This is a genomic window from Flavobacteriales bacterium (genome assembly GCA_016124845.1).
Lineage (GTDB): Bacteria > Bacteroidota > Bacteroidia > UBA10329 > UBA10329 > UBA10329.
Map to the genome: position 1 here is coordinate 57,672 of WGMW01000007.1, position 56,112 is coordinate 113,783.

Annotated in this window: 44 protein-coding genes and 1 pseudogene (1 of these 45 cut by a window edge); 27 read left to right on the top strand and 18 right to left on the bottom strand. The window is 48.1% G+C overall.

The features are described from left to right. The 6 genes from GC178_03010 to GC178_03035 form a co-directional block, all read left to right on the top strand. Window positions 1–1,083: the 3' portion of a T9SS type B sorting domain-containing protein gene (locus GC178_03010; protein MBI1286526.1), read on the top strand. 2,388 nt of this gene lie to the left of the window's left edge; 1,083 of the gene's 3,471 nt are visible here — the last part of the coding sequence; its start codon lies beyond the left edge, outside the window; it ends in the stop codon at window positions 1,081–1,083. Next, complete coding sequence (locus GC178_03015) at window positions 1,080–1,802, top strand: D-alanyl-D-alanine carboxypeptidase family protein (protein ID MBI1286527.1); 723 nt, start codon at window positions 1,080–1,082, stop codon at window positions 1,800–1,802. Before GC178_03010 ends, GC178_03015 begins: the two co-directional genes overlap by 4 nt. 307 nt (window positions 1,803–2,109) lie before the next feature. Then, on the top strand, window positions 2,110–3,639 hold the full coding sequence (gene guaA / locus GC178_03020) for a glutamine-hydrolyzing GMP synthase (GenBank protein ID MBI1286528.1): 1,530 nt from the start codon (window positions 2,110–2,112) through the stop codon (window positions 3,637–3,639). 19 nt (window positions 3,640–3,658) lie between these two features. Then, window positions 3,659–5,329, top strand: a complete 1,671-nt coding sequence (locus tag GC178_03025; protein MBI1286529.1) for an ABC transporter substrate-binding protein — start codon at window positions 3,659–3,661, stop codon at window positions 5,327–5,329. Then, window positions 5,326–6,228, top strand: coding sequence for an oxygen-dependent coproporphyrinogen oxidase (gene hemF / locus GC178_03030; protein ID MBI1286530.1), 903 nt, complete (start codon window positions 5,326–5,328; stop codon window positions 6,226–6,228). The genes GC178_03025 and hemF overlap by 4 nt, the downstream gene beginning before the upstream one ends. A 128-nt stretch (window positions 6,229–6,356) precedes the next feature. After that, window positions 6,357–10,604, top strand: a complete 4,248-nt coding sequence (locus GC178_03035) for a PKD domain-containing protein (protein ID MBI1286531.1) — start codon at window positions 6,357–6,359, stop codon at window positions 10,602–10,604. Here the strand turns inward: GC178_03035 and GC178_03040 are convergent, their stop codons facing one another. The 4 genes from GC178_03040 to GC178_03055 form a co-directional block, all read right to left on the bottom strand. Next, entirely contained in the window at window positions 10,605–11,255 is a 651-nt protein-coding gene (locus GC178_03040; GenBank protein MBI1286532.1) for an outer membrane lipoprotein carrier protein LolA, read from the bottom strand. Between the two features lie 11 nt (window positions 11,256–11,266). Next, window positions 11,267–13,693 carry a DNA translocase FtsK gene (locus tag GC178_03045; GenBank protein MBI1286533.1) on the bottom strand — a complete coding sequence of 809 codons (2,427 nt, stop codon included), beginning with the start codon at window positions 13,691–13,693 and terminating at the stop codon, window positions 11,267–11,269. A 91-nt stretch (window positions 13,694–13,784) separates the two neighbouring features. Then, the gene (locus tag GC178_03050) at window positions 13,785–14,435 is read right to left on the bottom strand and encodes a DUF4412 domain-containing protein (GenBank protein ID MBI1286534.1); all 651 of its coding nucleotides are present in this window, start codon (window positions 14,433–14,435) and stop codon (window positions 13,785–13,787) included. Between the two features lie 208 nt (window positions 14,436–14,643). Beyond that, window positions 14,644–16,035: an arginine decarboxylase gene (locus tag GC178_03055; GenBank protein MBI1286535.1), complete on the bottom strand. Its 1,392-nt coding sequence runs from the start codon at window positions 16,033–16,035 to the stop codon at window positions 14,644–14,646. Window positions 16,036–16,234: 199 nt separating this feature from the next. On the opposite strand from GC178_03055, the gene GC178_03060 reads away from it, so the two are divergent. Beyond that, window positions 16,235–16,636, top strand: a complete 402-nt coding sequence (locus GC178_03060; protein MBI1286536.1) for a hypothetical protein — start codon at window positions 16,235–16,237, stop codon at window positions 16,634–16,636. A gap of 7 nt (window positions 16,637–16,643) precedes the next feature. Here GC178_03060 and GC178_03065 read toward each other — a convergent pair whose 3' ends face one another. Together GC178_03065 and GC178_03070 are read right to left on the bottom strand one after the other, a co-directional pair. Continuing rightward, window positions 16,644–17,552 (bottom strand): amidinotransferase, encoded by a 909-nt coding sequence (locus GC178_03065; GenBank protein ID MBI1286537.1) that lies wholly within the window; start codon window positions 17,550–17,552, stop codon window positions 16,644–16,646. 168 nt (window positions 17,553–17,720) lie between these two features. Beyond that, window positions 17,721–19,193: an amidinotransferase gene (locus GC178_03070; protein MBI1286538.1), complete on the bottom strand. Its 1,473-nt coding sequence runs from the start codon at window positions 19,191–19,193 to the stop codon at window positions 17,721–17,723. 290 nt (window positions 19,194–19,483) lie between these two features. Between GC178_03070 and GC178_03075 the strand changes: the two genes are divergently transcribed. The 4 genes and pseudogenes from GC178_03075 (at window position 19,484) to GC178_03090 (ending at window position 24,382) form a co-directional block, all read left to right on the top strand. After that, window positions 19,484–21,262 carry an arginine--tRNA ligase gene (locus tag GC178_03075; GenBank protein ID MBI1286539.1) on the top strand — a complete coding sequence of 593 codons (1,779 nt, stop codon included), beginning with the start codon at window positions 19,484–19,486 and terminating at the stop codon, window positions 21,260–21,262. A gap of 214 nt (window positions 21,263–21,476) precedes the next feature. Then, on the top strand, window positions 21,477–22,811 hold the full coding sequence (locus tag GC178_03080) for a signal recognition particle protein (protein MBI1286540.1): 1,335 nt from the start codon (window positions 21,477–21,479) through the stop codon (window positions 22,809–22,811). 139 nt (window positions 22,812–22,950) lie between these two features. Further along, window positions 22,951–23,853 (top strand): annotated as a pseudogene (locus GC178_03085) (bifunctional 5,10-methylene-tetrahydrofolate dehydrogenase/5,10-methylene-tetrahydrofolate cyclohydrolase). Beyond that, window positions 23,840–24,382: a Pathogenesis-related transcriptional factor and ERF protein gene (locus GC178_03090; protein ID MBI1286541.1), complete on the top strand. Its 543-nt coding sequence runs from the start codon at window positions 23,840–23,842 to the stop codon at window positions 24,380–24,382. Before GC178_03085 ends, GC178_03090 begins: the two are co-directional and overlap by 14 nt. Window positions 24,383–24,453: 71 nt before the next feature. Here the strand turns inward: GC178_03090 and GC178_03095 are convergent, their stop codons facing one another. Further along, the gene (locus GC178_03095; protein ID MBI1286542.1) at window positions 24,454–25,002 is read right to left on the bottom strand and encodes a hypothetical protein; all 549 of its coding nucleotides are present in this window, start codon (window positions 25,000–25,002) and stop codon (window positions 24,454–24,456) included. Between the two features lie 104 nt (window positions 25,003–25,106). Here GC178_03095 and GC178_03100 point away from each other — a divergent pair, with 104 nt between their 5' ends. From GC178_03100 to GC178_03110, 3 genes are read left to right on the top strand one after another with little or no spacing between them, the layout of a single operon-like run. Then, entirely contained in the window at window positions 25,107–25,754 is a 648-nt protein-coding gene (locus GC178_03100) for a radical SAM protein (protein MBI1286543.1), read from the top strand. Then, window positions 25,751–27,679: an OmpA family protein gene (locus tag GC178_03105; protein ID MBI1286544.1), complete on the top strand. Its 1,929-nt coding sequence runs from the start codon at window positions 25,751–25,753 to the stop codon at window positions 27,677–27,679. Before GC178_03100 ends, GC178_03105 begins: the two co-directional genes overlap by 4 nt. Next, on the top strand, window positions 27,672–28,766 hold the full coding sequence (locus GC178_03110; protein MBI1286545.1) for a hypothetical protein: 1,095 nt from the start codon (window positions 27,672–27,674) through the stop codon (window positions 28,764–28,766). The genes GC178_03105 and GC178_03110 overlap by 8 nt, the downstream gene beginning before the upstream one ends. Window positions 28,767–28,774: 8 nt before the next feature. Here the strand turns inward: GC178_03110 and GC178_03115 are convergent, their stop codons facing one another. Next, window positions 28,775–30,238: a hypothetical protein gene (locus GC178_03115; protein MBI1286546.1), complete on the bottom strand. Its 1,464-nt coding sequence runs from the start codon at window positions 30,236–30,238 to the stop codon at window positions 28,775–28,777. A 104-nt stretch (window positions 30,239–30,342) separates the two neighbouring features. On the opposite strand from GC178_03115, the gene GC178_03120 reads away from it, so the two are divergent. Then, window positions 30,343–31,848: a T9SS type A sorting domain-containing protein gene (locus GC178_03120; protein MBI1286547.1), complete on the top strand. Its 1,506-nt coding sequence runs from the start codon at window positions 30,343–30,345 to the stop codon at window positions 31,846–31,848. Between the two features lie 3 nt (window positions 31,849–31,851). Here the strand turns inward: GC178_03120 and GC178_03125 are convergent, their stop codons facing one another. Then, window positions 31,852–33,090, bottom strand: coding sequence for a hypothetical protein (locus tag GC178_03125; protein MBI1286548.1), 1,239 nt, complete (start codon window positions 33,088–33,090; stop codon window positions 31,852–31,854). Further along, on the bottom strand, window positions 33,087–34,706 hold the full coding sequence (locus GC178_03130) for a hypothetical protein (protein ID MBI1286549.1): 1,620 nt from the start codon (window positions 34,704–34,706) through the stop codon (window positions 33,087–33,089). The genes GC178_03125 and GC178_03130 overlap by 4 nt, the downstream gene beginning before the upstream one ends. Before the next feature lie 169 nt (window positions 34,707–34,875). Here GC178_03130 and GC178_03135 point away from each other — a divergent pair, with 169 nt between their 5' ends. After that, a complete protein-coding gene (locus GC178_03135; protein ID MBI1286550.1) occupies window positions 34,876–35,322 on the top strand; it encodes a hypothetical protein in 447 nt (148 codons plus the stop codon). On the opposite strand, the gene GC178_03140 is transcribed toward GC178_03135, so the two are convergent. From GC178_03140 to GC178_03160, 5 genes are all read right to left on the bottom strand, one after another. Next, window positions 35,319–36,602 (bottom strand): AAA family ATPase, encoded by a 1,284-nt coding sequence (locus tag GC178_03140; protein MBI1286551.1) that lies wholly within the window; start codon window positions 36,600–36,602, stop codon window positions 35,319–35,321. The genes GC178_03135 and GC178_03140 overlap by 4 nt on opposite strands. 9 nt (window positions 36,603–36,611) lie before the next feature. Continuing rightward, the gene (locus GC178_03145; GenBank protein MBI1286552.1) at window positions 36,612–37,532 is read right to left on the bottom strand and encodes a tetratricopeptide repeat protein; all 921 of its coding nucleotides are present in this window, start codon (window positions 37,530–37,532) and stop codon (window positions 36,612–36,614) included. Window positions 37,533–37,539: 7 nt separating this feature from the next. Beyond that, entirely contained in the window at window positions 37,540–38,091 is a 552-nt protein-coding gene (locus GC178_03150; protein ID MBI1286553.1) for a tetratricopeptide repeat protein, read from the bottom strand. 9 nt (window positions 38,092–38,100) lie between these two features. Then, the gene (locus tag GC178_03155) at window positions 38,101–38,817 is read right to left on the bottom strand and encodes a tetratricopeptide repeat protein (GenBank protein ID MBI1286554.1); all 717 of its coding nucleotides are present in this window, start codon (window positions 38,815–38,817) and stop codon (window positions 38,101–38,103) included. Between the two features lie 80 nt (window positions 38,818–38,897). Continuing rightward, entirely contained in the window at window positions 38,898–39,581 is a 684-nt protein-coding gene (locus GC178_03160) for a tetratricopeptide repeat protein (protein ID MBI1286555.1), read from the bottom strand. A 58-nt stretch (window positions 39,582–39,639) separates the two neighbouring features. On the opposite strand from GC178_03160, the gene GC178_03165 reads away from it, so the two are divergent. Next, entirely contained in the window at window positions 39,640–40,779 is a 1,140-nt protein-coding gene (locus GC178_03165) for a DUF3524 domain-containing protein (GenBank protein ID MBI1286556.1), read from the top strand. Here the strand turns inward: GC178_03165 and GC178_03170 are convergent. The 3 genes from GC178_03170 to GC178_03180 all read right to left on the bottom strand — a co-directional run bounded on the left by GC178_03170 (window position 40,739) and on the right by GC178_03180 (window position 44,515). Continuing rightward, window positions 40,739–41,545, bottom strand: a complete 807-nt coding sequence (locus GC178_03170; GenBank protein ID MBI1286557.1) for a hypothetical protein — start codon at window positions 41,543–41,545, stop codon at window positions 40,739–40,741. The genes GC178_03165 and GC178_03170 overlap by 41 nt on opposite strands. 97 nt (window positions 41,546–41,642) lie before the next feature. Beyond that, entirely contained in the window at window positions 41,643–43,925 is a 2,283-nt protein-coding gene (locus tag GC178_03175; protein ID MBI1286558.1) for a DUF3520 domain-containing protein, read from the bottom strand. A gap of 62 nt (window positions 43,926–43,987) precedes the next feature. Next, window positions 43,988–44,515 (bottom strand): hypothetical protein, encoded by a 528-nt coding sequence (locus tag GC178_03180; GenBank protein MBI1286559.1) that lies wholly within the window; start codon window positions 44,513–44,515, stop codon window positions 43,988–43,990. Between the two features lie 377 nt (window positions 44,516–44,892). Between GC178_03180 and GC178_03185 the strand changes: the two genes are divergently transcribed. The 10 genes from GC178_03185 (at window position 44,893) to GC178_03230 (ending at window position 55,891) form a co-directional block, all read left to right on the top strand. After that, a complete protein-coding gene (locus GC178_03185) occupies window positions 44,893–45,525 on the top strand; it encodes a TetR family transcriptional regulator (GenBank protein ID MBI1286560.1) in 633 nt (210 codons plus the stop codon). 156 nt (window positions 45,526–45,681) lie between these two features. Further along, entirely contained in the window at window positions 45,682–47,277 is a 1,596-nt protein-coding gene (locus GC178_03190) for an acyl-CoA carboxylase subunit beta (protein MBI1286561.1), read from the top strand. 132 nt (window positions 47,278–47,409) lie between these two features. Continuing rightward, the gene (locus GC178_03195) at window positions 47,410–49,377 is read left to right on the top strand and encodes an acetyl-CoA carboxylase biotin carboxylase subunit (GenBank protein MBI1286562.1); all 1,968 of its coding nucleotides are present in this window, start codon (window positions 47,410–47,412) and stop codon (window positions 49,375–49,377) included. A gap of 3 nt (window positions 49,378–49,380) precedes the next feature. Next, the gene (locus GC178_03200) at window positions 49,381–50,067 is read left to right on the top strand and encodes a hypothetical protein (protein ID MBI1286563.1); all 687 of its coding nucleotides are present in this window, start codon (window positions 49,381–49,383) and stop codon (window positions 50,065–50,067) included. Further along, entirely contained in the window at window positions 50,064–50,885 is an 822-nt protein-coding gene (locus GC178_03205) for an enoyl-CoA hydratase (GenBank protein ID MBI1286564.1), read from the top strand. Before GC178_03200 ends, GC178_03205 begins: the two co-directional genes overlap by 4 nt. 291 nt (window positions 50,886–51,176) lie before the next feature. After that, window positions 51,177–52,037 (top strand): 3-keto-5-aminohexanoate cleavage protein, encoded by an 861-nt coding sequence (locus GC178_03210; GenBank protein ID MBI1286565.1) that lies wholly within the window; start codon window positions 51,177–51,179, stop codon window positions 52,035–52,037. A gap of 23 nt (window positions 52,038–52,060) precedes the next feature. After that, window positions 52,061–52,480: a hypothetical protein gene (locus tag GC178_03215; protein MBI1286566.1), complete on the top strand. Its 420-nt coding sequence runs from the start codon at window positions 52,061–52,063 to the stop codon at window positions 52,478–52,480. Between the two features lie 10 nt (window positions 52,481–52,490). Beyond that, the gene (locus GC178_03220; GenBank protein ID MBI1286567.1) at window positions 52,491–52,946 is read left to right on the top strand and encodes a hypothetical protein; all 456 of its coding nucleotides are present in this window, start codon (window positions 52,491–52,493) and stop codon (window positions 52,944–52,946) included. Window positions 52,947–53,095: 149 nt separating this feature from the next. Continuing rightward, window positions 53,096–54,250: an acyl-CoA dehydrogenase gene (locus GC178_03225; GenBank protein MBI1286568.1), complete on the top strand. Its 1,155-nt coding sequence runs from the start codon at window positions 53,096–53,098 to the stop codon at window positions 54,248–54,250. Between the two features lie 102 nt (window positions 54,251–54,352). Then, window positions 54,353–55,891, top strand: a complete 1,539-nt coding sequence (locus tag GC178_03230) for an acyl-CoA dehydrogenase (GenBank protein ID MBI1286569.1) — start codon at window positions 54,353–54,355, stop codon at window positions 55,889–55,891. Window positions 55,892–56,112: the final 221 nt, after the last annotated feature.

The following is a 56,112-nucleotide window of genomic DNA, read 5'->3' on the forward strand; positions in this document are numbered from 1 at the left end:
CCTGGCGTTTACGAGGTTCTTCTTGTGGGGAGTGGCGTTATTTCCTGTACCGGAACTCCGTTTACAGATACGGCCGTTGCCACGATAACTGTTGGGCAACTAACGGATGCTGCTGATGCTGGAAACGGTGCAAGCCTTTGTCCGGGAGATTCCGCCATGATCGGCTCTGACGCTGTTTCCGGCTACAGTTACAGTTGGTCTCCGACCTCAACGCTGAGCGATTCTACGGTGGCGCAACCATACGCATCTCCGACCGAAGAAACGTGGTATCATCTCACCATAACAAATCAGGAAGGTTGTGAGGATTCTGATTCGGTATTGGTGTCTGTTTTCGGTATTGATGTCTATCCCGACACGACCCTGTGCAATGGCGATAGCGTGATGATAACGGTTGTTGGTGGAACGGAATTCCTTTGGTCGCCAACAGTTGGTGTAAGCGATTCAACCAGTTCCAATCCGTACATCGTGGCCGGATTTGCGGAAATGTACACGGTCACCGCATCAGATGGTGCGTGTCAGGATACTGCCGTGGTTCACATCAGTTCGGTCCCTTCGCCATCGGCAGATTTCGATGTGGCGATAAGTCAGAGCTGCTTGGGAGATTCGGTCAGTTTTGTGGCGATGCAAGATGGAGCAGATGCCTACCATTGGAATATTGACGGATATGAAACAGACGAACCGAATCCGACCCTTTTCCTGGAGCCGAACAATGGACCGTTGGTGACGCTAACGGTTACTACCGAAAATGGCGCATGCTCCGATTCGCTCACGGTTGATTACAGCAACGGTTGGTTTACCGATGATTCGTTGGCCGTGAAGTACCCGAACGTTTTCACGCCCAACGGAGATGGCTACAACGATTGTTTCAAGCCTGATTTTCTGGGCAATTTGGATGACTGCTATACCTTGAAGGTTTTCAGTCGATGGGGACGTTTGCTGTACGATTCTGAGAAGATGGGCGGCAACTGCTGGGATGGGAAGCAGCGCACAGACGGAATGGTCAAGGAGGGAACGTACTATTACATTGCCAACGTGCGTGGCATGGATCATGCAGGATTCGTGACCGTGCTTTATCCGAAATGAGAATTTTCATCACTGTTTTCCTGATCGCGCTCGCGGGTTCTGCCCAAGCGCAACCGGTCGATTCGTTGCAATACGTGCTCGGGCGGTTCGATTATATTAAGCATGCTGATTTTGTGAAGATTCCATCGGCATACGCCAATAAAGAAGAAATGTACTTGAGGAAAGAAGCGTTGGACGCATTCAAACTCATGCGACAAGCAGCGGTGAAGGATGGTGTGAACCTCACCATCATTTCAGCCACGCGAAATTTTGACCATCAGAAACGCATTTGGGAAGCCAAGTGGAACGGACAACGTTTGGTGAATGGCCAGAACCTGAGAACCACCATTCCAGATGAGGCAGCACGCACTAAGGAAATTCTGAAGTACAGTTCCATGCCGGGAACTTCCCGTCATCATTGGGGAACCGACATCGACATCAATTCACTCAGCTCCAACTATTTCCAAAGTGGAAAGGGCAAGAAGGAATACGAATGGCTGCGCGACCATGCTTACGAATTCGGTTTCTGCCAAGTGTATTCGCAAAAGGGAACAGACCGACCGAACGGTTACGAAGAAGAAGAATGGCATTGGAGTTACATTCCGCTGGCGCGAACGTTTTTACGGTATCACCAAAAACACGTAACGGCCAAACAGATCACCGATTTTGATGGAAGCGATGCTTTGCCGCTTTCAGAAATCTCGAAATACGTGAATGGAATTGCACCTGAGTGTAAGTGAGTATTCATGTTTTACAATCATCCATACGGCTGGAGACTTTGGGTTCGTGAACGGCTCCCATGGTTTTTGATCGACCTGGGAATTGCTGACAAGGGTGAGGATTGCGAATCCGTTAACGCAGATCATCGTTGGTACAATCATGATGAGATTCATAGCAGATGCTATTTCTGCAAGAAGGAGGTCAAGGGTCAACTCTGGAAACCGGTCAATGGTCATAGAGGACGTTAGTAACTGTCTTGATAATTCCTTGCGTGCCATTGCCCGTCCTTTGCACAAAGGATAAATTTGCCGTTTGAAATCCCGATTGATGCAAGAGACCATTCTGATCCTTGATTTTGGTTCGCAGTACACGCAGCTTATTGCGCGTAGAGTTCGCGAACTGAATGTTTACTGCGAGATACATCCGTTCAATAAGATCCCGGAGATAACGGCCGATGTGAAAGGCGTTATCCTTTCTGGAAGTCCTTCTTCTGTTCGGGATGAAGGTGCTCCGATTCCTGAACTTGCCAACATCAAAGGGAAATTGCCGCTGTTGGGCGTGTGCTATGGCGCGCAGTTCTTGGCGCAATCAAATGGAGGAAATGTCGAAGCATCCAACTCGCGCGAGTACGGCCGTTCCAATCTTTCCTTTTCGGATGGCGGCAATGCGCTGATGAAAGGGGTTCCAGAAACTTCGCAGGTGTGGATGTCGCATGGCGATACCATCACCAAACTTCCAAATGGAGCCAAGTTGATCGGCAGCACCAAGGATGTGGAAGTGGCCGCGTTCTGTTTTGAGAACGAGCAGACCTATGGTATTCAATTTCATCCAGAAGTGACACACTCTTTGGATGGATTGACGCTTCTCAGAAACTTTGTGGTTGGAATTTGTGGCTGCTCACAAAACCATACAGCCGATTCATTCATTGACAGTACGGTTGCGCAATTGAAGGAGCGTTTGGGCAACGACCGCGTGGTTCTTGGACTTTCAGGCGGTGTGGACAGCAGCGTGGCTGCCATGTTGCTTTCAAAGGCCATCGGAGACAATCTCTTCTGCATTTTTGTGGATAACGGACTACTGCGTAAGAACGAGTTCGAGACCGTTCTCCAGACCTACCAAGGGTTGGGATTGAACGTAAAAGGCGTGGATGCCAAAGCCGATTTCCTTGGGGAATTGACAGGCGTGAGCGACCCTGAGACCAAGCGCAAGATCATCGGGCGTGTTTTCATCGATGTGTTCGATCAGGAAGCGCACCTTATAAAGGATGTTAAATGGTTGGCGCAGGGTACAATTTATCCGGATGTGATCGAGTCTGTATCGGTAAATGGACCTTCGGCCACCATCAAATCACATCATAATGTGGGTGGTCTGCCAGAGCGAATGAAACTGAAAGTGGTGGAACCGTTGAACACACTTTTTAAGGATGAAGTGAGAGAGGTTGGGAAGCATCTTGGCTTGCCGGAACGGCTTTTGGGGCGTCATCCGTTTCCCGGACCAGGGTTGGCCATCCGAATTCTTGGAGACATCACGCCAGAGAAAGTGCGGATCCTTCAGGAAGTGGATCATATTTTCATTTCAGGTCTGTTGGAGCATGATCTTTACGATGAGGTTTGGCAGGCCGGTGCCATTTTTCTTCCCGTGAATTCCGTTGGTGTGATGGGCGATGAACGAACGTATGAGAATGCCGTGTGTCTGCGCGCTGTGACCTCCAGAGACGGAATGACGGCCGATTGGTGTCATCTTCCGTATGAGTTTTTGGCCAAGGTTTCGAACGAGATCATCAATAAGGTGCGCGGCATCAATCGTGTGGTGTACGACATCTCTTCCAAGCCGCCTGCAACCATTGAGTGGGAATAGAACGTAAGAAAGCCTCTGAATGAGGAAACTGACCGTCATAATCGCTGCCTGTTTCATGGTGCATGTCCAAGTTGGGCTGGCGCAAGATGTGCAGGTAACCAAAAGCGATAGCACCGCCAAAATTGAGGGCGAGGTGTATATCATCCACACCGTGGAACCCAAGCAAACGCTCTTTTCAATTGCCAAGACGTATGAGGTCAAACTGAGTAGGATCGCATTCGATAATCCGGGTGTGTTGGATGGATTGAAACTCGGTCAATTCCTGAAGATCCTACAAAGTGCCGTTGGCGAAACCCGCGAAGAAAATAAGGAGCCCGAAAAACTCGAACTGGATGGCGAATACGTGCTTTACACCGTTCCGCCACGCCAAACGTTGTACGCCATTTCAAAGGAATACAACACCACGATTGCAGCCATTGTGGATGCCAACCCTGAACTATCGGAGGGGTTGAAGGTTGGTTCAATTATTCGCATCCCGACACCCAAAATTTTTGGTGGTGAAAAAGTAGAGGGGGAGAAGAAGGAGATGAAATTGCAGATGGTCGGTCTGCCCGACATCATCAAAAAGGAAACTTCGGTAATGAAGGATCCTGGGTTGATCCCGACCACGGGAAACATCACGCTGTTGCTGCCACTTTACTTGGAGATCAACGATACCTTGGCCGCAGCTCGACTTCCAGAAGAGGATGAAAAGGTCTTCGAACGTTCGGAAATTGCCCTTCAGTTTTACGAAGGCTTTCTGCTGGCGATGGACAGTTTGAAGTCGGTCGGATTTAATGTAAATGTAAAAGTTATAGATACGGAAAATCGTCCTTGGCTGGTTCAGAAACTGATCGGAAAGGGTGAGTTGAAAAACACCGACCTTATCATCGGGCCGCTCTATTCGCAGGTTTTCAAAGAAGTGGCCGACTACGCGTATCAGAATTGTATTCCGGTGGTTTCGCCAACCATCAAAGGCGATAATATCCTGTCGGGAAATCCTTACGTATTCCGTCTCATTCCTTCAGATGAAACGATGATCACGGAGATGGGGCGCTACCTCGCCCTTTCCGATTCCACCCAGAATATGATTCTGCATTACAACGCAGCTGATGAGTTGGCCATGATCGTTCGTTTCCGCAAAGGTTTGGAAACTGCAGGAGTGAATGCGGCAAAGTTTCCTGCCTACAACATTTACACGGTCGGGTCCGATTCCATCCGCAATCGTCTTTCACTCACCAAAAGGAACAACGTGGTCATTCTCAGCAACAATCAGGTGAAACTTGCAGGATTGACACGAAGGCTTTCCGACTGGACGGAAGAAGCGTATATCGTTGGTTATGCGCCCAACTCTTGGCAAGGCTACAAGAATTTGGAAGTGGATCATTTTGATGATCTGCGCATTCACATGCCTGTTCCTTTCCATGTAGATTACGATAGGTTGGAAGTGCAGTATTTCGTGCAGAAGTTCCGCGAGAAGTTCAATGCAGAACCAAGCACATTTGCGTTCAGAGGTTATGATATTGCGATGCACTTCATCAAGAATCTTTCAGGAATACGGGAAGATGGACCTGAGTACATGGAATCGGTGGAGGAGACCAGACTTCAATCGGTGTTTGGTTGGAAGCGGATTCCTGACGGAGGTTTTGAGAACACACGGGCGTGGATTGTGGATTACACAGGGCTTGAAATGAAATTGGCACAGGATTGAATCCAACGAAAACTGAGATAAGCGACTGGTTCCGCCAATTACAGCTGCACATCTGTGCAGAGCTGGAAGCCGAGGACGGCAAGGCCAAATTTGTGGAGGATTCGTGGGAACGACCAGGCGGTGGTGGCGGTCATTCGCGTGTTATTCAGCATGGAAAGGTGTTTGAAAAAGGAGGCGTGAATTTTTCGGCCGTGCATGGCGAACTCACGGAGAACATCGTCAAAGCATTGAGAGTTTCTTCCAATGAATTTTTCGCCACAGGCGTTTCCATTGTCATCCATCCTTACAATCCGTTCGTGCCCATCATACACATGAATGTGCGGTATTTCGAACTGAACGATGGCACCTATTGGTTCGGTGGCGGCATCGATCTCACGCCTCATTACATACAGGCGGAAGATGCCAAGTTCTTTCATCAGCAGCTGAAGAACACCTGCGATCGATCGGATGCTTCTTATTACCCGAAATTCAAGCAATGGGCAGATGATTATTTCTTCATCAAGCACAGGAATGAGACGCGCGGCATCGGGGGCATATTCTTCGATCGGCTGAAAGAGAGCGAGGGAAGATCGAAGGAGGATATTTGGAATTTCGTGCAAGCCGTTGGTCAAACCTTTGCTCCAACCTATCGCCACTTGGTGTCGAAAAACAAAAATTCAAGTTTTGATGACACGAATCTGCAATGGCGCAATCTGAGGCGCGGCCGATATGTAGAATTCAACCTCGTTTACGACAAGGGAACCAAGTTCGGATTGGAGACCGATGGCCGCATTGAATCGATCTTGATGAGCCTGCCCGAAACAGCTTCCTGGATCTATAATTTTCAACCGCAGAAGAATGGTCTTGAATTTCAGACACTTAACCTTCTTCGAAAGGGAGTTGATTGGGTAGGAATCTGACATTGCCGCATCTTATTTTGGTTATTTTTGGTTGTAAGGGTTTGAATTCAATTTGAGCCTGAATTTGTTAGCAACCGAACCCTGAACGAAACGTTCTTGAATCGGTTGACCAGCGACCGATTGACGAAATGAAGAACCCCATTCTGAACCTGCTTTTTCTTGTGGCGATAATTATCGCTTTCGGGGGCAAGAAGGCGGAGGCTTCTCACGCGCTTGGAGCTGAGATCACTTATGAGTGCCTCGGAGGCGATCAATACCGAATTCGATTGGTATTCTATCGCGATTGTGGAGGTATTGCAGCACCAACCGCTCCGTCCATCAACATTTCGTCATCGTGCGGTAACCAGAGTTTGGGGATGACGCTTTTGCCTCCCGATCCGCCATTTCCTCCGTTCGATCAGTATCTGGTGGATTACGAATTGCCGGTTTACTGTCAAGCATCCAACTGCGGCAGTGGTAACAATCCCGGTATTCAGGAGTATGTTTACGAGGCAACGACAACGTTGCCCCCTTGTTCCGACTGGACGATGAGCTATGACCTTTGTTGTCGGAGCGCGTCCATCAATACGATCAATGCACCGGGTAGTCAGGATATCTATGTGAGTGCGTTCTTGAACAATCAGGCTGCGCCATGCAACAGTTCGCCTCAGTTCGATGTGCCAGCGCGTGGTTTCATCTGTCTGAATCAGGACAACACGATCCTTGCAACGGCAACCGACCCCGATGGAGATATGCTTGTTTATAGTCTCTACACGCCTTGGTACGATCCGAATGCAAGTGTAAGCTACTTGGGTGGCTTCAGTCAGAACAACCCGCTTTCATCTACTTTCTACAACTTCAACAATGGAACAATTACCACGCACCCGACCAGTAACGGTCAGATAACGGTTATCGGGGTGATGGTGGAGGAATATCGGAACGGTGTACTGATAGGCCGCGTGGTCCGCGACATGCAGGTACGCGTGATCAACAACTGTCCGCAGAACCCAGGGAGCGACTTCGATATTGACCAGGACGGGATTTTTGATGCGGACACATTTGTCATCTGTACAGATAATCCGATACAACTGGACATTTACCTGAACAACACCTTGCCGAACTTGACCTACGGTATGGTTGCGGAGAATCTGTCAGATTTTCCTGGGGCTACATTCAATACGGTTCCCAATGGTTCAGCGCCCGGAGGCATTGTCGGACAGTTCGTTTGGTTGCCCGGACCTTCGTATGTAGGAACTACCCAAACGTTGGTCATGACCGCGTTCGATAATAATTGTCCCGTGGTCGGTTATTCCAATTTCACGTATCAGTTCACCATTACCGGACTTGAATTGGACGTGGATATTGACACGGTTGCCATTTCATGTACCGACTCGGTGGAAATGAACGCCATTGTCTCCAGCGGTACGCCACCGTATACGTTCGTTTGGAATGATGGCTATGTTGGCCCGCACAGATGGGTGACAGAAGGCTTGTATGTGGTGGAAGTGACCGATAACGAAGGGTGTACCGGACACGATTCCATCAATGTTTACTATGTGGATGACCCGCAGGGAGCGTTCTTCGATCCGCCAGGCGCGTGTGTGGATTCGGCTGTCCATTTCGTGGACCAATCCTTCAGTAATTATCCGGCCAACTTGCCACCGATAAACATTGTCGATTGGGAATGGGATTTTGGTGATGGAACGGTGGTGAACGGAGTTCAGAACCCTTCTCATGCGTATGATACGGCAGGTCTTTACCAAGTTCAGTTGGTGGTGACCAACGACCTCGGTTGTCGCGATACGGCTTGGAGTTCGGTGTGGGCCAATCCGCCACCGAATGTCGGTTTTGAGTTTGAGAACGTCTGTCAGGACACGCTTTTCACATTCACCGACCTTTCAACCATCGATACGGGTCAGGTGGTAGGTTGGGGTTGGGATTTCGGTGATGGTTCGCAGCCTGTTCAGTCTCAGAACACGACCCATCAGTTCAGTCCTTACGGATATTATAATGTCACATTGGTGGCCGTTTCCGATAGCGGGTGTCCATCTTCGTTGACGCAGCAGGTTTATGCATTTCCACTACCTACAGCTGATTTTTCTGCTGCCGATGTATGCTATGGAACCTTGTCAACCTTCAATGACCTCTCAACCGTTGATGCTGGAACGGTAGAGGCCTGGCAATGGGATTTCGGTGATCAGACCGCCCTCTCAAACCTGCAAAACGCAGTACATTCATATAGCGATACAGGAACATTTGACGTGACCTTGATCGTGACCACCGATTCCATCTGTAGAGATACGATAACCCAGTCGGTGGTGGTGCATCCGGCCCCAACTGCAGGTTTTGTGAACGATACGGTTTGCGCACAACTTGAAATGACATTCACAGATACATCTACAGTTTCTGGTGGAAGTATTGTGAGCTGGAATTGGTATTTCGGAGACAGCGGACAGTCGACCGATCAAAACCCTGTTCACATCTATGATCCGGGAGGTCAATACATAGGGTCGTTGGTGGTGGAAACGGATCTCGGATGTGTGGATAGCGTTTCAAAACCGATCATTGTCTACCCCAAGCCTACTGCGGATTTCAACCCTATTCCTGCATGTCAGAATGACGAGAACGTATTTGTTGACCAGACCGTTGTGGCAGGCGGCTCGGCCGTGGTTTCTTGGGATTGGGATTTTGGAGATAACGCTGGAACCTCAACCGATCAATCTCCAGTTTACTTATATGATACCAGCGGAGTTTATACCGTAACGTTGATCACGGAGACGGACAATGGCTGTCTGGACACAGCTTCCATTGCTGCAGATGTTTATGTGCTGCCCATAGCGGACTTCACATTCCATGATGTTTGTCTGTACGATGCAGCGGTCTTCCAAAATACCTCAAGCATACAGCAGGGTACGATCACCGATTATCATTGGGATTTTGGGAACGGAAATGTTTCACCGAATCAGCAGCCTGTGGGGCAGATCTACCCTCAAGCAGGATTCTATGATGTGGAATTATTGATCCTTTCGAACAATGGCTGTAGAGATACAATGGTTCAGACCATTGAGATATTTCCAGTACCCACGGCCATGTTCACGTATGATACGGTCTGCTACCCATTGGGTACAAGCTTCACCGATCTTTCGAGTGTTGGTGGTGCATATAACGTAACGGGATGGATCTGGAAGTTCGGAGATGGAACACAGCCTGTTCAACAACAGAACCCGATACACAATTATGGTGTTTGGGGAGACTATTTCGTTCAACTTTCGGTGGTTACAGATTCTGGATGTGAAGCTGATACCACACTTGGTCCTGTTCGGGTATATCCGAAACCTGTGGCGGATTTCAGTGATCAGCTGGCCAATTGCTTAAATGATACAACCGTGTTTGAAGACCTTTCTACCATCGAGAATGGTCCGATAGATTCCATCACCAACTGGAATTGGAATTTCACTGACGGTTATTCAAGCAATGCTCAGGACACGTCTCATGTTTTCTTGAATTACGGGTTCTATAATGTGGAACTCTCGGTCACTACCAACCACGGTTGTCAGGATACGGTTGTGCATCCCGTTGAGATCTACCCATTGCCCGAGGTGAAATTCACCGTTGATACGAATTTCGGTTGTCAGCCTTTCCACGCTTGGTTTACCGACCTGAGTACGATTCCATCTCCGTATTTGCTTTCTGCTTGGCAATGGAATTTTGGTGATGAGCCAGGCACGGTTTCCACACGCAATCCAGACCATATCTATTACGATCAGGATCTGGGGCCAATGGACGTGGGAGTTTATTCGGTTTCGTTGCAAGTTACTTCGGCCAACGGATGTGTTTCGGACACAACCTACATTGATTACATGACCGAGTACCCGAAACCGGATGCGCTTTTCTCGGTGGATCCGATGCGAGCCGACATCTTGTTTCCTGAGTTTCGCATAACCGATCAGGCTTCGCCCAATGTTACCGATTGGCTTTATGATTGGGGCGATAACGCCACCTCGACCATTCCGAACCCTGTTCATGAATATGCCGACACAGGCTATTACGACATCATTCAATACGTTACCACCCAGTTCGGTTGCAAGGACACAGCTATGGTGACCGTGAAGGTCGATCCAGATTTCCGATTCTACATTCCTTCAGCATTCAAACCCGATTCGGATGGCAAGAACGATGAGTTCTTCGGCTCAGGCATTGGCATTGTAAAATATCGAATGCGTATCTACGATCGTTGGGGCGAGCAGATATTCGAATCCAACGAATACGATCATCACTGGGATGGCACTTACAAAGGACAGCAGGTGCAAGAAGGCGTCTATGTCTACCAGTTCAATATTCTGGACGTGAAGGGCGAACCGCACATCTATCGTGGTGGTGTAACGCTGTTCCGTTGATCAACGGAAATCCACCACATCAAAATCTTCCGCTTCGTACTTGGCCTGAGAAAAGACAAACTGATCGGCAGGAACACCCGCATCGATCTTCATCGATTTCACGTTCAAGATGTAATCGGTTCCGTCTTTGCCAAAGGTTTTGGAATAAACGATGTGGTTGGTCTTTTTATCAATTCCTAACCGAATACGAGAGTAGCCTTTCTTGCTTGGGTCTTCTGGGAAAAGATCGACCACGTTGAGCGTTTTGCCATCCACGGTTTCCTCGCCATGGAACTTCGATTTGAACCCTTCATCATACTGATTGAAAATATTGGCAGGATCAAGGTCAGTCTCCGAACGGAAATCATCCACCGATTTCACGTGTACTTCCTGATCATCTTTCATCACGTACCAAACGATCTTTCCATCGCTGTAAATGTCCTGTCCCATCAATTTCAGATGGAATTTGTTGCCAGATAATGTCAGTTCGCCATCGCGCGTATCGTTAATGTCGGCCTGCTTGTTATTCAGCGTGTAGCTGAAAGATACCTGAATGTCTTTGTAAGCGCTGTTGGTGCTGCTCACCGCTTTCAGGATGGCCTCGGCCTTTTCGTCATTCTGGGCAAAAATGGTAAGCGGTATAAGTACCGCGAATAGAATTCTTCTAAGCATAATTAATTTTCTCAACCCCCGTTTTGCAACTTTTGTTCCAAACTCATTTCATCTTGGATCAGCACCTGTCGGGCCTTGCTGCCCTCAAATGGTCCGATGATCCCCGCAGCTTCCAATTGGTCGATAATGCGACCTGCACGGTTGTAACCGAGTTTCAGTCTGCGCTGCAGCAAAGATGCAGAACCTTGCTGATGTTGCACAACGATGTGGGCGGCTTCGTTAAAAAGTGCATCGCGGTCGCTCGGATCCAGCGCACCATATTCACCGCCATCATTCTCATTGATGAACTCTGGGAGTTCAAACGCACTTGGGTATGCCTGCTGCGAACCGATCCAATCGCACACTTTTTCCACTTCAGGTGTGTCGATGAAGGCACATTGAATACGGATCATGTCATTTCCTGTGGAAAGAAGCATATCACCACGACCAATGAGCTGATCGGCACCGCCCGCATCAAGGATTGTTCTTGAATCGATTTTAGACGTCACGCGGAAAGCGATACGCGCGGGAAAGTTCGCTTTGATGGTACCTGTAATGATGTTCACCGAAGGTCGCTGCGTGGCAATGATCAGGTGAATTCCGATGGCCCGCGCCAGCTGTGCCAAACGGGCGATGGGCGTTTCAATTTCCTTACCCGCTGTCATGATCAGGTCGGCAAACTCATCAATTACCAGCACGATATACGGAAGGAACTGATGTCCTTCTTTCGGGTTCAGCTTGCGCGCGATAAACTTGGCGTTGTACTCCTTCAGGTTTCGGCATTGCGCGTTTTTGAGGAGTTCGTAGCGGTTGTCCATCTCCAAACACAGCGAGTTGACCGTGGTCACCACTTTCTGCGTGTCGGTAATGATGGCCTCATCCGTATCAGGCAACTTGGCCAAAAAGTGACGCTCGATCTTATTGAAGAGCGTCAGTTCCACTTTTTTCGGATCCACCAATACGAATTTGACCTGCGCAGGATGCTTTTTGTAAAGGATGGAAGCGAGAATGGCGTTCAAACCTACCGACTTACCTTGTCCCGTAGCACCTGCCATGAGCAAGTGCGGCATTTTGGCAAGGTCAGTTACATACGTTTCATTCGAAATGGTCTTTCCCAAAGCAATGGGAAGTTCCATTTTGGAATGCTGGAACTTCTCTGAGCTCAGCACCGCCTTCATCGAAACCGTGTCAGGGTTCTGGTTCGGAACTTCAATACCGATGGTTCCCTTGCCAGGAATGGGTGCAATGATGCGGATTCCCAAGGCCGAAAGGCTCAAGGCAATATCATCCTCCAGATTCTTGATCTTAGAGATACGGATTCCTGGAGCGGGAACGATTTCATAGAGCGTTACGGTCGGGCCAATAGTGGCCTTGATGCGATCGATCTCAATGTTGTAGTTCTTGAGCGTGGAAACGATACGGTTCTTGTTCGATTCCAACTCCTCCTGATCCACCGATATCTCGCCTTTTCCGTAGCTTTCTAACAGATCAATTCCTGGCTTTTTGTAGTGGCTCAGATCCAAAGTGGGGTCGTATTCGCCCATGTCTTCGCCATCTGCTTCGTCCACTGTTTCTTCCTCCACGGTGGTGGTCTCTATCTCAAACTGAACATTCTCAGCGTCATCGGCTGCGGATTCCACTTTTCTCACGCCCTCTTTGACCATCGGCTCCTCGATGGGTTTTTCGAACTCAAGCTCTGCCTTTGGTTCTTCCACCACCACGGGTTTTTCAACCACGTCCGTTTCGGTAAGGTCCAGTTCGTTGGTCTTCACCGTTACATCGGCAACGGGTGCGAAATCCTCATCTTCATCATCTGCATGTTCCTCGCCTTCTTTTGGCTTGGCAGCGAACAGTGCTTTGATACCATCTACCGATAGGTTGAACACCACCGCAGCATATACCACAAACAGGAACAGCAATAGCAACCCGGTTCCTGCACCGCCTATGAGGCTGGAGGTCCAACGGTTGAGCTGGTAACCCAATCCACCCGAAAGCACGAAATTCTCTTCGAACAGGAAGCCCATTGCCAATGGCAGCGCATAGAGGAAAAAGAGCGAATGCCTAATGGCGCGCGGTATGGAAACGATGGTCCTGCGCAGCATTACTTTCAGTCCGACTATCAGAAAAAGGAAAGGGAAGAGGAAGGAGGCGATGCCGAACCAATCGTAAATGAAGGCTTCGGCCACTACCGCACCGATCTTGCCCATGGCGTTGTTCACCGTTTCCTCTGGATTGCCGATGGTGTCGGCCATTTCCTGAACCTTGCTCTGGTCGGCAGGGCCATCTATGAGATATGAAATGAAAGAGACCGTCAGAAAAACGGCAATGATGACGAAGAACAGCCCGGCAACGGTACGCGTACGCGAATCACCGAAAAAGGCCAGAAGGCTTGTCTTTGCTCCCTTCTTTGCCTTGGATGAGTCTTTTTTTGAACTTGATTTCCCCTGTTTTTCAGCCATTCCGCCCAACGAACTCAAATGTAAGAAAAACCCGAACAAGCATGTTTTCGGGCATCTTTGATAAACGCTGCGAAATTGATCTTATTTCAGATCAGAAGCTCTGGAAAATATCGGCCATCTCCTGAACGGTGATGGTATCGTATTTCTCGGTTACGATAAAATCCTCTTCCGGATACTCTTCTGGCACCACCGAGGTGGCGATCATGTGCATGTCGATGTTGAACTTGTTCACCGTGGCCTCCATCAGCACCCCTTTTATCTCGTAGAACGGAGTGCACCAGTTCGGGTCTTTGATACCGATCTCGTTGGTGTAGAAGATGTCGAAGTCTTTGGCCGAGTCGCCCTCAAAGGTCACGCGGGCGTGCTTGCACAGATACCCCGCAATCTCTTTGGTGCTGTCCGTTGGGGTGATCTTCATACCCTTTGGCTTCTTGCCGTATTCCTTCATTATCTCCACGCTGTCCATCTCAAGACCGGAGTATTTGTTGGCAATGCGCACCAGGTGGGTCACCTTCTTTTCCTTGGCGTTGGCAAGCAGCGATGTGCTGAAAACCGCCATGCTCGTCTTCAGTTCGTTCTTGGTGTTGTTGTCCTTGAACTTGAATGACATCTCACGCGGAAACATGCTGGTGAAGATGTTGTCCTCCTCAAATTGCGGGTAGCTCAGCGCGTACACGATCTTTCCTTCAGAGACCTTGGCTGCCGATCCCGAATCGGAACCCGACCCGCAACCCGTTGACATCAATAAGGCTATCAAGCTGAATGATAGCACTGCTTTAGATAGTAATTGTACTCTCAAACGATCAACTTTTTAGCGTTTCTCGTCCAAGTTCCCGGTTTCCTTTGCTGCGCAAGATAGTAAGCGAAAGTCTTAATGCAAGAGATTCTCTTACTACTATTTTGCGTGTTCCTCGTAGTGCTTTTAGACCAGAAGGACAGACCTTGTACTGCTAATGGTAGCCTAAGGTTTCAAGCATTCCTTTTGGTCCCTGTTCTTCAGAAAAAAGTTCGGAAACGATCTTCCCATTCTCATCCTTGTAGACCACGATCTGCTTGGGCGATGGAATAAGGCAATGCTGTATGCCACCATAGCCGCCCAGCGCATTCTGGTAGGCTCCCGTGTTGAAGAAACCGATGTACAACGGCTCATCTCTTCGGAACTCGGGCAGATAGATGTTGTTCACGTGAGCTTCCACATTATAATAGTCCTGGCTGTCGCAGGTGAGACCACCGAGGTTGACGCGCTCATACGGACTGTCCCAACGGTTTACGGCCAGCATGATGAACCGCTGGTTGATGGCCCAACTGTCTGGCAGGGTGGTAATGAACGAACTGTCGATCATGTTCCACCATTCCACATCGTTCTGTTTTTTCTGGTCGATGATGGAGTAGAGGGTGGCCCCACTCTCTCCAACGGTGTAGCTGCCGAACTCAGAGAAGATGTTCGGTTCGGGTACGCCTTCCTTCTCGCAGAACTCCTTTACCTGACGCACGATCTCATCGGCCATGTACTGGTAATCGTACTCATCGGCCAGTGAGTGTTTGATGGGAAATCCGCCACCGATGTTCAACGAATCGAGCGTGGGGCATTCCTGTTTCAGATCGCAGTACACGCGCAGGCATTTCTGCAACTCGTTCCAGTAGTAGAGGCTGTCCTCAATGCCATTATCGATAAAGAAGTGTAGCATCTTCAGCTTGAAGTGCTTCTCCTTGCGCAGCACGTTCATGTAGTAATCCTGTATCTCGCGATGGCGGATTCCCAAGCGGGCCGTGTAGTAGTTCGATTGCGGTTCCTCGCCCGTGGCAATGCGGATGCCCACGTTGCACTCGCGTTTCACCAATGGGCGGAAATGTTCCAACTCGTCCATGTTGTCCAACACAGGAAGGCTGTTGAAACCCTCGTTGATGAGCCCTGCGATCAACTCCACATACAGGTCGCGCTTGTAGCCGTTGTGCACCAGAAAGGTGTCTTTGCTGATGCGCCCCTGCTCAAACAGCTTGCGGACGATGTAAATATCGAAGGCCGAGGAGGTCTCTATGTGGATGTCGTTCTTCAGCGCCTCGTTGAGCACGTAGCTGAAATGCGAGCTCTTGGTGCAGTAACAGTAGAGGTACTCGCCAGCATAGTTGTGTTTCGACATGGCATTGCGGAAGTACCCTTTGGCCTTCTGTATCTGCTCCGAAATGCGGGGCAGGTAACTCAATTTAAGCGGTGTTCCGTACTGTTTGATGATGGCCATCAGGTCGATGCCATGGAAGTACAGTTGGTTGTCCTTTACTTCAAAACCCTCTTGCGGAAACTCGAAGGTCTGCTCAATAAGATTGTAGTAGTTGTTCTCCATGTTGCTGCGTGCAAAGATGTAAGAAAACAGAAATGCTACTTGTTTTTGGTGTTAAACTTTGGTGGATTTTGTGTGGAGATGTGAGGTTGAGTGCCGCGTGTGGTTGTTTTAGAATTCTGACATTCTGGACTTATTGTTTGAGCGGGCACTGCCGTGTGTAAATGATGTTTAACTTGCATTGAACAAAGCAGAGAATTCAATGAGAAACGGTCTGATATTACTGGCGCTATTCGCTTTTGGTTCTTTCTGGGGATGTCAGCCTCAGAAGGAAAAATGGTCATCGTTAGAAATACGGCAATTGACGGATGGGGAGAAGCCTGAACCGAAGAATGCAGTTGCTGGAGATGTGTTCGTATTCGAATCGGGTTCGCCAGCGTTCAGCATGTACCAATTCATGTATTATCATGCCTTTTCGGGTGAATTGAAACCTTACGGAGCCGTATATGGCAAAGAGGGTGGTTTCGAAAAAGGATTCTATCAATGGAAAGACGATACCACGGTTGTCGTCAAAATGGTCTACTCCAACGGAGATAGTATTCAGATGTTAGAACTTTTCGGCAATGGTCCGCGGTCCTCTATGAGAATTGAGACCGAAGACTGATCCTTATTCAGCCTTCAGGCAGAAACACTTCTGCCATCATGCAGCGGGCGCTGCCACCACCAAGTGTTTCGATGGTATTGAGCGGGCTATGCAGTATGCGGTTGGTCTTTTCTATGGCGGCTATCTGTTCTGCCGTCAGGCTCTGGTAGGCCTGGGTGGACATGACCATGATCTTCTCGCCTGCAGCATTGACCACCTGTAGCATATTGCCCGCAAAATGTTCCTTTTGGTCTATACCTATATATATAAGGTGTTTGCCGCTCTGCTCCAGCGCGGTTATCACGGCCTGCCGCTCGGTGGCATCTTTGATGCTGTCGGCACAGAGGATGGCCAGTTCTTCGCCCACGCTCATCATCACATTGGTGTGGTAAATGGGCAGCCGTTGGCCGTCCACCTCTTGCATGGCATGGAAACTCACCACGCGGTAGCCCAGTTGCTGGGCCCAGTCGTTAAGCAATACCTCATTGGTGCGTTGCGATAGGCAGGCGTAGGCGATGAGGTTTGCGCGGTCGAGCACCAGGCTGCCTGTTCCTTCCAAGAAGAAACCATCGGTTTCGCTGGGCGAATAGTCGAGTGTTTCCCTTACGGTGAATCCTTTGCTTTTGAGGGTCTGGATGATGTCATCGCGTCTTTCGAGCCTGCGGTTTTCGGCACACATGGGGTAGAGCACCACCATGCCTGTTTCATGAAACGAGACCCAGTTGTTGGGGAAGATGCTGTCGGGCGTGGGAGGCTCAAGTGTGTCATCCTCAACCATGACGTTCACTCCCGCAGCACGGAGTTTTTCTACCAACGCATCGAATTCCTTCAGCGCCTCTGCCTGCGCCTGTTGGCTCGAAATCGCTGTGTCTTGACGCTGATAGTGGTTGTCCACGGCCGTTTCGGCATTCATGGCAAACGCCACGGGCCGTATCATCAATATATGGGCTGTGTTCTGTGCGGGCATATTAGAGAGTTCGGGAAAATCCTCCGCCTCGTTCCTCGGCACCTCCTTTACAAAGGAGGAAGGGTGTCCTTCCCCCTTTCAAAGGGGGTGGCATAAAAGTGAAGCTTGCGGAACTTTTATGACGGGGGATTGAATAGGTCATATCTCTTCCCGTTGCAGCGGCATACTCATACAATGCGTGCCGCCACGGGCGCGCGAAAGCTCAGCCGATTGAAGTGTGATGAGCGTATCGCCTTTAATGAGGTCGTCCAATTTGGCGCCAGCATCCATTTGCGCATTGAAATCCTCTGCTTTTATCACTTTGAAGCCCCGTTTTCGGAGGGTTTCATTGGTGTAAACGTTCCTATCGTAACCGATGATCACGCCTTCGCGGATGGCCAAGAAGTTACAGCTGTCGGTCCATTGCTCGCGCTCGGTGAACGGGAAAATGGAGCCACCGTTCGGAATGATGTTCGCCTTCTTGCAACCGAAATCTTCCAGACTTATCTCTTTCAACAGGTCATCCAAAAAGTCGAATTCCTTCTTCTTCACCTTAAATCCTTCGCCCTTGTTCTGGCGGATGAACTGCGTGACGTACACCTGCTCTTCAGGCGTTTCCATCTCGTCATCCAGCATCCTTCTAAAGTCGATCTCTTCTTTGGAAAGGGTGATGGCATCTTTGGTGAATGGCGCATACACCACCCATGTATCGCGCTTCACCATCGTAAATATGGTGTCGATGTGCATGTAGGCGCGCTCGGCTGGGATGTGCACCACTGAAACTTTATCCACCAGGTTTCGACTGAACAATTGGGTCGTCAATTGGTGAATGGCGTTCTGCGTGGTTCGTGCGCTCTGTCCCACCAGCAAGTGCCGCGGGCTGATCATCATCACGTCACCACCTTCAATACTCACCTCTTGCTTCTCGCGCGTCAGCGCATCGGTAAGGAAGTAGTATTCGTTGTCCTCCAACTCAATAACGCGGTCGGAGAATTGGTACTTGTCCCAATTGGCCTCATCCCCGAACAGGTAGAAATAGGCGATGTATTTAATAAGGAGTGCTTCGCGGGTACGGCCTTTCTCGGCTGCCTTTATCAGCAGCAGGTGGTCGTTGATCACAATGCCGATGTCGCGGGTAAAAATGAAGTTGGGCAGCGGGGCAAAGAGGTAGTCTTCCTCGCCTTCGTACATCCAAACGCCCGAAATGAGCGTTCGAGTGAGTTGCTCCGCATCCATCTTCATCAGCAGCATCTGCGTTTCGAAGTCGCATTTCTCCATCGCACACACTGCCGAAACCAACAGCTGCTTGGCGAGGTCGTTCTTCAGAACTTGCATCAAAAGGTGCTCAGCATCCAAAACCTTGTCAGACCTCAAGTAACCCTCTTTTGTCGGCTTGAAGAAATCGGGGTCGTCCTTATCGCGCTTGCGCATCACCTCAGGGTCGAGGAACCAGAGCAGCACACTCAGGTACTGGTTGTACTCCTTGCGCATGTTGTCGAGGTAAACGATGTCATCGTAAAGCAGTTCCTCCATCATGCGTGGGGCAATTTTGCCGATACCCGCATCCGGACTATGAATGATCAGTCGCTTCAGCGTACCGACCTCTGACGAAACCTTGATGTTCTTGCTCATGGCGATGAGATTTGGGGCGAAGGTAAAGATCGGAAATTGCGTGACCTCAAAACTTAGTTGTGGGTAACCTGCGTTTGACAAGCAACATGGAACAGCCACAGAAACACAGAAGGCACAGAGGTTTTCGCAGAAGGAATCTCGATCTATCTCTGTGAAATCTGTGAAAATCTGTGTCTCTGTGGCAAAAAAAAATGTCTTTCGGAAGGTTGCATGAGACAACGAATTTCCCTTTTCCCGTTTTCTCAAATTCCCTTTCTGCAAAGCAGTAACTTCGCGGCAAATTAAAGGACGTGCTCGTATCAAGTATTCAGGAAGTTCTAAAGGAACTCTACGGACAGGAAGTTGCAGAAGAACAGATTCAGCTTCAGAAAACCCGAAAGGATTTTGAAGGTGATGTAACGCTGGTGGTGTTTCCGCTGCTGCGCGTTTCCAAAAGATCTCCCGAACAGACGGGCAAAGACATCGGCAATGCGCTCGTGGCCAAGGTTGATTACGTGGCAGGGTTCAACGTGGTGAAGGGTTTTCTCAACCTTTCGTTTTCTGCCAGTTATTGGGTTTCGCAATTGGCGGATATCGTCAAAACAGAGAATTACGGCTTCCGCCAGAAGGGTGCGCACAGCCGCAACGTCATGGTCGAGTATTCATCGCCCAACACCAATAAGCCGCTGCACTTGGGTCACATCCGAAATAACCTGCTCGGTTATTCGGTTTCCGAGATTTTGAAAGCCAACGGCCACGAGGTACAGAAGGTGCAGGTGATCAACGATCGCGGTATCCATATCTGCAAAAGCATGTTGGCGTGGCAGAAGTTCGGTAATGGCGAAACACCACAGTCATCGGGCCTCAAAGGCGATAAGTTGGTCGGTAAGTATTACGTGGAGTTCGATAAGCATTACAAGGCAGAGGTTGCGCAGCTGGTAGAGGCAGGGAAGACCAAGGAAGAGGCCGAGGCCGAAGCACCTATAATAATAGAGGCGCGCGAAATGCTCCTGAAATGGGAAGCAAATGATGCCGAGGTGCGCCAGCTTTGGGAGAAGATGAACGGCTGGGTGTATGATGGTTTCGATGAGACTTACAACCGCCTGGGCGTTGACTTCGACAAGCTCTATTACGAAAGCAACACCTATTTAATAGGTAAGGAGCTGGTGGAGCGTGGCGTGGAAAGTGGCGTTTTCCAGAAGCGGGAAGATGGTTCCATCTGGTGCGACCTTACCGAAGATGGCCTCGACCAAAAACTGCTACTGCGAAAAGATGGAACGGCTGTTTACATGACACAGGACCTCGGCACGGCCAAACTGCGTTATGATGATTGGCCTGCACTCAATCAACTCATATATACGGTAGGCAACGAGCAGGATTATCACTTCAAGGTGCTCTTCCTAATTCTCGGTAAGCTCGGTTTCGATTGGGCTCAGAACTGCTACCACTTATCTTATGGTATGGTCGATCTTCCTTCGGGAAAGATGAAATCCCGCGAAGGAACCGTAGTGGATGCCGATGACCTGATGGACGAGATGGTGGCCACCGCCAAAGCGCAGACCGAGGAAAAAGGCAAGCTCGAAGGCATGACCAACGAAGAAGCCGAAGAGCTTTTCTCAGTGCTTGGTCTGGGTGCCCTCAAGTACTTCATGCTGAAGGTGGATCCGAAGAAGCGTATGCTTTTCAATCCTGCCGAAAGTATTGACATGCAGGGCAACACGGGGCCGTTCATTCAGTACACGCATGCCCGTATCAAGTCTGTTCTGAGAAAAGCACAGGAAGCTGGCGCGCGTTTGCAACGCGTGCCTGACTTGGCAGATATAAATGAGCATGAACGTTCATTGATACGTTTGCTGAGCCAATATCCAGAGGTGATCATTCAGGCGGGAGACGAGTACAGTCCAGCGGTGATCGCCAATTACACGTATGAACTCGCCAAGGAATACAACACGTTCTATCACGAATGTCCAATTCTCATTGAGGAGGATGTGAAGGTGAAGGAACTACGCTTGGCCATTTCGGCCATGACGGCCGATGTCATTGCTTCGGCCATGAAATTGTTGGGCGTTCAGGTGCCCGAAAGAATGTAAGGTTGTTCAACTATCTAAATGATATGGCCACAAAGACACAGAAAGCACAGAGGTTTTCACAGAGAAAAATCAATTTAATCTAAGAAATCTGTGAAAATCGGTGCATCTGTGGCTAAGAAATGTTCTTCTTGTTTCGAATATCATTCAGAGAAGAAGGAAGATTGACAAACGCATTCGGTAACATTACCTTTGCACGCTTAAACCGAAAGAGCACATGTTCGAGAACTTAACGGAGAAATTTGACAAGGCGTTTCAGACGCTGAAAGGTGAGGGAAAGATCACGGAGATCAACGTGGCCGAAACCATGAAAGAGGTAAGGCGTGCGCTGCTCGATGCGGACGTCAACTACAAGATCGCGAAGGATTTCACGGACACCGTTAAGCAAAAGGCACTCGGACAGGACGTACTGACGGCCGTCAAGCCAGGTCAGTTGATGGTGAAGATCACCAAGGATGAGCTGACCACGCTGATGGGCGGCTCAACCGTGGAGGTGAATCTTGATGGTAAACCTGCGGTCATTCTGATTGCAGGTCTGCAAGGTTCGGGTAAAACCACTTTCTCCGGTAAACTCGCCAAATTCCTGAAGTCGAAAAAGCAGAAGAACCCATTGTTGGTGGCGTGTGACGTTTATCGTCCTGCGGCCATCGATCAGCTGACTGTTCTTGCGGAGCAGGTCGGTGCAAAGATCTATAAGGAAGAAGGCAACAAGAATCCGGTTGAGATTGCTCAGAACGCTATTAACTACGCCAAGACGAACGGCCATAACGTGGTGATCGTGGATACCGCGGGGCGTTTGGCGGTGGATGAGGAAATGATGAACGAGATCGATCGCGTTCACAAGGCCATCAAACCGCAGGAAACACTTTTCGTGGTCGATTCCATGACAGGACAAGATGCGGTGAACACCGCCAAAGCCTTCAACGACCGTTTGGATTTTGATGGAGTTGTCCTGACTAAACTTGATGGTGACACGCGCGGTGGTGCGGCTCTTTCCATCCGTTCGGTGGTCAACAAACCTATCAAATTTGTCGGTATCGGTGAGAAACTCGAAGCCCTCGACATTTTCCACCCAGACCGTATGGCCGACCGTATCCTCGGTATGGGTGACGTGGTTTCACTTGTGGAGCGTGCACAGGAGCAGTTCGATGAGGAACAGGCTCGCAGACTTCAGAAGAAGATCGCCAAGAACACCTTTGATTTCAATGACTTCTTGGAGCAGATCAATCAGATCAAGAAGATGGGCAACGTCAAAGATCTGATGGGCATGATCCCAGGAATGGGTAAGGCTATGAAAGATGTTGATATTGATGACGATGCGTTCAAGCAAGTTGAAGCGATCATTGGTTCCATGACACCACTGGAGCGAGAAAATCCCGCCCTTATCAACGGTTCAAGGAGAAAACGAATTGCCGATGGTAGTGGAAACACCATCCAAGATGTGAACCGCCTGTTGAAACAATTTGAGGAAAGCCGAAAGATGATGCGCATGTTCTCCAACAAAGGAGCCATGAAAAATATGATGCGAAATTCCCCATTTGGAAATCGTTGATGTTTTGTTGAAATTGCTTGTCGAAATGGATGGAATTCATCCTTTTTCAGTGCATTTTATCGACAGATAAAAATTTTGCGTGAAACACGTAGGAAATGAACATTTAATGTTATAAACTTGTATAGACATTTGAAACGTGCTACTGGACGGGAAGAAAATATCGGATGAAGTAAAGGCTGAATTGGCCGAAGCTGTGAAGGAGATGACGGGTCAAGGTCTTCGCGCTCCTCATTTGGCGGCTATCTTGGTTGGGAATGATGGCGCAAGCGAGACATACGTAGCAAGTAAAGTAAAGGCTTGTAAAGCGCTCGGTTTCGGTTCAACGCTCGTTCGTTTGCCTGCAGATGTTTCGGAAGAGCGGTTGATGGAGGAGATAGATTCCCTCAATAAGAATGAAGATATCGATGGATTCATTGTGCAACTTCCGCTTCCCAAGCATATTGATGAACAGAAGGTGATTGAAAGCGTACTTCCTGAGAAGGACGTAGATGGCTTTCATCCTGTGAACGTGGGGAAAATGGTCTTGGGGCTTCCATCGTTCGTTTCCGCCACCCCGAAAGGAATTATGGAAATGCTGAAGCGTTACAATATTGAAACAAGCGGAAAGCATTGCGTGGTGCTTGGGCGAAGCAATATTGTAGGAACTCCCATGGCAAATCTGCTAAGCAGGAACAGCAGTCCGGGAAATTGTACCGTTACATTATGTCATAGTAGGACGAAGAATATCAGCGAATTCACCAAGGCGGCCGACATCCTTATTGTAGCATTGGGTAAGGCGGAATTCGTTACAGCCGATATGGTGAAAGAGGGAGCAGTAGTTGTTGATGTCGGCATCACAAGAGTTGAGGATTCGGACAATCCGAAAGGTTATGTCATAAAAGGAGATGTGGCTTTTGATGAAGTTCAGAAAAAAGCTTCCTATATTACACCCGTGCCAGGAGGGGTTGGACGTATGACCATTGCAGCGTTATTGCAGAATACGCTGCAAGCAAGAAAAAACAGAATCAAACCCAATAAATACCAATATCATGTCAACAGTTAAAGTCAAACTCAAAAACAGAGAGGACAAGTACGTGGTGCTTGACCAGAAAGTTTACGATGACATTCAGGCCAATGAGTACCTGAGTTCAGTCAAATTCCTGGATAACCTGAGAGCCCACTCAAATGGGTACGGAGTGTTCCAACGGTGCATTACCACCAAAAAGGGTCCGGTTTACGAAACGATCTACTTGCATAAGTACATCGCTGAGAAGTTCATTGAAAAGCCTAAGAGCGAGCGCAAGCTGTTCGTGCGCTTCATTGATGGTGATGTTCTGAATTGTCAGTTGGAGAACTTGGAGTGGGTGACCATGAACACGCTCAGACGTCAGATGAAGAACTTCAAGAGCAAGTCAGGTTACCGTGGAGTTACCAAGGAAAAGAACCGTTACCGCGCGGTAATTTATCATGAGCGTAAGGCTTACAATCTTGGATTCTTCGATACTGCTGAGGAAGCTGCAAAGGCTTACAACAAGAAGTCAATTGAGCTTTTTGGTGAGACCGGAAGTTTGAATACGATCAAGAAAAAGTAGGTCTGAAAAATTCAAACCGAATGAAATGAGAAAAGGCATCGATATTCGATGCCTTTTTCTTTTCCGAACGATCAATTGATCGAGTTGATCCGAATATGGAGACTTAAGAAGCTCAGTTGGTCGTCTATCTTTTGAATATCATATTCCAAACGATTTCCGCTTCGCTTATAAATGTCCAAAAGACCCAATCCCGCACCTCCTTTTTCAGAATATTCCGATTTGCCAAGCGCGGTGCTGTACACCTCTCGCATATTGCCGTGAACAAAACCGTTCACTTCCTCTACTTTGTCTATAAAGGCCTGAACTTTTCCATTTTCCACTTTATTTCCGGTGTTGATGAAGAAGTCATTTCCATGCTTTCCTATCAGTAATAAGCTCGCAGACCCATCTTCATCTCTTCCTTCTGCACCATGGTTCACAATATTCTGAAGACACTCTACCAATATGTTGAACACACGCTTGCGAAGTTTTTTGTCATCGCTGGTCTGCATCAATTTCAGTTCCGTAATGGAGAGCAATTGCTGAACAGTTGAGTCCGTAATATGATCTCTGTAGGCAAGGATCAGCTCGTTATCGGCCATCATCCTATCAATATCGAAAAACTGCTCTACGCTGCTCACTTCAACAAATTCTGAATGTTAATTGCTGTGCTACGCGAAGCACGTAAAAAGGTTCTCGTCCAAGCGAATTTAAATCGCGTTCGCATAATAGATACTTTAGCGGCATGAAAGTGCTGGAACTGCCGGATGAACAGAAACCAAAGCTCGAAAGCGGACTACTTCTCCCAATCATGGAGGAGTTTTACACGATTCAGGGGGAAGGCTTTCATACGGGGAAACCAGCCTATTTCATTCGCATTGGAGGTTGCGATGTAGGCTGCCATTGGTGCGATGTAAAGGAAAGCTGGGACGCTTCCATCCATCCGTTGGTAGAAGTGGATAAAGTGGTTGCAAATGCTGTAGCGCAGCCATCAAAGGTGGTTGTGGTAACTGGAGGCGAGCCGCTGATGTTCAACCTCTCTTATCTCACCGAAAAGTTGGCGGAAGAAGGCATTCAGGTGCATGTGGAAACTTCAGGTGCGCATTCATTTTCAGGAAGATTTGATTGGATCTGTCTTTCTCCAAAAAAGACGGCTTCACCGCAGGACGAGTATTACCAAAAGGCCCACGAACTGAAGGTGATCGTTTACAATAGGCACGATTTTGAATGGGCTGAACAGCAGGCACAAAAGGTTTCGAGCGATTGCAAGCTGTATCTTCAACCCGAATGGAGCAGGAGAGAGACCGTTTTGCCCCAGATAATTGACTACGTAATGAGCCGCCCGAAGTGGAACGTTTCGCTTCAGACACATAAATACATGAACATACCTTGAGGTCAGTCGCTTACATACTGCTTACACTCATGCTGTTCTCAGCTACAGCCACTTTCGCGCAGCGCGATTACAGCACAAGTTCCAAGAAGGCCATCAAGAATTTTGAGGAAGGCTTGAGGTATTACAGCGCCAAACGGAATGCCGAGGCCATTGAATACATGATCAAGGCCATCAAGGCCGATGAGAATTTTGTGGAGGCACACACGGTTGCCGGAGATTGCTACTCCGACCTTGGTGATTACCAGAATGCGATCAAAGAATACCAGAAAGTGGTGGACATCAATCCCGATTTTCTGGTGTCTTCTTTTAAGCAGTTGGCAGATGCGCAGTTCAAGGTTGGAGACTACGAAGATGCCGTTAAGAACTACAAGACCTTTCTGACCAAAAAAAGGGTGCATCCCAAATTGAAGGAGCAGGCAGAGAAGTACTTGAAAGATGCCGAATTCGGAGCGGTTGCAAAGAAGAATCCGGTACCATTTGAGCCCAAGAATCTTGGCCCGAACATCAATTCTCCAGATTACGAGTACTTTCCTGTGCTGACTGCGGATGAGCAGACATTGGTGTTCACACGCAATAAGCGCAGAGCTGGCGGAATGGACTATCAGGAGGATTTCTATGTTTCGGTGCTGAATGATGGAGAATGGCTTCCTGCAATGAACTTGGGCGAGCCGATCAATACGGATGATAATGAAGGTGCGCAGACCATTACAGCCGATGGACAACAGTTGTTCTTTATCGGTTGTAACCGAAAAAGCGGCATGGGCAGTTGCGACATTTATCACTCGTTGCGCAAAGGAAGGAATTGGGGCGTTCCAGAAAATCTTGGGGCTCCTGTGAATTCGTCAAAATGGGAAAGCCAGCCAAGTATTTCGGCCGATGGCAAGACACTTTATTTTGTGAGTAATCGTGCAGGCGGATTGGGCGACATGGATATTTGGGTGACGCATTTGGCACCTAATGGTGAATGGACCGTTCCGCGCAATTTGGGTGATGTGATCAACACGCCATTTTCGGAGGAAACGCCTTTTATTCACCCAGATGGTAGGACGCTGTATTTCACATCCAACGGCCACGTTGGCATGGGTGAAAAGGACATTTACCTCACTCGAATGGATGACGAAGGGAATTGGTCAACTCCTGTTAACCTCGGTTATCCAATAAATACTTGGAACGATGAGCAGGGACTTTTTGTGGCGGCAAGCGGTGAGAACGCCTATTTCAGTTCGGATAGAACTGGAGGTGAAGGCAAATTGGATCTGTATTCCTTCAAACTTTACGAAGCGGCCCAGCCTACCCGCGTAACTTATGTGAAGGGAAAGGTGAAGGACAAGGTGACGGGAAAGCCGCTTGGTGCCAAGTTTGAGCTGATCGATCTGGAGAGTTCCAAGGTTGTGGTTGAGTCTTCGTCCGATCCGGTAACGGGTAATTTTCTCGTGACGTTGCCTGTGGATCATGAATATGCCCTGAATGTTTCGCAGGATAAGTACCTCTTTTATTCCGAACATTTTTCGCTTCCAGCGGAGCATGATATGACCAAACCGTATCGCATGGATGTGGAATTGCAACCGATAAAGTATGGCGAGAAAGTGGTTTTGAAGAACATCTTCTTCGAAACGGCATCGTACGATCTGCTACCAGAATCGAAGGTTGAGTTGGATAAACTGGTCGCTTTTATGGAGAACAATCCGACCATTCATATTGAGATCGGTGGCCACACAGATGATGTGGGTGAGGCATCGGATAATCAGATTCTTTCTGAGAATCGTTCCAAGTCGGTTAGGCAATATCTGATCGATCATGGAATTGTTGCCGACCGCATTCAATACAAGGGATATGGCGAAGAGCAGCCCGTGGCCACCAACGAAACGCCTGAAGGTCGCGCGCAGAACCGGAGAACCGAATTCAAGGTGCTGAGCGGTGAGTAAATTCCGAACGCTTCTTTCCGTGCTGATCTTTCTGGCTTTGGGCAGTTTCGCCCAAAGCGTCAAGCATTCCATTTACCTGATCGGTGATGCAGGAAAGGACACGCTTCCGGGAAGCGCGCTCATGTTGCTGGAGGAAGACCTGATGCTGCATAGGAACAGCACGGTCATGTTTCTTGGAGACAACATCTACCCGGCAGGGTTGGAAGGCAAAGAAGGCAGCCGTAAAAGGAAGATGTCGGAACTTAAATTGCTGGCGCAATTGGAGCGGACAAAAGATCACGAAGGCTATGTTTTCTGGATTCCGGGCAACCACGATTGGAAGGCTGGAAAGTGGCAAGGGTATCAGTTGGTTCAGGAAGAGGCTAAGTTTGTGGAAGAGTACTACGCAAATGACAGAACGATCAAGAACGACTCAGGCCATGTTTTCATACCAAGCAAAGGATTGCCAGGTCCGGTTTTCGAAGAAGTGGAAGAGTTCGGTTACAACGTCATTGCCATCGATCTGCAATGGTGGTTGCAGGATCAGTTTTTCCATAAAGTGCCGACCGAAAATGGATTGGGGAAACGTGCTATGGAGCGTATGTTTCTTCAGCAATTGGACAGCCTAATCGCATACTCGCAGTCGCAGGGGCGGATCACGGTCATTGCAGGGCATCATCCCATGTTCAGCAATGGACATCATGGCGCACCTATGCAGCCTTGGCGCGCCATTCTCAATTGGGTTCCGCCATTCCCATTGTTCGGTCTTTTGGGTTTGAACCGCGCATTGGTGCAGGACATTCCGCAGCCGCGTTACAAGTGCATCCGCAATCGGGTACTTGAGGTTCTGGACAAGTATGAGAATCTGGTCTACGTTTCAGGTCACGATCACAGCCTCCAGTACTTCGTCAAGAATAAGAACCACTTTTTAGTGAGCGGAGCTGGAAGCAAGCGCTCGGAATTGAAAGGCGACCGCTACATGGCCAAATACATGGATGACCAGAATTATGGATTCATGCGGTTGGATCTGATGGAAGACGGCAAGATCCATTGCAGCGTTTTCGGCCACACCATGGGAGGTGTCATCGAAACTTTTTGGCTGAACTGAGTTTTTATTTAGCGGTTCGGTTCGAACACGTACACATCAAAGATCTGATGGAAATGTGCCGAATCAACCAGATGAAGCTGGGAATGGAGGGTCTCTAAGATCTTATTGTCAGGCAACACGAATTTGGAATCTGCATCCAGAAAAATGACCTGACCGTTATTGTCCAAGTCGAGTTCGTCTACTCCAGATACAGGAAAGATTCCGTTTTTCATCAGAATGTCGTTGATCTCTTTTATCGGCTCATCTGAAGATGGATTTACCTGATTGAAAAGCGAACGGTCGTGATGAAATGCGTAGGCCAAAGAGAAATGATCCGGACAGATGTAAACCTGCGAATTTTCGTTGTGACGTTGATCTATGAAAGCCACCGTTTTCTTGATCTCACGATTGTTTGGAGGGTTCAGATTTGTGGTCGCAATTGAACCGATCGCGATGATCAACACTCCAAGCCAAGGCCATTTGGTTTCTTCCCAAACCAAAGTGGTGATCCACCCGATGGTGAGAAAAAGCGGTATGGATGTGTAGAGAATGTAGCGGTCGATGAACATGGGTATGAACGTCACCGAGATCAGGTACATCAAAGAGTAAGGAAGAACAAACCAGATAAGAACAGTCAAAGCCGCTTTGTTCCGGATTTTCAGAATCCAATCCTTGATGTTCCATTTTCCCGTAAGTCCAATTCCTAAGATGATGCTCACGAGAATGGCAAGTGTGGTCAGACGCTGATTGAGCATGAGATTGACGCTGCCGTAGACCTCACCCAAACCGGGAGGGCTTACCCACGTTCCATTGTTCGACACATCGCCAAAACGCAGAATGAAAGTGTATAGATAAGGCGTGTAAAAAACTACAGATGCGACCAATGCTCCGATCGGGAATTTCCAGTTTTTGCGTTCAACGAAAAGAAAACCACAGCCCACTTCGACAAGAAGGATATAGAATGAAGTGAAGTGCGAGTACAGCAGAATTACGTTGCAGAGAGCGACCGCGATCCAATTTCCCCAAGCCCTCGGATTCCTAATTGCCGAGAGAAAGAAGTACATGGTCCAAGCAGTTGCGAGACTGAATAGCGAATAGACACGTATCTCGTGGGCAAAGCGGATGTGATAAATAGAGAAGACAAACAGGATGCTGGCGATTATGGCTACGCCTGAATTGAAAAACCGCTTTCCAGCAAGAAAAACAGGAATGACCGTCAGCGAACCGAAAATGGCAGGCAACAACCGAAGCGACACTTCTGAAGTTCCAAACCAAAGGATCCAGTAATGTAGCACCATCTCGAACAACGGGGGATTATTTCCTGTGCTGAGAAAACGGATCATCGCGCCCAGATTGAGCTGTGAAATGAAGATGGAAAAGGGTTCGTCTCCTGCGATATCAGTCGAGGTGAGATGCAGCCAGCGAACACCAAACGCAACAGCCGTAAGCACACCTGCTACCATCCAAGTCGGTATTTTATCCAACCATTTCACTTCTTCGAAAATTCATAATTCAGGAAGGCAAGATAGAATGATAAACGGAGCAACCTGAAAATTGGATTGTTGTCGGTTTTGGAGGCGTTTGGCAATGCTTTCAAATGTCACCAAATAATGGGTTCTTTGTGTACATGCTTCGTTTGTTGTTTTCCGTGGTTTTCTGTCTGTTGACGGGTGTTCAGTATGCATCGGCCCAATACCTCTTTCAGCGGGTTTACGGTGGCAACGGTTACGATTCGGGTTGCGAAGTGATTCAGGCCTCTGATGATGGTTATCTCGTTGCTGGTTCATCGGGCAGTTTCGATGATGAAATGAGCAGCCAGGTGCTGTTACTCAAAACCGATACGGCCGGATATGAGGAGTGGCGATACACTTATGGTGAGCAATATGCCGATCAAGCCACCTCGATGCAACTTTCTTCTGATGGGTACATTTTCATTGGAGGTTACACCGAAACTGTCGACAGCAGTTATCAGATGCTTCTCATGAAATTGACCATGAGCGGAGATCTTCTCTGGTCAAAACAGTATGGAGGTTCCGACTGGGAATTTTGCAGACAATTGGTGGCTTTGCCAGATGGTGGTTGCGTGCTTTTGGGACAGACCTACAGTTACGGAAATGGAAATGGCGATTTCTATCTGGTGCGAGTGAACAGCGATGGAGATAAACTCTGGGCCAAGACATACGGTGGTTCTCGGCTGGAAAGTGGTGAGGCCATTTCTCTGACCACCGAAGGAGGTTTTTATCTCACAGGTTACACGGAAAGCTATGGAGCTGGAAAGAAGGACATCTATCTGGTAAAGACCGATGCTTCCGGAGACACCATTTGGACCGGAGCTTATGGGTGGGCTGAAGACGAATACGGTTATGGATCTTGCACTACCTATGATGGAAATGTGGTGGTTGTGGGTGGAACATTCAGCCATTCACCTGGTGAAGGTGATTTTATGATGTACAAGATCAGTTCGGATGGAGATTCCATCAATGCTCTTTTGCAGGATGGCAGTACGGATGAGTATTGGTTGGATGTGATTGAGGAGCAATCGGGCAGCTTGGTTACCGTTGGTTACGTGGAGGACAGTGAGTTTGGAAAAGAAGACGTCCGCGTAGCACGCGTAACTCAGGACATGTGGTTTGACGGCTTGGCGGCTTCGCGGGGAAGTGCACAGAATGACCGCGGCTTCGATATTAAAAGAACGTCAGATGACGCTTATATCATTGCCGGAGTAACAGGAGGATTTCTGAACAAGTTTGATGACGTTTACCTGTTGAAGATGGGACTCAACGGTGGTGTGGTCAACCCTCAGCTTGGCGTCAATGAGATCGATCTTGGTGGCAGAACGTTCGGGGTGACCATTGGTCCGAATCCGATCTCTGACCAATCGGCTACGCTTTTTGTTCAGAATTTCGATGAATTGAAAACAAGAGTTCGGGGTCAAATGCAGTTGCAGATATTCAACGCTGTCGGTCAGTTGGCGGAGCAAGAAACTGTCATGTCTGGAAATCAGTCCCTTGGGCAATTGGATCTGCAAGCAGGAATCTACCAGTACAGACTGGTGTCTGGAGATGGCATTCTGGCCACAGGCAAGTTGGTGAAACTGAACTGATCCTTAGAAGAACCCGACCAAACTGACGTAAGCACTTTGAGATGTGCCGACCATCGGAAGAAGGTAACCTTCCAAATTGTTTGTTCCCAGTTTCACTTCAAAGGTTTCTCCAAAACGTTTACGGAACTCCAGTCCCAAGTTCCAACTTCCGAAACCACCATAAGCGAACCTTCCATCAATAAAGAATCCTTTTCCTAACGGAGAGTTGGTGCCAACGTATGCGTACGGAATGTAGCCTGGTGCAATCCGATACTGAACACCAAAATAGAGTCGCCACTTCTTTTCGTTCAAGTTGTAATGGCCTTCTAAACGCATCCTTCCCGGAACGGAGGTGATGTATTTGTCGAGTTTCACATTGGTGGCAACTCCAGAAACAACAGAATCCAGATTGGCCGAATTGAAAGGATTTCCGCCTGCGGCAAACAGATTCACATCCACACCTTCAAACGTAAAGGCAGAATCAAGATCGGTCTGCTTCAGGTCTTTTTTCCAGCTGATCAGCCCCAGATCGTCAGCTTCAAACTTGATTCCCCATTTGGCAGCATTGTAACCGATGTTGAGGGAGCCGCTGAATCCGAGCCCGTTTGTTGCAATGTACTGGCCGCTGGAAAGCGAAGCAGAGCGATACGTTCCTTGCAGAACTCCTTGAAGGTATTCGCCATCCGGATCGGTATAAAGTTCCGCCTCATCAATTTTCAGATTCAGATTCTTCTTTCCCGTAAGCAGCGAAAGTCCAAATCCGATATTCCAAGTACCGTTGGTCTTCTTGATGTTCTTCAGAATCCCGACCTCAAACTGACTGTACATGAGCAGATTGAGATTTATGGGAGATAATTTGATGTTCTGTCCGGCAAATTGCGCGTTTCCGAACATGGCCACGTCAAAGAGGTTTTTCGGGTATTTCCCGTCAATGTGGGTTCGGTCGGCAATCTTTACGAACCAACCAATTCCTTTCACACTGTCTGGAATGTGGCGCGCGTAGATGCCATAATCAAGATCTACCCCAAAACGGTTCATCTTTGAATGCATTCCGCTCACCTTATCCCGAAGATTCCTGTCAAGAAATTTCCCCTGATAGACCTTCCACAGAAGATTGGACGTAATGGCGTTGGAACTTGCCTGATACCTTCCGAAAGCTCCCACAGCGTAACCGGAATCCCAATTGGAGTAGACCGTGTTTCGGAACTGTGCATTCGAACTCATCGCAGCACACAGAAGGAAAGGCAGCAGCAGTCTTTTCAAGGCAATGATGGTCCGATGTTGATGTTGAAGTTTCCAATCAGTTTCACGTCAATTCCATAGGTGTCGTAGAATTGGACAAGGTCAGGTTGCCCCGCAGTATTGAACCTGACCTGAATACGGACCTGTCTGGTCTGAGGCAGAATCTCCGCAGTTTCGTTTGAAACTGGAATTTCGATCCGCGATTCCAATGGCACAATCACCTTATTCTGCGAATCTACATTCGGAGCTGTGATCGTAGAAGGTGCCATCAGTGTATCGAGTTCGGCACCATTTTCATCAAGTAGGATAAGTTCGATCAAACCTTCGAGCGGAAAACCGTTGTTGGCAACAAGCGTAAAACTCCCGCTGTTCACCACATCAACAACCGTGTTTTCGGCTAAGTTCCAATCTAATGTGTCTACCAGTGTAAGATCCGTAAGCGTTGTGCGAAGCGGAATGTCAATGTCCATCAGCGCTTGAAACGGTCTGTCGTAATAGAAGAAATCGTTTCCTTCCGAGACATTTCCCAATGGATTGAGTTCGAAATTGAACGTGAATCCCAGTTGGTCTGGAAGATTCTCAATGAACGGTTTGATGTTCGAATTTGAATTGTCAAGCACATAATGGCGTTGCGATGCGATGACGCTTTCCGCATTCCCATCGGGATCAAGTGCACGTGTTAGCAGGATCGTGTTCCCAACAATTTCGTGGTTCAGTTCAATGGTCGTGTTCTGCCGTGTGTTCTCCGAACGAAGACTGCTCAGCAGGAAAGAAGCATCGGCTCCCACACCGTTTGTCATGGTAAGCCCAATGGTTACCGAATCTAAGAACATCTGACCTTCGGTAATGCGTTTCAGCACATCTATCTGTGTGTTCTGGTCGTCTGACGAAGAACTCTGTTGCCCAAAATACCCTGAGCCGTAGTTCGGAACAATACCTACAAAAGAATACTCCAAGATCAGAAAATTCTGATTCGCTGGAATCGAGACCGTATCACCGCTTTCCGATGTTTTTATAACGTAAACCGTTGTAAACGTGTTAAATCCAGTGCCGGCAATACCACGGAGATCAATGTCATAACCAGTCAAATTGAATTCAAATTCGGAAATGGCCGTATCCGAAATACTTCCTGCGGGAACTGTCCTTGACGCCTCAAATGGAACTCCGTAGAGTTTTGCCGCAGGAATCTGATAGGTGAAATCCACCGCAGTTTCGAGTACGCTTTTTACTCTCAATTGAAGTTTTCCGGAACGGAGAATCACTCTTTTCAATGCAAGATCACCGAGGTCATATTTGGTCTCGTCTGTCAGCGGAAGCAAGTTGGTGCCGGGGGGAATATTATTCAAATTGGCGGGGGAACTGATCGGTTTTGAGATCGTTGTGTCTGGGATTTTGAGAAGCGAATCCAATGAAAGATCGATCAGCGGCATTTCCACTTTCAACCGCAGGGCCCCTTCTGCATCTGCGGTGAGCAGCGAGTCGGCCAAAAGGTCTGCCATTGTCAACTTGGTCTTGACGATCGGTGTCAGAACATCCACGTCCCATTTTGATGCCCCAATATCCTGTTTACATCCTGAGAGCAGCCCTGCCGAGACCAGTACAAAGAGAAGAATGGAACGTATCAGACCTTTTTTCATTCGGAGCCTAAAAGTAGGAATAATGGCAAGCATCATAAACGGAAACAGATGCAAGAATAGTTTATGGAAAGATGGTTCTGTTGCAGCTGAATCGTAGTCTGTTACGAGCGTTCGGAACATTTTCCTCATTCACACGTATCACGCACGAAAACCCAAAACCTTAATTCACATGGAAACCACTTCGGCCAAAAAAGTGATCGTCTCTTACCTGATGACATCGGTGATCTTGTTTTTCATTTCAGCTTTGATGAGTGTCTCCGGATTATTTGGAAATCATATTGTGACATCGGTACATCAAATTTCGGTAGAACTGATGATCGTTACCCAGCTTTCGATCGTGCTGGTCTCGAATGCGGTATTTCATTGGTTCTTCTATTACGCTGGGTTCAACTCTTCGCCCATTACAAAAGGGCTTAGTATAGGAATGACATTGGGAGTTGCATACTTTTTGGTTTGCGTCTTCGGTTTGAATCTGTACGATATTTCAGGTGACCCACTTCATGAACTTGCCGGGGTTGTCGGTGGTCGGGTTATTGAGTATTGCACTGGAGGTGTTGCTGCGGCAGTGATCAGCGTCAGCGATGTGGAAAAGTGGGGACTGCTGAGAGCCTTCTAATAGCCGTATTTCTTTTTCCAAAGCGCGTTCAATCTCTTGCGGTCGGCAAGTTCGCGAGGGTTATTCTGTGGTTCATAGATCCGCTGCCCGGATAGTTCTTTGGGCAGAAATTCAAGGTCGATGAAGTTCTGCTCGTAATCGTGAGCATACTTGTACTCTGCGCCATACCCGATCTCTTTCATCAGTTTGGTTGGCGCGTTGCGCAGGTGCAATGGAACGGGAAGGTCGCCATGATCCTTTGCCATTTGCTTGGCCGTTTTCAGGGCGCTGTAGGTGGCATTGCTTTTAGGCGAGTTGGCCAAATAGACGGCTGTTTGCGCCAAAATCAGTTCGGCCTCCGGATACCCGATCACATTGATGGCCTGAAAACAGCTGTTGGACAGCACCAGCGCTGTTGGGTTGGCTGCACCAATATCTTCAGATGCAAGTATCAGCATTCTACGGGCGATGAATTTCGGGTCTTCGCCACCGGCCATCAATCTGGCAAGCCAATAAAGCGATGCGTTCGGGTCGCTACCACGCATAGATTTAATGAAAGCAGAAATGATGTCGTAATGATTCTCTCCGTTCTTGTCATAATTGGAAACCCAGTTCTGCAAGCATTCCGCAGCCATCTCATTCGTTATGGTCACCTTTTTCCCATTCTGCGAACTCACAATGAGTTGAAGATTGTTCAGCAGTTTTCGGGCATCGCCTCCCGAAAATCGGAGCATGGTCTCAGTTTCTTTGATGGTGATCTTCAGGTCTGGATCCTGTTCGAGTTTCTTTCGCCCTTTCTCAAGCAGTTTTTCAAGGTCACTTCGTTCGAGTGATCTCAGAATATAAACCTGACATCGGGAAAGTAGGGCTGAGATGACCTCAAACGAAGGGTTTTCCGTGGTGGCACCTATCAAGGTAACGATGCCTTTTTCCACCGCTCCCAAAAGCGAATCTTGCTGTGATTTGCTGAAACGATGGATCTCATCAATGAACAGGATCGGTTTTCCCTGCTTCGAAAAAAGTCCCTTTTCCTTGGCCTTGTCAATTACTTCCCGAACGTCCTTAACACCCGAATTGATGGCGCTGAGGTTGTAGAACGGCCGGTTCAGATTGAGCGAAATGATGTGGGCCAACGTGGTTTTTCCGGTTCCAGGAGGACCCCAAAGTATCATGGATGGGATCTGACCCGAACGGATAGCCGTATGAAGGATTGAATTTTCACCTACCAGATGTTCCTGACCAACATAATCGTCCAGCGTTTCGGGACGCAGTTGTTCAGCCAATGGAATATCCAGATTCATACAGATGTTTTACTCTTCGGAATCGTCCTTTTTCCCCTTCGACTTCTTCTCCTGCGGGGAATCTTCCTCGGTTTTTTCTGTCTTTTCAGTTTCTTGCTCATCCACGCAATGGATGGTCAACAACTCTTTCGCTTCGGCATTTCCGAGTTCAGCGGCAGCAGAAAGATCTTTGCAGGCCGGTTTGGGTTTACCCATGTCGATTTTCACTTGGCCTCGATGCAGATAGGCAACGGCCATGTTCGGGTCGATTTTGATCGCCTGGCTGAAACTCTTGTAGGCTTCTTTCAGATTCTTGGTCTGCATTTGCAAAAGCCCTTGGTCATCATGGTAAAGCGCAATATCTCCATTGATCTCGATGGCTTTGGCCAGATCGGAAAGCGCACCGGTCGTATCTCCCAACGCCACTTTTGACCACGCTCTGTGATGATAGGCCTCATGGAAATCCGGCTTCATCGAAATTGCTTGATCGTAGTCTTCCAAAGCCTCCTGATGCTGGTTGAGCAGACTCTCAGAATAACCTCGGCTTTCGTATGCATTCGGATAGTCCGGTTTCAACTCGATGACCTTGGAGAAATCCCGTACTGCACGTCTCAGATCCTTCAATTCCAAATAGCAGAAGCCGCGGTAATTGTAGGCTTTAACCAAGGTTGGATCCAGTTCTAAGACCTTGTCGAAATCCATTATTGCATTCATTTGGCTTCCAAGGTTCATGTATGTGGATCCACGCATCATAATGGCCTCGAAATAATCGGGTTTCATTTCGATGGCACGGTTGAAAAAAGGCAGCGCCTGCTCATCTTCTCCCTTATTGGAGTGAAGCAGCCCTTGAATGAAAACGTCCTTCGATGTTTGACCGAACGAAAAATTGACCGCAATGATCAATGAAAATAGAAGAAACCCGATGGATTTTTGAAAACGATTAGACAGCATGAGCAGTTCAGTTCTGTAACGAAAGCAGTGCTTCTTTGGCCTGAATTACGCCATTCTGATACGCCATCGCAAAATCGCTCATGGCATGATCGCTGTAATTCATCTTCAGATAGACCATTCCGCGGTTGAAATACGCTTTTCCGTCAGAAGGGTTCAGGTCAAGCGCTTTGGTGAAGTCAGCAACCGCCCCGGCAAGGTCTTTCAACTGCATTCTTACCGCACCACGGTTTGTATAAAGTTCACCATCCTCCGAATTGATGGCAATGGCCGAAGTGTAGTCTTGAAACGCTTTTTCGTACGAACCCAACATGGCCGCGATACGGGCTCGGTTGAAAAGCGCGTCCTCGTGCTTTGGGTTCAGTTCCAGCGCGCTGGAAAGATCTTGGTAAGCTCTGCTTATCTCATTGGAAAAGAAAGCCGCCAACCCTCTGTTGTAAAAGATGTCGGGGTTTTTCGGATCCAGTTCAAGTGCCTTTGTGTAATCTTCGATGGCCCCTTCAAAATCCTTGCTTTCGAATTTCAGGTCGGCATCGGCAATATACTGTTCGGCACTTTTCATTCGCAGGAATTATTGGTTGCAGCGGGTGGCAATGTAGGATTGCGCCTCTTCTTGCCCCATTTCACCGGCCAAGTACCAATCAATGCAAGCCCCAGGTGTATCACCTACCAAACTCTTGGCAATGCCGCGCTGCATGTAGGCAGAACCGAACTCAGCATCGATGATGATCGCCTTGTTGAAATCATCTATGGCCCCGTAATAATCCTTCAGTTCTTTCTTGGCAACGCCTCGGTTGTGCAGGGCGGTCTTGTTGTTCTGGTTCAGGTTGATGGCGTAGTTGTACGCTTTCATGGCCTCTACATAATCGGCAGGCTCCATGGCGAAATAGGAATCTCCCATTCTCACGTAAGCCATTTCGTTGTTCGGATTCAATTCCAATGCCTTTTGACAATCGGCAATGGCACCTTTGTAGTCTTTCATATCAATATAGATGGCGCTGCGCAATGCGTAAGCCATGCTGTTCTCAGAATCCAACTGAATGACCTTGTTGAAATCTTGAATGGCCAAGATGCCTTTGCCCGCCTTGTACTTGGCCTCACCGCGTTTGAGAAGGTACTTGGTGTTTGTCTTGTCGTTGGAAACAGCCTGATTCAGTGCATCAATGGCTTCGGTAAAGTTTCCTTCGGCCATTTTGGCCTCACCATCTTTGAAATATTCTTCAGCGGTTTGGGCTATTGTCAGGTTTACCGAAAAGGCAAGAATCAGGGCAAAAAGTGTTCGTAGCATTCGTTTATGTTGGCGTTTTTGACTTGCCAAAAATACTTAACAGACCAAATGAAGAGCAGATAAAATATGAACGATCGGAATCAATCGTCACAATAGTCGCTGAATGAGGCCATGGCCACCATGTAACCGAGTTTTTGAGCGTGCCGCAGATCGTCACATGCCCCGGCAACATCGCCTTTCAGATACTTGACCTCGCCACGGGCTGTGTAGGTTTTCGCGTAGTTGGGGTCGAGTTTGGCAGCTTTGTCCAGATCGTCAATGGCTGCGTTATAATTCTTCATGTCCTTCAACGCCAGACCGCGTCCGAGATAGGCTTCCTTGTCGGTCGGATTCAGTTCTATGGCTGTGGTGTAATCGGTGATCGCCCCGTTGAAGTCATTCAATTTGCGTTTGGCTTTGCCGCGGTTCGCGTAAGCATCGCTGTAATCGCCCTTCAGGGAAATAGCAATATTATAATCCTTCAGGGCTCCGTAATAGTCATCCAACTCGTCCTTCACATAGCCTCTAAAGTTGAAAGCTCTGATGTAGCGTGGGTCAACTTCAATGGCCTTGTTCAGGTCGTTCAAAGCTCCGCGGAAGTCCTGCATGGTAACTTTCAGTTCGGCCTTACGATAGTAGTCTTCGGCTGTCTGAGCCCGAACCGAGCTGACGCATAACACAGAAAACAATACTATTGAAAATAATATCCGCACGAAATCAAAGGTATCAAATCCGAAAGAATGGGTAAGATGTGTAGTAGATGGTTCTGACCGAATTTTGTTCATTTTTAAAGTTCAGCACTACGATACGAGGTAGTTTAGCTGAAAATCAAACAGGAATGATGTGAAGATATTGTTGATTGAACCTTATGGTACTGGATCACATTTGCAATGGGCCGAGGGTTATTCGGAACATAGCGAGCATGAGGTAAGACTGCTCACGTTGCCTGGCCGCCATTGGAAATGGCGCATGCATGGCGGTGCAATTACGCTGGCGGAGCAGTTTTTGGCGTGTGATTTCCAACCAGATCTGATTCTTGCCACTGATATGTTGGACCTTTCATCGTTCCTCAGCCTTACTCGTGAAAGAACGGCTTCTGTTCCCACTGCTGTTTACTTTCATGAGAATCAACTCACTTATCCTTGGTCACCGAATGATGAGGATTTGCGGTTGAAACGCGACAATCATTACGGATTTATCAATTACACATCTGCATTAGCAGCCGATCGGGTTTTCTTCAATTCAGAGTACCACCGCACTTCATTCCTGAGTACGCTGCCTGCTTTTTTGAAACAGTTTCCGGATCATACCAATTCAAATACGGTCGCAACGATTGCGCGCAAAAGCGAAGTTCTCTATTTGGGAATGGATCTCAGGTCGATGGATCCGATCGTTTCGGAAATTACCGAGAGACCGAAACGAGCGGTAATTCTGTGGAATCACCGTTGGGAATATGATAAGAACCCAGAGGAGTTCTTTGAAGCTTTGTTTGAGATACAGAGGCGGGGTTGGGATTTTAAACTGGTGGTTCTTGGTGAACGCTTCAAAAATTCCCCAGCCATTTTTGATGAGGCCAAAAAGCGTTTGGAACCGAATATCCTTCATTGGGGATTTGTTGAAAGCAGGGAAGAATATGTCCGCTTGCTCGGTCAATGCGATATGCTTCCCGTCACATCCTATCAGGATTTCTTTGGAGGAAGTGTGGTGGAGGCCATGTACTGTAACGTGAAACCATTGCTGCCGAAGCGACTCGCTTACCCAGAACACGTTCCAGAACTACTTCATTACACGTTTTTCTACGAAACCGGGGAGTTGGTGGATAAATTGCAGCGTTGGATCAGGGATGTATCCATCCTTCGCAAACAGCAAACAAGAAGTTTTGTGGAACGATATGATTGGACCAAGCAGATTGCCAATTATGACGATGCTTTTTCGAAGCTTGTCACTTCTTCTCCACAAGTCTCACCTTCACCCAAAACCTGATGGGGTCCGCAAACGGGTTGTAATTATTTGATGTCCGAAGAGCAGTGCTGGCGGCAGTGCTTGCTTGAGGAGAATTCAGTCCTCCGCCATAAGGATTGTTTGCTGTACGGCCCATGGCGCGGTCGCCAGCAGTAAGTTGGTTCGGATTGACCACACTTGCATTCGGGTCGCTGTAGCTCTGCTGTGGCATCTCATAACCTCCAGTTTCAATTCCTACAGAGACAATGTCTGATTCGGCTCCGATGGCCGCTAAGGGAATGATGGCGTGGTAAACCAGCGACCGCGATTTGTCGAACTCCAAACTGACCTGAAAGCCGTCCTTCTCGCCATGGTTGAATATCTGCGCGGTCTCTTCACCGACTTTCAGATAGCCATCTGTCGGAATCATCTGGTCCAGCCGTTCTTTGCCAAGTTGAATGCTCTGGTCGTACTGAGTTCCATACTCTTCCAATTCGGATATTGGAACCTTGTCGGAATAGATCGGGAATTGAATTTCATTCTTCTGCTTGTTCTTTGCTGTTGGATCGATGAACACGCGCAGACCCGTGGTCAGAATTTTCTGGATGGTGAGCTGATCCACCACATCGAATGAGAAGTACAGATTGGTCGAGTCGTTCTCAATATTGTATCGGATCTTCGAATCGGCATTGTAAAATCGGAACGATTTAGATTCGGTCTGAGGCTGCTTCCATTTGCTTTCAAATAGCTTGTTGGAACAAGCGCTGAGCAAGAGAGCCGCCAAGAAAATTCGGGTTGCATTTTTCATGGTTGGCAAAGGTGAGAAATTCGGGTTTCAATTGCACAAAAACAGGGAAGGTTGCCTGAAGACAACCCTCCCATCACCCAACCAAACAACCAAATGTTCAATCAATTACCATGGCCAGTTCCGCCATTCTTACGAATTCAGCCCTTCGGCCATCTTCGTCTGTTCCTTTGCTGCCTTTTGCCAGATCGATCACTTTCTGGATCTGATCCAAACGCTGTGCGGGTTTCAGTTCCGCGTCCAGAAGGATCATTCCGAACTGCGATATGGCGGCCGAGAATCGCATGTTCTCTGAACTTGCGGCCAGATCGATCGCCTCGTTTTTTACGGGCTTGGAGATCAACTTGCTTATATCTCCATCTGGTTTTTTGAAACGAAGTTTGACAGTCAGCAACTCATCATCAAAACCAGATTGCACGGATGGTTTTGTAAGCTGATATTTCAGCGAATCAACCAATGGTCTATCGTCCGAAAGTTCTCCTCCAACGGGAATGACCTCATACAGCGCGGTTACTGTGTGGCCAGCGCCCAACTCGCCTGCATCCTTTCGGTCATCGTTGAAATCCTCAGCAGCCAAACGTCTGTTCTCGTAGCCGATCAATCGGTAGGCAAGTACATTCGCAGGGTTGAACTCGATCTGGACCTTCACATCCTTGGCGATGGTGAAAAGCGTTCCCCAGAATTCTTGCACCAGCACTTTTTGTGCTTCCTGTAGATTGTCGATGTAGGCGAAATTGCCATTGCCCTTATCCGCCAGAACTTCCATTTTATGATCTTGGAAATTGCCTGTTCCGAAGCCAAGCACAGTAAGGAATACACCGGATTCACGTTTCTTCTCTATCAGCTTTTCAAGTCCGCCTGCATCCGAAACGCCCATATTGAAATCTCCATCGGTGCAGAGGATGACACGGTTGTTTCCGCCTTTGATGAATTGTTTTTCCGCGATAGCGTAGGCGAGATGAATTCCAGCTCCACCAGCGGTCGATCCGCCCGAATTGAGTTGGCCGATGGCTTCGAGAATACGCTCTTTCTTCTCACCGGAAGTAGAAGGCAACACCAGTCCGGCAGCTCCCGCATACACCACAATGGAGATCTTGTCGGTCTCCTCCAGTTCGTTCACCAGTAATCTGAGCGAACGCTTGAGCAACGGAAGTTTGTCGTCATCCGACATGGAGCCCGAAACATCGATCAGGAAGACCAGGTTGTTCTTGGGTCGCTTATCCAATTGGAGTTCTTTGCCCTGTAGACCAATATGCACCAACTTGTGGCTTTCGTTCCACGGACATACACTTACTTCGCTCGAAATGCTGAATGGATCCTCACATTCAGGTTGCGGATAATCGTATTTGAAGTAGTTGATCATTTCCTCAATGCGAACGACTTCTGTTGGAGGCAGCGAACCCATGTTCAAACTCCGTCTGATCTGACTGTACGAAGCAGCATCCACATCGATAGAGAAAGTTGACAACGGCTCTGAGAACACGCTTTTGAAGGTTTGCTGTCGGTACAGGTCGTAACCTGCGGTCAGGCCTTCCGGTTCCAACTGCTTTTTCTTGCGTTTAGAAGCGACAGATTCCGAGGACGAATTGTGCGCGAGAACGGTGGCACCTATTGGTGCTGGCGGAAGAGTTTCTGAAGCACTTCCCTCGTAAGCTGCTGGAATGCCACCAGTTACAATAGAAACCTGTTCATATGCTGCCTGCGGAAGATTGACACTTCCTCGCACTTTAACACCATCTATGTAAGTGTTGGTGGCACCGCTTCGCGAACCTTTGTAACTGCCGATCTGACCATCATTGTCTTGCACACTTGCTGCAATAGTAACCGCGCTATTGGCACCACGGCTTGGCATGCTGCGAATTTCCCGTCTCGAAACGCCTGTAGAACCCATGCCTGGCATGTGGTTCAAGCTGCTGCCCGAAATGGTCATGGCCGAACTCGCGTCTTTCGAGATCAGCGGTACTTCGTAATCAACAACTACAACTTCATCCAGTTTTACGCCAGCTTCCAGCACAAAGTCAACGAACAAGATCTTATCGGCTTGGATGATGACCCCGCGTTTCTCTTGCGAAGTGAACCCTACCACAGAGGCGATCATATCCACCGTTCCGGGCTGCAGACCGTTGATCTTGTATTTTCCGTCAAAGTCGGTTGATGCACCGGCTATTTGTTGTCCGTGTTGCATTACAACCACGTTGGCAAATGGAATGGGTTGTTTCTGGTCGTCTACTACAATTCCTGAAATGGAACCTGTTTCCGGGTTCAGAACAAAGGAGGTTATCAGCAAATGGCCGATCACTCCCAATAGAATTTGAATGAGCTTTTTCATGACTTTAGGTATTAGAGTTTGAGATAGGATTGTCCTGTAGATGGCCATTGCCATCCATGTTCAGGTTTGCTTTTAGCATTGATTTTCGGGAAGGCGCAACTTCCCATTGCCGAAGGTTACTTCGAGCTGCGCCAACTGGTCAGAGCCAGAAAACTGGTGGTGTCAACCTTTACGATGGCGCCTGCGTGGTTTGCGGGTTCTTTCCGTTGAAATTCAACTGGGGGAACACAGCATTCGCAGATGCAACCGAAACCGCACGGTTTACTACAGAACGGACGGTAGTCGGAGCAAACCACCGAACTGAGCTGAATTCCCCAACTCATTTCAATCGTAGGAATGTTGATCTCTTTGCCGTCAACACGGATGTCGCTTATGTACTTGGATGCAAAGCCGACACTCGAGATCTTGAGGTCGTAGAGACCAGGCTCCACATTGCCGATGATGAAATTACCATTGACATCGGTAATGATTCCGGTTGCGATCTCAGAATCCTTTATCAGAAGGATCGTGCACAACGGCATCGCTTCCTTCAGCTCGCTTACAATGGAACCAATGATGGCGCCTGTATTTGATTGAGCAAAAGTCAATGACGTTACGAGTGCTTGGATAAGGACTCCGAGTAAAATGTGTTTAAGATTTTTCATGACTTCTTGATTTTGAAAGGTTAATACATCAGATGCGCGCCATCCTTTGTATAAAGTTCCTCAAGAAGAAATCATGAATCAATTCATCATCAAGCCATAAGTTTCAAGTCTAAAATGGCTGCTTTGGGTTGGTTTTAATAGGTTTTGAGTTGGAATGACCTTGGGAATAATTACCAACGAATGGAATTTCAATTCAACCTTAATTATTACATGTCTAACGAGTGAATAATGGCCGGATGAAGAACGCAAGCTTTCGAATCGATTACGTTTCAAGCGATTTTCAACGGTGCTGTAATTTCCATGAATTCTATTTGTTCGGTCAAATTAATTAGTACAATTGTACTATTATTGTGTTCGATAATGGTTTTGCTGTACTAATGTCAACTACCAAGGAACGCATCATCACAACTGCTGTGGAGCTTTTCAATGCGAAAGGCTTTGTAAGTGTGACAATGCGCGACCTTGCGAATGAGTTGGACATGAGCCTTGGAAACCTTACTTATCACTTCAAAAAGAAGGAAGAGTTGATGGAGGCCATCCATGACCGCATTATTGAAGAGCGGAATGTGATGCTTGATTCGGTGCAGATGATTCCGTCCATTGAGAACATTCACCGACAGATGGTTCCGTTGTTGCAATTGTATGAGCGATATCGCTTTCTACAACAAGACATCTTGGAGGTGAGCAGAGCCTATCCACATTTGGCTGAAATAATGCGCGGACAATTCAAAAACCAGATCAGATACATCAAAGCCATTATCGATTACTCGGTTGGTTCAGGGAATATGAAGCCCGAAGCACGCCTCGGACAATACCAGCAATTGGCAGAAACAGTTTGGATGATCATCACATTCTGGCTGGCGCAGCGCGAGTTACGTGATCAGAAGGGAAATCTTTACAATCAAGCCCGTAGCGCCATTTGGAACTTGACCATTCCGCTACTAACGGAAAAAGGTCTCGCCAATTTCAATAAGATCGATTTCACTGAAGAAGTCCAAAATGCCGAGTAAAGACATGATTTTAGCCACAGAAACACGGATTTTCACAGAAGAATTGAAATTATTTTCAGTGAAACCCTCTGCGCATTCTGTGTTTCTGTGGCTGAATAAATTTCCCGCGCTCTTTGGTCATCTCCGCGCCTTCGCGGTTCAAAATATTCGTAACCAATGAAACTCACATCCAAGGTCAATACGAAAACGCAGCAGTACGCCTCAAACCGAGAAGGCATGCTCAAGCTGCTCGAAAAACTTGAAAAGCATTACGAAGAAAGCCGATTCCAAGGACAGGAGAAGCACATTGAACGTGCACGTTCGAAAGGGAAATTGCTGGCGCGAGAACGCATCGAACTACTCCTTGATCAAGACAGTCCATTTTTAGAACTTCTGCCTTTGGCGGGTTTGGGCGGGAAAGGCTTCGGAACGGGCGGTACTACCGTTGGCGGCATCGGTATCGTTTCAGGTCGGTTGTGTTTGGTGGTTTCCAACGTGGGAACGAACAAAGGTGGCTCCATCGATTTCCCAACGCTTCAGAAAGCCATGCGGCTGAATGAAATTGCGGAGGAAAATGAACTTCCAAGCATCAATTTGGTGGAAAGTTCAGGCGCTAATCTTCCCGATCAGGCTAAGATCTTCAACCTCGGAGGAACGAACTTTCGCGACATCACCAGACGCTCCAAAAAAGGTATTCCATCCATTTCGGTGGTATTCGGAAATGCCACAGCTGGTGGTGCTTACATTCCTGGAATGTCCGACTATTCCATTTTTGTGAAGGAGCAAGCGAAAGTTTTCCTCGCAGGGCCGCCACTGGTGAAAATGGCTACGAATGAAGTGGTGGATGATGAAACCCTCGGTGGTGCAGAAATGCACACGAAAATCTCGGGAGTTTCCGATTATCTGGCTGAAGATGAACTGGACGGCATTCGTATTGCACGCGAATTGGTCGCAACGCTGCGTCCACCGAAAACACATTTTCAACCCGAAGGATTGGCCGAAGATCCAACCTATTCCGAAGAAGAATTGCTCGGAATTGTTCCGCCAGATGTCAAAATCCCATTTGATATCCGTGAGGTGATTGCGCGTACGGTTGATGGCTCCGAATTCACCGAATTCAAACCCGACCATGGCGAAACGCTCGTCTGTGGCTGGGCTAAAATTCACGGTTATCCGGTGGGAATTCTCGGCAACAATGGGGTGCTGTTTTCCGAAAGCGCCAACAAGGGAACGCACTTCATTCAGCTGTGCAACAAGAACGATGTGCCGCTGCTGTTCTTCCAGAATATCACGGGTTTCATGGTCGGAAAGGACTACGAGCAGGGCGGCATCATCAAGCACGGAGCGAAGCTGATCAATGCGGTTTCCAACTCAGAAGTTCCCGCCATTACCATTATGATGGGCGCGAGTTATGGTGCAGGTAACTACGCGATGATGGGTCGCGCGTATCAACCACACTTCTTGTTCTCCTATCCGAATTCACGGATTGCGGTTATGGGTCCTGAACAGCTAGCTGGAGTGATGGAAATCATCCAACGACAGGCGGCAAAAAAAGCGGGCAACGAATTCGATGAGAACCAAGCGAAAATGATGCGCGATTACATGATCCAGCAGGCCGTGAAACAATCGGATGCGTGGTTCTCAACGGGTCAGATATGGGACGATGGTGTCATCGACCCGCGACAGACAAGAAACTATTTGGGAATGTGCCTCGCGGTGGTCAATAACGCACCGATCAAAGGCACTGACAGTTATGGAATTTTCAGAATGTAAATGGATGAAATCCGAAATTCTAAATACTCAAATCCGAAACAATAATATGTTTCAACTATCCGCGAAAATCCGTGCGATCCGTGTCATCCGCGTTCTATTACCCTCATTCGCTAATTCGCTAATCATCAACTGATGAACTCAGTCAACTCTATTAACTCAATCCTTATCGCCAACCGAGGTGAAATTGCCTCACGCATCATTCGCACGTGCAAGAAAATGGGCATCCGAAGTGTGGCCATTTATTCGGATGCTGACCGTGGAACGCCTTACACGAGAGAAGCCGATCAGGCTGTCCATATTGGTGGGAACGAACTGGCTACTTCCTATTTGGATCAGGAGAAAATCATCGCTATGGCTCAAAAGGTTGGGGCTGATGCAATCCATCCTGGTTTTGGGTTCCTGTCAGAGAATGCTGGCTTTGCCAAAAAGGTGCAGGATGCAGGTCTGATCTTTATTGGACCACGACCTGAAGCCATTGAAGCGATGGGTTCCAAGTCGAAGGCGAAGGACATCATGCGCCAGCACGAAGTGCCGGTCATTCCTGGTTATCAAGGCGATGACCAGAGTATTGAAACGCTTTCTGCTGAAGCGGTGAAAATCGGATTTCCGGTATTGCTGAAAGCGGCTGCGGGTGGTGGCGGCAAAGGAATGCGGATTGTAGAAGTTGAGAAGGAACTGAAAGCTTCCATCGATGCTGCAAAACGAGAAGCGTCTTCGGCTTTTGGAGATGACGAACTCATCATCGAAAAGTATTTCCCAAGCTCACGACATATTGAGTTCCAGATCTTTGGCGACAAGCACGGAAACGCCATTCATGTGTTGGAGCGCGAGTGTTCCATTCAGAGACGTTACCAGAAGATCATTGAGGAAAGTCCATCGCCAGCATTGAGTGATGCGCTGCGAAATGAAATGGGCGCAGCGGCTGTCCGTGCGGCCAAATCGTTGAAATACGACAATGCTGGAACGGTTGAGTTCATCCTTTCGGATAAGAATGAGTTCTTCTTCTTGGAAGTGAATACGCGCTTGCAGGTGGAGCATCCCGTAACGGAAGAGATCACAGGTCTCGACCTTGTGCAAATGCAGATCGAGGTGGCGGAAGGTCGTCCGCTTTCGGTCACGCAGGAAGACATCAGAGGCAACGGTTACGCCATCGAATGTCGATTGTACGCAGAAGATGCGGCCAACAATTTCATGCCTGCAACGGGCAAGATCTTGAAGTGGTCAACGCCAGCGATTGACGGTTTGCGAATTGAAACAGGTGTGGAAAGCGGTTCGGTCATTTCTACGCATTACGACCCGATGATCGCGAAGCTGATAACGCACGGAAAGGACAGGGCAGAAGGTCAACGGAAGATGAGTGCGGCTTTGAGCAATCTGAATTGCCTTGGACTGACAACCAATCAGGATTTTCTGAAAGCCATTTTGGCAAATGCCGATTTCCAAGCTGGGAAATACGACACGCACTTCTTGCAGAAGCAATTCAGCTATGAGAAGGCTCAATCGCAAGAGGCGATTGAATTGGCTGCCATTGCTGCTTCTGCATTTGACAAAGCAGAACGCGAAAGCAAACGGACCATACTTCAGAATGTGCCAAGCGGTTGGAGAAACAACTTCTATCAGCCGCAACAAGAGACTTTCTTGAATGGAGAAGAGGAGGTTTTAGTTAAGTACAACGCTTCTCTTTATTCAATTGGAGAAAATGAATTTGAGGTAAACGTTCAAGAGATTTTAGATGATGAAATTCTCTTAGAATTGAACGGTATTCAAGAGCGGTTCACGGTTGTGAAAAGCGGAAACGACTACTTCGTTCAGCACGCGCAGAATGGAACCGTAAACTTGACAAGGAAAGAGAGGTTCCCGTTGAAGGAAGCGGAGAAAGTAAAGGGCGGTTACATCAGTCCGATGCCTGGAAAGGTGATAAAAGTGCTGGTAGAACCTGGACAGGAAGTGAAAAGCGGAGACGGTCTGCTGGTGCTGCTTTCCATGAAAATGGAAAACACCATCTGTGCCGATGAAGACGGAACCGTAGAGGAGATTTTCGTAGCTGCGGAAGACGATGTGGAAGCTGGTAAATTGCTGCTTAAAATGAAGGAAGCCTAATCGATGTGCGCAAAGGAAAATAGGCAGGAGATAACCCTCTCAGAACTCAAAAAGTGGTTTGAGATTTGGCGATGGATAATTTTTGATTTGCGAATTGCAATCGATAATCGAAACGATTTGTTTGAGGTTGGCTCAGACACGGAGCAGAAGGTAAAAGATCACGGATTTTACCACCATCATTTAGAACAGCTAAAGTTCATTGTGGTAATTCAGTTGTGTAAACTTTTTGTCAATAGCCGAACACAAAATGTAAATATCCAGAAGCTTTTCAATCGACTTAAGAATGATAAGTATGATATGGAGTTTAAGCAGAAGCTGAGAGATAATGTAAATGGTTATAACGTAGTAAGAAGTAAGAAGGAGATCATAGAACGAATAGTTGAGCTTGAAAAGGAACTTGATCAGAAGAAGCATGTAATTGAAAGATTGGATACTCTAAGACACACGGTTTATGCTCATTCAGATACTAACCCATCTAAAGAATATGTGAAATGGTCTGAAATGGAGGATTTAGTTCAATTTGCTGAGCGTATTTTCAATCAAATTCGAGGCGGTATCGATGGTGCGAATATGAACTTCGATAAAAACCTTGATTGGAGAGTAAAGGAGGTCATTCGGAACGCAGCTTTGTTTCGTGATAAGACGAAAGAATTGATAGATGAAAAGAATTCTAGCCTGAATAAACAATGATGTTTAACCAAGAAGACCTCAATAAACTCAACGATTACACTTTCGCGTTTTTGGAAGTGGAGCACAGCGATAAGGTGTTGACCATAACGCTTGATCGTGCGGAAAAGAAGAATGCGTTGCATCCTGTAACTGCTAATGAATTGGCGTTTACGCTGACCTACGCCAAGCAGAACAAGGACGTTTGGGCGGTGGTGATAAAAGCCAATGGAGATGTGTTCTGCGCGGGTGCCGACCTGCAAGCGTTCATGACAGGCGGTGGGGAAACCGATAGCACGGTTCCGAAAGCGGAAGGGGAGATTTTGATCGGAGAGCTTTTCAATGAGTTGCACAAACCGTGCATTGCGCAAGTGGAAGGCGATGCGTTTGCGGGTGCTTTCCTGCTGTTGGCGGGCTGTACGCATGTGGTGGCAGCCAATGATGTGAAATTCGGATTGCCAGAGGTGAAACGCGGATTGTTTCCGTATCAGGTAATGGCTTCGTTGCTTCAAGTAATGCCAGAAAGGAAGGTGCTGGATTGGTGTATTCAGGGCTATAACTTGGATGCGCAGAAAGCTGCGGATTGGGGATTGGTGACACACCTCTCAGAACGAGGAAAAGTGGCGGAGACGGTTCAGGAATTGGTGCAAACAATCTTGACGAATTCGCCAACGGCCATCCGAATGGGGTTGGAGGCGTACCAGCACATTCGAAGTGACGACACGAAATCGGAGCACCGCTATTTGCAAGGCATGCTGATGAAAACGGTGCAGACGAAGGATGCGCAGGAAGGCATTGCCGCTTTTCGGGAGAAGCGTTCACCTAAATGGAGTGGGGAATGACGCGGCTCTTACGAATTACGAATGAATACGAATATGCGAATTAGAGTGATGAAGGAATGGAGTAACGAAGCGATGAGGTTTCCAAGTTCCGTCATTGCGAGCGAGGAACGAGCGCGGCAATCTCATTGTGATTTAGATTGCCACGGCCTGCGGCCTCGCAATGACGGTAGCTACGGAGCGCCCGCGTTAGGGATTGGAGCGAGCTGCCGTGCAGCGCGGAAAGCCCGACCAGCCTGAGGCTGGGAACGCCCAAAAAATGAAACACGAAAACGAACACGATAAACTGATAAAATGGGAAAGAAAGTAATCATAAGCGCATCGCTGACGGGCGTGCTGGCCAACCGAAAGCAATGTCCGTACATACCGTACACGCCCGAGGAAATTGCCGAGGAGGGCCGCAGGGCGGTGGAGGCTGGGGCGAGCATTTTGCACATCCACGCGCGGAATGACGATGGCACGCCAGCGTACGATGTGGAGACGTATGCGCGGATACACGAGGAGGTGAAGAAGCGCACGCCAGACGCGATCATCAACTACAGCACGGGCGCGGTTTCGATAACGCGCGAGGAGCGGATTGCGCACATTACGGCTCTGAAACCCGACATGGCTGCGCTGAACATGGGCAGCATGAACTATGGCATTTATTCGCCCAAGGCGAAGCAGTTTTACCACGATTTCGTGTTTCAGAACCCGTTCAAGGACATCCAGTTTTACTTGGAGAAAATGAAGGAAGCGGGCACGCGTCCAGAGATGGAGGTGTTCGATAACGGGCACATCAATAACGCCAATCCGTTGATCGATATGGGGCTTTTAGAGAAGCCGTACTGTTTCAGTTTTGTAATGGGTGTGTTGGGTGGAATTCCGCACAGCACGGCAAATATTCTGCACCAGAGCCGCAGCGTGCCTGAGGGTTCGGACTGGCAGGTGATCGGTATCGGTCGCAAGCAATGGGCGAGTTTGGCGGCTTCGATAACGATTGGCGGGAACATCCGAGCGGGGCTGGAAGACAACTTCTACCTGCCCGAAGGCGAAATGGCGAAGAGCAATGGCGAGTTGATCGGTGCGGCTGCGCAATTGACCAGAATGTTGGGTCGTGAAGTGGCGAGCATTGCGGAGGCGCGGGAAATGTTAAAGCTGCCGCTTAGGAGTTAGGTATTAGCAATTAGCTTTTAGCTATGAGAATGTGGATTTTCTTATCACTCTTCTTTCTGTTACCTGACTTAGTCTATAGTCAAGGTACAACGGATAATTGTGAAGTGATGTTTGATGAAAACATAGGTCGAGAGGTCTATAAATTTGTTGATAGCCCTCCTGTTTACTCGAATGGTGGTGACAGTGGACTAACGCGGTTCATTGCTGATAGTTTGAGAATTCACCCTACCTGCATGGACATTATAGGAATTGTATATGTGGCATTTATTGTTGAAGTGGATGGGACGGTATCCAATCCATACGTTTTAAGAGGGGTAGAACCTTTCCTTGATAAAGAAGCGCTTAGAGTAATCTCAACTTTATCAAAATTTGAACCTGGAAAATGTCAAGGTGAGATTGTTCCGGTCCGATATGTAGTACCAATAAGGTTTGCGCTCCAATAATCAGTTGCTAATGAAAACACTAACCATTTTTCCGTTTCTCTTTTTACCCTTTTTCTGCTTCGCACAGAACAACAACCCCAATTATGATGAGAAGTTGGCGAAGGAGCTGAATGCCGATGATTATGGCATGAAGAGTTATGTTTTCGTGGTGCTGAAAACGGGCCCTGCGAAGATTGAAGACAAAGCGGTTTTGGACAGTTGTTTTGTGGGGCATTTTTCGAACATGCAAAAGCTGGCCGAAGAGAAGAAGTTGGTGGTTGCTGGCCCGATGGGGAAGAACGATAACAACTACCGAGGCCTGTTCATTTTCGATGTGGCTACGCAAGAAGAAGCGCAGGAAATGATGAAAGGCGACCCGACCATTTCCATGGGCATTTTTGAGGTGGAAATGTACGATTGGTACGGCTCGGCAGCATTGCCCGTTTACCTTGAGGCAGCAGATAAGATCTGGAAGCAGAAACCATGATAAGGTTACGAATTGCGAATGAATACGAATATGCGAATGTCACTATCTGAAATGTATGATGTGTCCGTAGAACAGTTGTGGTCTGCATGTTCGTCATATTCGTACCGCGTAGCGGAATTCGTAATTCGTAACCACACAACAAGTCTGCAATGAGCACCTACTTTTCAGAGGAACATATCCAATTCCGCCAGTCGCTGCGCGATTTCCTGCAACGGGAAGTGGTACCGTTTGTGGATGAATGGGAGAAGGTTGGAAATCCACCTCGCGAGATATGGAAGAAGTTTGGTGATATGGGTTATTTCGGGTTGAAGTACCCTGAAAAATATGGTGGTCTTGAACTCGATTTCTTCTACACCGTCATCTTCTTGGAAGAGTTGGCGCACGTCAATTCGGGTGGAACGGCAGCGGCTTTGGGTGCGCATGCTTATCTGTCGCTGGCCCACATGAACAATGAGGGAACCGAAGAGCAGAAAGAAAACTACCTGCGCGCTGGAATTGCTGGCGATAAATTCGGCTGTATGGCGGTTACCGAGCCGTTTGGTGGTTCGGATGTGGCAGCCATGCGCACAACGGCAGTCAGAGATGGAAATGAGTGGGTGATCAACGGAAGCAAGACGTTCATCACCAACGGTGTTCTGAGTGATTTCTTGGTGGTTGCCGCCAAAACAGAACCCGAATTGAAACAGGCGGGTATCAGCATGTTTGTGATCGATCGCGACACAGCTGGACTTTCAGCCACCAAATTGGATAAGCTGGGTTGGCGCGCTTCCGATACGGGCGAGATAGCCTTCGATAATGTGCGTATCCATGCATCTGCTTTGATGGGACAGGAGAACCAAGGTTTCTATTACATCATGCAGCAGTTTGCGCTGGAGCGCATCATCATGGCGGTGGGCGGTTACGCGGGTTCGGAATATGCGTTGGAATACGCGCTGAAGTACATGCAGGAACGGGAAGCGTTCGGTCGTCTGCTGACCAAGTTTCAGGAACTGCGACATCGCGTAGCGCAATTGGCTGCGGAAATTGAGCAGCAGAAACAGTTTGTCTATTACCTCGCCAACCGTTTCGACAAGGGAGAATACATCGTGAAAGAAGCTGCGATGGCGAAGTTGCTTTGCACGCAATTGTGTGATAAAACAGCATTTGAAGTGATGCAATTCCTTGGTGGTTACGGCTACATGGAAGAATACCAAGCTGCCAGAATGTTCCGTGACAGTCGCCTCGGACAAATTGGTGGCGGAACAAGTGAAATAATGAAAGAGATCATTGCCAAAATGGCGATTGATGAGGTCAAATACAGTTAAAATGAACCGCAAAGACGCTGAGGTGGCGCAAAGGACGCAGAGAAAATCTTTGCGAACTCCGCGAAAAAACTCTGCGCCTTTGCGGTAAAACCAGAAACACAAATGTTTACAGAAGAACACAAGATTTTCAGACAAGGTTTGCGGGATTTCCTCGACCGTGAGGTGATGCCCAACATCGATAAATGGGAAGAGGAGCAGCGCATGCCGAAAGACCTTTGGCCGAAGTTCGGTGAGATGGGCTATTTCGGGTTGAACTACCCCGAGAAATATGGCGGAATTGATGCCGATTTCTTGTATTCGGTCATCTTCATGGAAGAGATTTCGAAGTGCGAGAGTGGCGGTTTCATGATTTTACCAGCGGTGCAGCAGTACATGTCATCGCCATACATCTACAAGCACGGTTCGGAGTTTTTGAAGGAGAAATACCTGACCAAAGTGATTTCTGGCGAATGGATCTGCTGTATCGGAATTTCCGAGCCTGGAGCAGGTTCTGATGTGGCGAATATTCAGACCAAAGCCATTTTGGAAGATGGTCATTATGTGGTGAATGGTTCCAAAACGTTCATTACCAATGGTGTGTATGGCGATTTCATTGTGGCGGTAGTTAAGACCAACCCAGAATTGGGCGCGGCTGGTGTTAGTTTGCTGGTCATCGATCTGAACTCAGAAGGTGTTACACGGAACAAATTGAAGAAGCTCGGTTGGCACGCATCCGACACGGCCGAACTGCATTTCGATAACGTGAAGGTGCCTGTGGAGAACCTTATCGGAGATGAAGGTCAAGGTTTCTATTATCTGATGGGTGGATTGCAATTGGAGCGCTTGGTGGGTGCCATTGCTGGTTTCGCTTCATGCGAATGGGCCATTGATTACACCCTCAAATACATGAGCGAGCGGAACGCTTTCGGACGTCCGATTAACAAATTCCAAGTATTGCGTCACAGAATGGCGCAGCTCATTTCGGAAGTAGAAGCCAATAAGCAGTTCGTATACCATTGCTGCCGATTGCACAACGAGGGGAATTATATTGTGAAGGAATGCTCCATGGCGAAACTCCTCTCCAGCGAACTGGCCGAAAAAGTGATGACACAATGCTTGCAAAGCTTCGGTGGTTACGGCTTTATGGAAGAATACAAAATGGCGCGCGCCTACCGCGATTGCCGCGTTGGAACCATCGGTGGCGGCACCAGCGAGATCATGCGCGAGATCATTGCCAAAATGGTCATAGACGATACTTCGTATCAACGGGCAGGATCAGTACCTTCATCGCCCAAACCGAAGCCAGTTGAGGCAAAAAAGACAGAAACAAATTCTAATTCAAATACACAAAAACAACCAGAAATGAGTTTTGAAACTACACTTGCGGCAATTCAGGAAAAGGCGGCCGCGGCCAAGCCATTGGGAAACACGTTGAAGTTCCACTTCGGTGACAAGAACATCACCATCGATGGAAAAGGCGATGCAAACGTTGTGCACGAAGATCACGGTGAGGAAGCAGATTGCACGGTAGATGTGGCCTTGGCCGATCTACTGGCAATGATCAACGGAGAATTGAACCCGATGAACGCGTTCATGTCAGGCAAATTGAAAGTGAAAGGCGACATGAGCGTAGCCATGAAGCTTGGAACCATTATGGGGTAATTCCTAACCGCAAAGTCGCGGAGAAAACGCAAAGGGCGCAGAGATTTTTCTCTGCGCCCTTTTTCATTCAAGGATTAATGTTTGTCCCGTCCTAAAATAGGTTGACAACAAATCGACCTATTATGGAAAAACGAGAGGATAAAAGGAAAAGGCGTAGTCAGCGCGATTACAATCTGGGCTTTAAACTGGCCGTTGTGGACCAGGTGGAAAAGGGCGAGATG

What these genes read in the sequence shown, in the direction of transcription:
- GC178_03155 (MBI1286554.1), bottom strand. Translation starts at nt 38,817, where the DNA reads ATGCTACGAACACTTTTTGCCCTGATTCTTGCCTTTTCGGTAAACCTG.
- GC178_03130 (MBI1286549.1), bottom strand. Translation starts at nt 34,706, where the DNA reads ATGAAAAAAGGTCTGATACGTTCCATTCTTCTCTTTGTACTGGTCTCG.
- GC178_03045 (MBI1286533.1), bottom strand. Translation starts at nt 13,693, where the DNA reads ATGGCTGAAAAACAGGGGAAATCAAGTTCAAAAAAAGACTCATCCAAG.
- GC178_03080 (MBI1286540.1), top strand. Translation starts at nt 21,477, where the DNA reads ATGTTCGAGAACTTAACGGAGAAATTTGACAAGGCGTTTCAGACGCTG.
- GC178_03190 (MBI1286561.1), top strand. Translation starts at nt 45,682, where the DNA reads ATGAAACTCACATCCAAGGTCAATACGAAAACGCAGCAGTACGCCTCA.
- GC178_03195 (MBI1286562.1), top strand. Translation starts at nt 47,410, where the DNA reads ATGAACTCAGTCAACTCTATTAACTCAATCCTTATCGCCAACCGAGGT.
- GC178_03145 (MBI1286552.1), bottom strand. Translation starts at nt 37,532, where the DNA reads ATGCTGTCTAATCGTTTTCAAAAATCCATCGGGTTTCTTCTATTTTCA.
- GC178_03230 (MBI1286569.1), top strand. Translation starts at nt 54,353, where the DNA reads ATGTTTACAGAAGAACACAAGATTTTCAGACAAGGTTTGCGGGATTTC.
- GC178_03070 (MBI1286538.1), bottom strand. Translation starts at nt 19,193, where the DNA reads ATGAGCAAGAACATCAAGGTTTCGTCAGAGGTCGGTACGCTGAAGCGA.
- GC178_03100 (MBI1286543.1), top strand. Translation starts at nt 25,107, where the DNA reads ATGAAAGTGCTGGAACTGCCGGATGAACAGAAACCAAAGCTCGAAAGC.
- GC178_03200 (MBI1286563.1), top strand. Translation starts at nt 49,381, where the DNA reads ATGTGCGCAAAGGAAAATAGGCAGGAGATAACCCTCTCAGAACTCAAA.
- GC178_03015 (MBI1286527.1), top strand. Translation starts at nt 1,080, where the DNA reads ATGAGAATTTTCATCACTGTTTTCCTGATCGCGCTCGCGGGTTCTGCC.
- GC178_03090 (MBI1286541.1), top strand. Translation starts at nt 23,840, where the DNA reads ATGTCAACAGTTAAAGTCAAACTCAAAAACAGAGAGGACAAGTACGTG.
- GC178_03035 (MBI1286531.1), top strand. Translation starts at nt 6,357, where the DNA reads ATGAAGAACCCCATTCTGAACCTGCTTTTTCTTGTGGCGATAATTATC.
- GC178_03055 (MBI1286535.1), bottom strand. Translation starts at nt 16,035, where the DNA reads ATGGAGAACAACTACTACAATCTTATTGAGCAGACCTTCGAGTTTCCG.
- GC178_03140 (MBI1286551.1), bottom strand. Translation starts at nt 36,602, where the DNA reads ATGAATCTGGATATTCCATTGGCTGAACAACTGCGTCCCGAAACGCTG.
- GC178_03050 (MBI1286534.1), bottom strand. Translation starts at nt 14,435, where the DNA reads ATGTCAACGGGTTGCGGGTCGGGTTCCGATTCGGGATCGGCAGCCAAG.
- GC178_03215 (MBI1286566.1), top strand. Translation starts at nt 52,061, where the DNA reads ATGAGAATGTGGATTTTCTTATCACTCTTCTTTCTGTTACCTGACTTA.
- GC178_03175 (MBI1286558.1), bottom strand. Translation starts at nt 43,925, where the DNA reads ATGGCAATGGCCATCTACAGGACAATCCTATCTCAAACTCTAATACCT.
- guaA (MBI1286528.1), top strand. Translation starts at nt 2,110, where the DNA reads ATGCAAGAGACCATTCTGATCCTTGATTTTGGTTCGCAGTACACGCAG.
- GC178_03205 (MBI1286564.1), top strand. Translation starts at nt 50,064, where the DNA reads ATGATGTTTAACCAAGAAGACCTCAATAAACTCAACGATTACACTTTC.
- GC178_03170 (MBI1286557.1), bottom strand. Translation starts at nt 41,545, where the DNA reads ATGAAAAATGCAACCCGAATTTTCTTGGCGGCTCTCTTGCTCAGCGCT.
- GC178_03160 (MBI1286555.1), bottom strand. Translation starts at nt 39,581, where the DNA reads ATGAACAAAATTCGGTCAGAACCATCTACTACACATCTTACCCATTCT.
- GC178_03065 (MBI1286537.1), bottom strand. Translation starts at nt 17,552, where the DNA reads ATGATACGGCCCGTGGCGTTTGCCATGAATGCCGAAACGGCCGTGGAC.
- GC178_03120 (MBI1286547.1), top strand. Translation starts at nt 30,343, where the DNA reads ATGTCACCAAATAATGGGTTCTTTGTGTACATGCTTCGTTTGTTGTTT.
- GC178_03060 (MBI1286536.1), top strand. Translation starts at nt 16,235, where the DNA reads ATGAGAAACGGTCTGATATTACTGGCGCTATTCGCTTTTGGTTCTTTC.
- GC178_03225 (MBI1286568.1), top strand. Translation starts at nt 53,096, where the DNA reads ATGAGCACCTACTTTTCAGAGGAACATATCCAATTCCGCCAGTCGCTG.
- GC178_03135 (MBI1286550.1), top strand. Translation starts at nt 34,876, where the DNA reads ATGGAAACCACTTCGGCCAAAAAAGTGATCGTCTCTTACCTGATGACA.
- GC178_03220 (MBI1286567.1), top strand. Translation starts at nt 52,491, where the DNA reads ATGAAAACACTAACCATTTTTCCGTTTCTCTTTTTACCCTTTTTCTGC.
- GC178_03150 (MBI1286553.1), bottom strand. Translation starts at nt 38,091, where the DNA reads ATGAAAAGTGCCGAACAGTATATTGCCGATGCCGACCTGAAATTCGAA.
- GC178_03040 (MBI1286532.1), bottom strand. Translation starts at nt 11,255, where the DNA reads ATGCTTAGAAGAATTCTATTCGCGGTACTTATACCGCTTACCATTTTT.
- GC178_03180 (MBI1286559.1), bottom strand. Translation starts at nt 44,515, where the DNA reads ATGAAAAATCTTAAACACATTTTACTCGGAGTCCTTATCCAAGCACTC.
- GC178_03210 (MBI1286565.1), top strand. Translation starts at nt 51,177, where the DNA reads ATGGGAAAGAAAGTAATCATAAGCGCATCGCTGACGGGCGTGCTGGCC.
- GC178_03185 (MBI1286560.1), top strand. Translation starts at nt 44,893, where the DNA reads ATGTCAACTACCAAGGAACGCATCATCACAACTGCTGTGGAGCTTTTC.
- GC178_03025 (MBI1286529.1), top strand. Translation starts at nt 3,659, where the DNA reads ATGAGGAAACTGACCGTCATAATCGCTGCCTGTTTCATGGTGCATGTC.